General features: G+C 43.8%; 60 protein-coding genes, 4 tRNA genes and 2 pseudogenes (2 of these 66 cut by a window edge). 34 read left to right on the forward strand and 32 right to left on the reverse strand.

Annotated features, from left to right (window positions below; translation table 11 throughout):
- The 6 genes from AAA952_RS13765 to AAA952_RS13790 all read left to right on the forward strand — a co-directional run.
- On the forward strand, positions 1-473 hold the 3' portion of the coding sequence (locus AAA952_RS13765; protein WP_131523641.1) for a DUF1365 family protein. 322 nt of this gene lie to the left of the window's left edge; only the last 473 of its 795 coding nucleotides appear in the window; its start codon lies beyond the left edge, outside the window; it ends in the stop codon at positions 471-473.
- 1 nt (position 474) lies between these two features.
- Positions 475-1,749, forward strand: a complete 1,275-nt coding sequence (locus AAA952_RS13770; RefSeq protein WP_338257808.1) for a cyclopropane-fatty-acyl-phospholipid synthase family protein — start codon at positions 475-477, stop codon at positions 1,747-1,749.
- Between the two features lie 91 nt (positions 1,750-1,840).
- Complete coding sequence (locus tag AAA952_RS13775; RefSeq protein ID WP_259540889.1) at positions 1,841-2,422, forward strand: DUF2878 domain-containing protein; 582 nt, start codon at positions 1,841-1,843, stop codon at positions 2,420-2,422.
- A gap of 94 nt (positions 2,423-2,516) precedes the next feature.
- A complete protein-coding gene (locus AAA952_RS13780) occupies positions 2,517-3,131 on the forward strand; it encodes a chalcone isomerase family protein (protein ID WP_338257811.1) in 615 nt (204 codons plus the stop codon).
- Positions 3,119-3,664, forward strand: coding sequence for a DUF3833 domain-containing protein (locus tag AAA952_RS13785; protein ID WP_105251860.1), 546 nt, complete (start codon positions 3,119-3,121; stop codon positions 3,662-3,664). The genes AAA952_RS13780 and AAA952_RS13785 overlap by 13 nt, the downstream gene beginning before the upstream one ends.
- 264 nt (positions 3,665-3,928) lie before the next feature.
- A complete protein-coding gene (locus AAA952_RS13790) occupies positions 3,929-4,156 on the forward strand; it encodes a hypothetical protein (protein WP_338257814.1) in 228 nt (75 codons plus the stop codon).
- An 83-nt stretch (positions 4,157-4,239) separates the two neighbouring features.
- On the opposite strand, the gene AAA952_RS13795 is transcribed toward AAA952_RS13790, so the two are convergent.
- Positions 4,240-4,584 carry a DUF3634 family protein gene (locus tag AAA952_RS13795; protein ID WP_105251862.1) on the reverse strand — a complete coding sequence of 115 codons (345 nt, stop codon included), beginning with the start codon at positions 4,582-4,584 and terminating at the stop codon, positions 4,240-4,242.
- Positions 4,585-4,737: 153 nt separating this feature from the next.
- Here AAA952_RS13795 and AAA952_RS13800 point away from each other — a divergent pair, with 153 nt between their 5' ends.
- Positions 4,738-4,923 (forward strand): hypothetical protein, encoded by a 186-nt coding sequence (locus AAA952_RS13800; RefSeq protein WP_105251863.1) that lies wholly within the window; start codon positions 4,738-4,740, stop codon positions 4,921-4,923.
- Positions 4,924-5,230: 307 nt separating this feature from the next.
- Here AAA952_RS13800 and AAA952_RS13805 read toward each other — a convergent pair.
- The 4 genes from AAA952_RS13805 to AAA952_RS13820 form a co-directional block, all read right to left on the reverse strand.
- Positions 5,231-5,306: transfer RNA gene (locus tag AAA952_RS13805), tRNA-Thr, on the reverse strand.
- 7 nt (positions 5,307-5,313) lie between these two features.
- A tRNA-Phe gene (locus tag AAA952_RS13810) sits at positions 5,314-5,389 on the reverse strand.
- 700 nt (positions 5,390-6,089) lie between these two features.
- Positions 6,090-6,165, reverse strand: a tRNA-Thr gene (locus AAA952_RS13815).
- A gap of 34 nt (positions 6,166-6,199) precedes the next feature.
- Positions 6,200-6,275 (reverse strand) — tRNA-Phe (locus tag AAA952_RS13820).
- A gap of 389 nt (positions 6,276-6,664) precedes the next feature.
- Between AAA952_RS13820 and AAA952_RS13825 the strand changes: the two genes are divergently transcribed.
- Both AAA952_RS13825 and AAA952_RS13830 read left to right on the forward strand, forming a co-directional pair.
- Positions 6,665-7,216 (forward strand): cytochrome b, encoded by a 552-nt coding sequence (locus AAA952_RS13825; protein ID WP_219233931.1) that lies wholly within the window; start codon positions 6,665-6,667, stop codon positions 7,214-7,216.
- A 4-nt stretch (positions 7,217-7,220) separates the two neighbouring features.
- Entirely contained in the window at positions 7,221-7,796 is a 576-nt protein-coding gene (locus AAA952_RS13830) for a YceI family protein (protein WP_028761297.1), read from the forward strand.
- 82 nt (positions 7,797-7,878) lie between these two features.
- Here the strand turns inward: AAA952_RS13830 and AAA952_RS13835 are convergent, their stop codons facing one another.
- Positions 7,879-8,157: an oxidative damage protection protein gene (locus AAA952_RS13835; RefSeq protein WP_011788659.1), complete on the reverse strand. Its 279-nt coding sequence runs from the start codon at positions 8,155-8,157 to the stop codon at positions 7,879-7,881.
- Between the two features lie 2 nt (positions 8,158-8,159).
- A complete protein-coding gene (gene mutY, locus AAA952_RS13840) occupies positions 8,160-9,251 on the reverse strand; it encodes an A/G-specific adenine glycosylase (protein ID WP_173243627.1) in 1,092 nt (363 codons plus the stop codon).
- 200 nt (positions 9,252-9,451) lie between these two features.
- On the opposite strand from mutY, the gene trmB reads away from it, so the two are divergent.
- The 5 genes from trmB to AAA952_RS13865 all read left to right on the forward strand — a co-directional run bounded on the left by trmB (position 9,452) and on the right by AAA952_RS13865 (position 13,861).
- Entirely contained in the window at positions 9,452-10,168 is a 717-nt protein-coding gene (gene trmB / locus AAA952_RS13845) for a tRNA (guanosine(46)-N7)-methyltransferase TrmB (protein ID WP_338257827.1), read from the forward strand.
- A gap of 48 nt (positions 10,169-10,216) precedes the next feature.
- The gene (locus AAA952_RS13850) at positions 10,217-10,543 is read left to right on the forward strand and encodes a YggL family protein (RefSeq protein WP_028761293.1); all 327 of its coding nucleotides are present in this window, start codon (positions 10,217-10,219) and stop codon (positions 10,541-10,543) included.
- Entirely contained in the window at positions 10,543-11,457 is a 915-nt protein-coding gene (gene glsB, locus AAA952_RS13855) for a glutaminase B (RefSeq protein ID WP_113939414.1), read from the forward strand. Before AAA952_RS13850 ends, glsB begins: the two co-directional genes overlap by 1 nt.
- 201 nt (positions 11,458-11,658) lie before the next feature.
- Positions 11,659-12,480: a YggN family protein gene (locus AAA952_RS13860; RefSeq protein ID WP_263178167.1), complete on the forward strand. Its 822-nt coding sequence runs from the start codon at positions 11,659-11,661 to the stop codon at positions 12,478-12,480.
- A gap of 439 nt (positions 12,481-12,919) precedes the next feature.
- Positions 12,920-13,861 carry a LysR family transcriptional regulator gene (locus AAA952_RS13865; RefSeq protein ID WP_006082526.1) on the forward strand — a complete coding sequence of 314 codons (942 nt, stop codon included), beginning with the start codon at positions 12,920-12,922 and terminating at the stop codon, positions 13,859-13,861.
- A gap of 656 nt (positions 13,862-14,517) precedes the next feature.
- Here AAA952_RS13865 and AAA952_RS13870 read toward each other — a convergent pair.
- The 8 genes from AAA952_RS13870 to AAA952_RS13905 form a co-directional block, all read right to left on the reverse strand.
- Positions 14,518-16,368: a DUF885 domain-containing protein gene (locus tag AAA952_RS13870; protein ID WP_338257835.1), complete on the reverse strand. Its 1,851-nt coding sequence runs from the start codon at positions 16,366-16,368 to the stop codon at positions 14,518-14,520.
- A 152-nt stretch (positions 16,369-16,520) separates the two neighbouring features.
- Positions 16,521-17,687, reverse strand: a complete 1,167-nt coding sequence (gene hemW, locus AAA952_RS13875; RefSeq protein WP_338257837.1) for a radical SAM family heme chaperone HemW — start codon at positions 17,685-17,687, stop codon at positions 16,521-16,523.
- Positions 17,687-18,304: an RdgB/HAM1 family non-canonical purine NTP pyrophosphatase gene (gene rdgB / locus AAA952_RS13880; RefSeq protein ID WP_131523655.1), complete on the reverse strand. Its 618-nt coding sequence runs from the start codon at positions 18,302-18,304 to the stop codon at positions 17,687-17,689. Before rdgB ends, hemW begins: the two co-directional genes overlap by 1 nt.
- Before the next feature lie 122 nt (positions 18,305-18,426).
- Positions 18,427-18,861, reverse strand: coding sequence for a DUF4426 domain-containing protein (locus tag AAA952_RS13885; RefSeq protein WP_113939419.1), 435 nt, complete (start codon positions 18,859-18,861; stop codon positions 18,427-18,429).
- A 135-nt stretch (positions 18,862-18,996) separates the two neighbouring features.
- The gene (gene yggU / locus AAA952_RS13890; RefSeq protein WP_219233939.1) at positions 18,997-19,302 is read right to left on the reverse strand and encodes a DUF167 family protein YggU; all 306 of its coding nucleotides are present in this window, start codon (positions 19,300-19,302) and stop codon (positions 18,997-18,999) included.
- Complete coding sequence (locus AAA952_RS13895) at positions 19,302-19,850, reverse strand: YggT family protein (RefSeq protein ID WP_105251874.1); 549 nt, start codon at positions 19,848-19,850, stop codon at positions 19,302-19,304. The genes yggU and AAA952_RS13895 overlap by 1 nt, the downstream gene beginning before the upstream one ends.
- Before the next feature lie 46 nt (positions 19,851-19,896).
- The gene (proC, locus tag AAA952_RS13900) at positions 19,897-20,715 is read right to left on the reverse strand and encodes a pyrroline-5-carboxylate reductase (protein ID WP_173497619.1); all 819 of its coding nucleotides are present in this window, start codon (positions 20,713-20,715) and stop codon (positions 19,897-19,899) included.
- Positions 20,716-20,931: 216 nt separating this feature from the next.
- Positions 20,932-21,630 (reverse strand): YggS family pyridoxal phosphate-dependent enzyme, encoded by a 699-nt coding sequence (locus AAA952_RS13905; RefSeq protein ID WP_338257845.1) that lies wholly within the window; start codon positions 21,628-21,630, stop codon positions 20,932-20,934.
- A 35-nt stretch (positions 21,631-21,665) separates the two neighbouring features.
- On the opposite strand from AAA952_RS13905, the gene AAA952_RS13910 reads away from it, so the two are divergent.
- The 4 genes from AAA952_RS13910 to hemH all read left to right on the forward strand — a co-directional run bounded on the left by AAA952_RS13910 (position 21,666) and on the right by hemH (position 25,597).
- Positions 21,666-22,703: a type IV pilus twitching motility protein PilT gene (locus AAA952_RS13910; protein ID WP_006082517.1), complete on the forward strand. Its 1,038-nt coding sequence runs from the start codon at positions 21,666-21,668 to the stop codon at positions 22,701-22,703.
- 9 nt (positions 22,704-22,712) lie between these two features.
- Positions 22,713-23,825, forward strand: a complete 1,113-nt coding sequence (locus AAA952_RS13915) for a PilT/PilU family type 4a pilus ATPase (protein WP_028761282.1) — start codon at positions 22,713-22,715, stop codon at positions 23,823-23,825.
- Positions 23,826-24,011: 186 nt separating this feature from the next.
- The gene (locus AAA952_RS13920; RefSeq protein WP_338257849.1) at positions 24,012-24,551 is read left to right on the forward strand and encodes a glutathione peroxidase; all 540 of its coding nucleotides are present in this window, start codon (positions 24,012-24,014) and stop codon (positions 24,549-24,551) included.
- 32 nt (positions 24,552-24,583) lie between these two features.
- Entirely contained in the window at positions 24,584-25,597 is a 1,014-nt protein-coding gene (gene hemH, locus AAA952_RS13925; RefSeq protein WP_338257851.1) for a ferrochelatase, read from the forward strand.
- Between the two features lie 87 nt (positions 25,598-25,684).
- Here hemH and ruvX read toward each other — a convergent pair whose 3' ends face one another.
- The 4 genes from ruvX to AAA952_RS13945 form a co-directional block, all read right to left on the reverse strand.
- Positions 25,685-26,110: a Holliday junction resolvase RuvX gene (gene ruvX, locus AAA952_RS13930; protein ID WP_028761279.1), complete on the reverse strand. Its 426-nt coding sequence runs from the start codon at positions 26,108-26,110 to the stop codon at positions 25,685-25,687.
- 29 nt (positions 26,111-26,139) lie between these two features.
- Positions 26,140-26,703 (reverse strand): YqgE/AlgH family protein, encoded by a 564-nt coding sequence (locus AAA952_RS13935; RefSeq protein WP_263178177.1) that lies wholly within the window; start codon positions 26,701-26,703, stop codon positions 26,140-26,142.
- Positions 26,704-26,769: 66 nt separating this feature from the next.
- Positions 26,770-27,099, reverse strand: a complete 330-nt coding sequence (gene yciH, locus AAA952_RS13940; protein ID WP_338257854.1) for a stress response translation initiation inhibitor YciH — start codon at positions 27,097-27,099, stop codon at positions 26,770-26,772.
- Between the two features lie 176 nt (positions 27,100-27,275).
- Entirely contained in the window at positions 27,276-27,593 is a 318-nt protein-coding gene (locus AAA952_RS13945; protein WP_113939424.1) for a hypothetical protein, read from the reverse strand.
- Positions 27,594-27,772: 179 nt separating this feature from the next.
- Between AAA952_RS13945 and AAA952_RS13950 the strand changes: the two genes are divergently transcribed.
- A complete protein-coding gene (locus AAA952_RS13950; protein WP_028761276.1) occupies positions 27,773-28,333 on the forward strand; it encodes a DUF4136 domain-containing protein in 561 nt (186 codons plus the stop codon).
- A 361-nt stretch (positions 28,334-28,694) separates the two neighbouring features.
- Positions 28,695-29,336, forward strand: a complete 642-nt coding sequence (locus tag AAA952_RS13955) for a trimeric intracellular cation channel family protein (RefSeq protein WP_028761275.1) — start codon at positions 28,695-28,697, stop codon at positions 29,334-29,336.
- 76 nt (positions 29,337-29,412) lie between these two features.
- On the opposite strand, the gene tpx is transcribed toward AAA952_RS13955, so the two are convergent.
- From tpx to AAA952_RS13970, 3 genes are all read right to left on the reverse strand, one after another.
- Positions 29,413-30,006 carry a thiol peroxidase gene (gene tpx / locus AAA952_RS13960; RefSeq protein ID WP_105251878.1) on the reverse strand — a complete coding sequence of 198 codons (594 nt, stop codon included), beginning with the start codon at positions 30,004-30,006 and terminating at the stop codon, positions 29,413-29,415.
- A 123-nt stretch (positions 30,007-30,129) separates the two neighbouring features.
- Positions 30,130-30,957 (reverse strand): mechanosensitive ion channel family protein, encoded by an 828-nt coding sequence (locus AAA952_RS13965; protein ID WP_338257862.1) that lies wholly within the window; start codon positions 30,955-30,957, stop codon positions 30,130-30,132.
- Positions 30,958-30,989: 32 nt separating this feature from the next.
- Complete coding sequence (locus AAA952_RS13970; protein WP_113939425.1) at positions 30,990-31,580, reverse strand: OmpA family protein; 591 nt, start codon at positions 31,578-31,580, stop codon at positions 30,990-30,992.
- Positions 31,581-31,923: 343 nt separating this feature from the next.
- Between AAA952_RS13970 and ltaE the strand changes: the two genes are divergently transcribed.
- Positions 31,924-32,937 carry a low-specificity L-threonine aldolase gene (gene ltaE, locus AAA952_RS13975; protein WP_338257864.1) on the forward strand — a complete coding sequence of 338 codons (1,014 nt, stop codon included), beginning with the start codon at positions 31,924-31,926 and terminating at the stop codon, positions 32,935-32,937.
- 194 nt (positions 32,938-33,131) lie between these two features.
- A pseudogene (locus tag AAA952_RS13980) lies at positions 33,132-34,606 on the forward strand (HDOD domain-containing protein).
- Between the two features lie 97 nt (positions 34,607-34,703).
- Here AAA952_RS13980 and AAA952_RS13985 read toward each other — a convergent pair.
- The 6 genes and pseudogenes from AAA952_RS13985 to AAA952_RS14010 all read right to left on the reverse strand — a co-directional run bounded on the left by AAA952_RS13985 (position 34,704) and on the right by AAA952_RS14010 (position 40,801).
- Positions 34,704-35,252 carry a nuclear transport factor 2 family protein gene (locus AAA952_RS13985; RefSeq protein ID WP_338257865.1) on the reverse strand — a complete coding sequence of 183 codons (549 nt, stop codon included), beginning with the start codon at positions 35,250-35,252 and terminating at the stop codon, positions 34,704-34,706.
- A gap of 23 nt (positions 35,253-35,275) precedes the next feature.
- Positions 35,276-36,100: a M90 family metallopeptidase gene (locus AAA952_RS13990; RefSeq protein WP_028761268.1), complete on the reverse strand. Its 825-nt coding sequence runs from the start codon at positions 36,098-36,100 to the stop codon at positions 35,276-35,278.
- Between the two features lie 109 nt (positions 36,101-36,209).
- Positions 36,210-37,949 carry a GGDEF domain-containing protein gene (locus tag AAA952_RS13995; protein WP_338257906.1) on the reverse strand — a complete coding sequence of 580 codons (1,740 nt, stop codon included), beginning with the start codon at positions 37,947-37,949 and terminating at the stop codon, positions 36,210-36,212.
- Positions 37,936-39,339: an ABC transporter substrate-binding protein gene (locus AAA952_RS14000; protein WP_338257907.1), complete on the reverse strand. Its 1,404-nt coding sequence runs from the start codon at positions 39,337-39,339 to the stop codon at positions 37,936-37,938. The genes AAA952_RS13995 and AAA952_RS14000 overlap by 14 nt, the downstream gene beginning before the upstream one ends.
- Positions 39,340-39,588: 249 nt before the next feature.
- Positions 39,589-40,035, reverse strand: a pseudogene (locus AAA952_RS14005) (CopG family transcriptional regulator).
- The gene (locus AAA952_RS14010; protein ID WP_338257868.1) at positions 39,995-40,801 is read right to left on the reverse strand and encodes a division plane positioning ATPase MipZ; all 807 of its coding nucleotides are present in this window, start codon (positions 40,799-40,801) and stop codon (positions 39,995-39,997) included. The pseudogene AAA952_RS14005 and the gene AAA952_RS14010 overlap by 41 nt, the downstream one beginning before the upstream one ends.
- 525 nt (positions 40,802-41,326) lie before the next feature.
- Between AAA952_RS14010 and AAA952_RS14015 the strand changes: the two genes are divergently transcribed.
- From AAA952_RS14015 to AAA952_RS14035, 5 genes are all read left to right on the forward strand, one after another.
- Positions 41,327-41,797 (forward strand): GNAT family N-acetyltransferase, encoded by a 471-nt coding sequence (locus tag AAA952_RS14015; RefSeq protein ID WP_105251887.1) that lies wholly within the window; start codon positions 41,327-41,329, stop codon positions 41,795-41,797.
- Positions 41,798-41,948: 151 nt separating this feature from the next.
- A complete protein-coding gene (locus tag AAA952_RS14020) occupies positions 41,949-42,158 on the forward strand; it encodes a DUF3820 family protein (RefSeq protein WP_006082494.1) in 210 nt (69 codons plus the stop codon).
- 125 nt (positions 42,159-42,283) lie between these two features.
- Complete coding sequence (locus AAA952_RS14025; protein WP_006082493.1) at positions 42,284-42,586, forward strand: hypothetical protein; 303 nt, start codon at positions 42,284-42,286, stop codon at positions 42,584-42,586.
- Positions 42,587-42,775: 189 nt separating this feature from the next.
- Complete coding sequence (locus AAA952_RS14030) at positions 42,776-43,294, forward strand: GNAT family N-acetyltransferase (protein ID WP_049821770.1); 519 nt, start codon at positions 42,776-42,778, stop codon at positions 43,292-43,294.
- A 166-nt stretch (positions 43,295-43,460) separates the two neighbouring features.
- The gene (locus tag AAA952_RS14035) at positions 43,461-43,985 is read left to right on the forward strand and encodes a GNAT family N-acetyltransferase (protein ID WP_028761262.1); all 525 of its coding nucleotides are present in this window, start codon (positions 43,461-43,463) and stop codon (positions 43,983-43,985) included.
- Positions 43,986-44,220: 235 nt separating this feature from the next.
- Here AAA952_RS14035 and AAA952_RS14040 read toward each other — a convergent pair whose 3' ends face one another.
- Both AAA952_RS14040 and AAA952_RS14045 read right to left on the reverse strand, forming a co-directional pair.
- Entirely contained in the window at positions 44,221-44,931 is a 711-nt protein-coding gene (locus tag AAA952_RS14040) for a pirin family protein (RefSeq protein ID WP_263201364.1), read from the reverse strand.
- Between the two features lie 13 nt (positions 44,932-44,944).
- On the reverse strand, positions 44,945-45,388 hold the full coding sequence (locus AAA952_RS14045) for a DoxX family protein (protein WP_338257877.1): 444 nt from the start codon (positions 45,386-45,388) through the stop codon (positions 44,945-44,947).
- A gap of 183 nt (positions 45,389-45,571) precedes the next feature.
- Between AAA952_RS14045 and AAA952_RS14050 the strand changes: the two genes are divergently transcribed.
- Entirely contained in the window at positions 45,572-46,465 is an 894-nt protein-coding gene (locus AAA952_RS14050; protein WP_338257879.1) for a LysR substrate-binding domain-containing protein, read from the forward strand.
- Positions 46,466-46,549: 84 nt separating this feature from the next.
- On the opposite strand, the gene AAA952_RS14055 is transcribed toward AAA952_RS14050, so the two are convergent.
- Positions 46,550-48,295, reverse strand: coding sequence for a bifunctional metallophosphatase/5'-nucleotidase (locus AAA952_RS14055; RefSeq protein WP_338257881.1), 1,746 nt, complete (start codon positions 48,293-48,295; stop codon positions 46,550-46,552).
- A gap of 144 nt (positions 48,296-48,439) precedes the next feature.
- Complete coding sequence (locus tag AAA952_RS14060; protein ID WP_028761257.1) at positions 48,440-49,531, reverse strand: CNNM domain-containing protein; 1,092 nt, start codon at positions 49,529-49,531, stop codon at positions 48,440-48,442.
- A gap of 151 nt (positions 49,532-49,682) precedes the next feature.
- Between AAA952_RS14060 and AAA952_RS14065 the strand changes: the two genes are divergently transcribed.
- The 6 genes from AAA952_RS14065 to AAA952_RS14090 all read left to right on the forward strand — a co-directional run.
- Positions 49,683-50,804 carry a bifunctional tRNA (adenosine(37)-C2)-methyltransferase TrmG/ribosomal RNA large subunit methyltransferase RlmN gene (locus AAA952_RS14065; protein WP_028761256.1) on the forward strand — a complete coding sequence of 374 codons (1,122 nt, stop codon included), beginning with the start codon at positions 49,683-49,685 and terminating at the stop codon, positions 50,802-50,804.
- A 32-nt stretch (positions 50,805-50,836) separates the two neighbouring features.
- Positions 50,837-51,625 (forward strand): type IV pilus biogenesis/stability protein PilW, encoded by a 789-nt coding sequence (pilW, locus tag AAA952_RS14070; protein WP_028761255.1) that lies wholly within the window; start codon positions 50,837-50,839, stop codon positions 51,623-51,625.
- Complete coding sequence (locus tag AAA952_RS14075) at positions 51,622-52,692, forward strand: RodZ domain-containing protein (RefSeq protein ID WP_338257887.1); 1,071 nt, start codon at positions 51,622-51,624, stop codon at positions 52,690-52,692. The genes pilW and AAA952_RS14075 overlap by 4 nt, the downstream gene beginning before the upstream one ends.
- A gap of 48 nt (positions 52,693-52,740) precedes the next feature.
- A complete protein-coding gene (gene ispG / locus AAA952_RS14080; protein WP_338257889.1) occupies positions 52,741-53,856 on the forward strand; it encodes a flavodoxin-dependent (E)-4-hydroxy-3-methylbut-2-enyl-diphosphate synthase in 1,116 nt (371 codons plus the stop codon).
- Between the two features lie 144 nt (positions 53,857-54,000).
- Positions 54,001-55,278, forward strand: coding sequence for a histidine--tRNA ligase (gene hisS / locus AAA952_RS14085; protein ID WP_028761252.1), 1,278 nt, complete (start codon positions 54,001-54,003; stop codon positions 55,276-55,278).
- A gap of 13 nt (positions 55,279-55,291) precedes the next feature.
- Positions 55,292-55,835: the 5' portion of a tetratricopeptide repeat protein gene (locus AAA952_RS14090; protein ID WP_168824527.1), read on the forward strand. 77 nt of this gene lie beyond the right edge of the window; the window shows 544 of its 621 coding nt (coding positions 1-544); its start codon is at positions 55,292-55,294; its stop codon lies off the right edge, out of view.

Genomic DNA, 55,835 nt, shown 5'->3' on the forward strand with positions numbered 1-55,835 from the left:
TTTTGTTTGTGGGTCAGATCCGCCATTTTGGCGTGTATTTTAGCCCAGTAAATTTCTACTTTTGTTATCAGGATCAAACGCCTTTATACATGTTGGCCGAGGTGAGTAACACGCCTTGGGATCAGCGCCATTGCTATTTAGTCGATTTAGCCGCGCCCAAACCTTCTGACAAAGTGTTTCACGTGTCTCCCTTTATGACTCTCGATATGCGTTATCTCTGGCATGTGTCTGCGCCGAGTGAAGACTTAAACATCGGTATTGAAAACAAGTCGATGCAAGAGAATGGCAAAAAACTGTTTAATGCCAATTTAGTGATGAAACGCCAACCGATAACGGCGGCCAATTTACGGACGCTTTTGTTTCGCTTCCCTTTTATGACTCTCAATATTTTCTTCGGGATTTATTGGCAAGCGCTAAAACTCTTTTTTAAACGTGTGCCCTTTGTGCCGCATCCAGCTCAGATGGAGAAATAACATGGAAAATACGGCTTCGCAAACCTCAGTCACCACAGGGAAACTGCCCGACAGTATTGCGCGTAAAGTCTTGCTTAAGGCGCTGGAAAGTCTCCCACATGGCTGCTTGACCTTGGTTGAGGGCGACAAGAGTTATCGTTTTGGTGAGAGTCATACCGACTTGCACGCCACGCTTGTGGTTAAACACCCGAGTTTTTATCGTCAAATCATGCTTTCTGGCTCCATTGGTGCGGGTGAAGGTTATATTCAAGGCCATTGGACGAGCCCTGATCTCACCAAAGTCGTACAATTGTTTGCCCGTAATTTAGCCTTACTCGATAAGATTGAAGCCAAATTCTCTTGGTTAACTGGCACGATAAACCGTGTGAAGCATGTGCTGAATCGCAATTCTCAAGAGGGCTCAAAGCGGAATATTCTCGCCCACTATGATTTGGGTAATGCTATGTATGAGCAATTCCTCGACCGTGAAATGTTGTATTCGAGCGCGCTTTATCCCCATGAGGAAGCCAGTTTGCAGGAAGCGCAGTTGTTTAAGCTGATGACTATTTGTGAGCGGCTCGATTTACAGCCAGGTCAAACCTTGCTTGAGATTGGTACAGGCTGGGGCGCACTGGCTATTTATGCGGCTAAGCATTATGGCGTACACGTGACAACAACAACGATTTCAGATGCGCAATACGCCTATACCAAAGCCCGTGTCGAACGCGAAGGGCTAAGCGATAAAGTGACGCTGCTGACAGAGGACTATCGCAATCTCACCGGAGAATACGACAGGGTTGTTTCTATCGAGATGATTGAAGCTGTGGGGCATGAGTATTTACCAGGCTTCTTTAAAAAGCTGGAATCATTGTTAAAACCCAATGGGCGCATGCTGCTACAGGCGATAACGATTGCCGATCAACGTTATGACAGCTATCGCAAAAGTGTGGATTTTATTCAGCGTTATATTTTCCCCGGTGGCTGCTTACCCTCAGTGAGCCAAATGGTTGGTCACATTGCCAAACAGACGGACATGGTGGTCTGGTCGCTCAATGATATGGGGCTCGATTACGCTAAAACCTTAAAACATTGGCATGAGAATTTTGATCATGCGATAGGCGAAATCCAAGCTTTAGGTTATGGCGATGATTTTATTCGGATGTGGAAATTTTATCTAAGTTATTGTGAAGGTGGATTTTTAGAACGTACCACAAGCACTGTGCATTTAGTGGCTGTGCGTCCGGACTATCGCATTGCTAGCCATCATCTCCCAAGCAATAGCCCTAATGCGACGTAATTTGTTTTGATTAAGCAGTCACTTTAGTGGAAATAACCATTTTCGTTGGAATGAGCCGCTTTGTTTGCAGCAAGATAAAAGTGAGGCAAAGATGAAGTCCATGTTAGCTAACTCTCGGGTTCCTTTTAAACATCAGGGCTTTATTCTCTATAACGCCTTGAGTTTTCAGGCTGTGTGGTGGTCTAGCGTACTTTGGCTCAACACCTCACTGTTGTTAACTATCCCTTTGTTATTATTTCACTTTATCCTGCTAGCTTCATTAGGTAAGCACGAGTATCGCAAAGTGGATTTGCTATTGATGCTAAAGGTTGCAGCCTTAGGAATAGGCGTAGATACCGTACTCTCTGTTTTAGCGGTGTTTGAGTTTGCTCTTTTCCCTTGGTGGCTTGGTTGCCTGTGGCTGCATTTTGCTTTGACTCTGAATCATAGTTTGGCCTTTATGCGACCTTTACCGCTGATATTTCAGGCGTTACTCGGGGGCGTATTTGGTGGGTTAAGCTATTTGGCTGGCGCACAATTTAATGCCGTGAGTTTGCCCTATGGCAATGTTATTTCTGCTGTGGTGTTATTTTTGGTTTGGCTAGTCTTGCTGCCATTTTTAATCCAACTTGCTAATCCCTATGGATTTAATCGAAGCACTAAAGCGCGTTCTTTTACTGTGTTTGGGCGTTAATTATTGAGTTGTAGGAATTGATCGCGGTTAAGTCATTATGCCGTTTTTAGTTAAGTACCTGTTGTAAGACATCATGCAGTAAAAGGGGGATCCCATGTCGTCAGTTCGTAATCGTAGCCCAAATCTTGGTTTTTCATTTTTGAATTCAAGCTGCTTAAGTCTATTGGCCCTCGGTTTATTGGCCGCACCTTTAAAAGCGTTAGAGGCGAAAACGCCTGATTTTGAAAACATTACTATCGAACTGAATGATGCCGCCGATGTGACGCAGACTTTTCAGGAAGTGGGCCGCGGAGAAATGGATTGGTTGTGGTTTAGTTTGTATAAGGCGAGACTGATGACGGTAAATGGCCGTTATCAACAGGGGCAATATCCTCTGCTGTTAGATATTGAATATTATCGAGATATTGAGTCAGAGGATTTGCTCGAAGCGACAAAAGATCTATGGAAGCATCTAGCGTTTGCCGAAAATGATATCCAACGTTGGTTGGGTTTATTAAATGCGACTTGGCCCGATGTGAAGCAGGGCGATCATTTAAGTTTTAAGGTGATAGATGGACAAACGAGTCAGTTTTTCTTTAATCATCAACCACTCGACATTATCCATGATGCTAATTTTGCTGAGGCATTTTTAGCGATTTGGTTATCGAAAGCCACTAGCCGTCCGAGTTTGCGGGCGCAATTACTCGGAGAAAAACCATGCGATTGTTGAAACGGCTTGTCGGCCGAAAGTTATTTTTAGGTTTAATAATGATAGGGCTGTTGTCGAGTTGTTCATCGGTGGAAGTGACTGATTATAAAGACACTCATCCGACATTGGTTTTGGAGTCATTTTTTAATGGACCATTAAAAGCCTCTGGGGTCGTACAAGATTTTAGTGGCAAAGTAATCCGCAAATTCAATGTCATTATGGAAGCCAGTTGGCAGGGAAGTGAGGGAGTCATTAATGAATGGTTTGTGTATGATGATGGTGAAACTCAAACTCGTGTGTGGCGCATCAAGGCACTAGGGGAAGGGCGATACTCAGGAACTGCAGGTGACATTATCGGGACTGCCGATGGCCAATCTAGCGGCAGTGCGCTACGTTGGAAATACGATATGTTATTGCCTGTGGATGGTGAGGAATATCAAGTTCATTTCGACGATTGGATGTTCTTAGTGAATGATAATACCATTATAAATCAGAGCGATATTATTAAGTTTGGCATCACAGTTGCTAAAGTCACTTTAGTTATTCAAAAATAGTCTCAGCAATTTTTAGTTAAGTTGGCTTACCCCAGCTTGTCTTGGATTCACTCTGTTGATTAAGACTTAAATTGGCTTAAACAGTATAGCTTGGCTAATAACCCCCTTTTTTCTGCATTAAAGTGTTGAAGTCAAACCAAAGTTGCAGCTAGGCATTTTTGCTAGTGGCATAAGTGATATATGGGGGTAAGGTTATTGCAACCCATTGTTTAAATTTAATTAATCTGAGCTTAAGTCTAAGTCTAAATAGATAGGTGGTAGTCGATGAATAAACACGTTGTTTTATGGGGAGTATTTTTTAGTCTGTCGTTAACTGCTTGTTCATCTTTTGACTTTAAGTTTAAGGATCATTCTGAGAAACAAGTCGATCCTCATCAACCCGCAAGCGATCCTATGGTGCAAGATAATGAACGTCGTATTCGAGATGCGAGAAAAGACGGTCAGTTAGAATCCGATTTTCTAAAACCTAGGTATCCAGTTAAGTTTAAATAAGAAAATGCCTTAGGAACTCACTTCAACCTCAATACTTAACTATCAATAGCAAGTATTAAGGTTGCTAGGGGAGATGCGAAGAACTAACCCGCTTGACGGCTGTTATCTATCGATTTTTTGTCATAATATTCAAACGGAAACAGATTACGAATCCTTTGCTTTACATTGTCACTCACGTTTGCAGAAATATGTAAGCGTACATCTCCTGATTTTTCAGCCCTAACAGTACAAGTCAGTTTTTCGGTTTTAGCGATTTGGCGGCATTCCCGTTCGAATCGTTCGGGGATCTTGCCCTTATGCTGAGTCATACGGCCATCTTTAAAATGCATTTCAAAAATAGTCAGACCTTTCTTGCCACCAAATATCAGTTTGTAAACGAGAAATATACCAATAGCGACAAAAATGAGTTTGAAAATATCGGCTGTCATAACGCCTCCTATCTTATGTTTATAGAACCAAGATACTCCCGAGTTAGTTGTTTTAACAGTGCGCTAACGCGCAATTTTGAATTGGCAATAAAATGATTCCAGCCTAGACTTAACTGGCTAAGGAAAAGTAACCCCTCAGTTAAGGAAAACGCCATGTACTTATCAAATGCAGATCGTTGGTCATTATTGTGTAAGAAGCAAATCGATGTTATCGAAAAACTCGCTACACATTTCCCCGAGAGAAAAGCACATCTAAGTGAGCTCACTCAAGGGTGGCGCCATGTTCAACATCAAGTTCAAGCAGGTGATAGGCCTATGCCACTCGAGCTCATCAAATAAGCACGATTGAGTCATTTGGAACTAGATAGTTTGTATAAGAACGCAAAGCCACTCAATAATGAGTGGCTTTTTTATGTGGCGAATATAAAACTATCATTTATAGGGGGAAAGGATTAAGTGATTGTCTGTTGCGTGAAGTCAATAAATTATCTTATACGCTCAATTTGAGCGCTTATTGTGCCAGTATTGAGGGCGCTATCGTTATTATTGAGGAAAGTCAGTTGTGTTTTGCTTTGAAACGATTCAAATTTCATATACAAAAAACAGATACAAAAAAGCCACTCATTGAGTGGCTTCATTGTTTATATGGTGCCGGCACCAAGAGTCGAACTCGGGACCTACTGATTACAAGTCAGTTGCTCTACCAACTGAGCTATGCCGGCTAAATTGTGGTGCCCGAACCCGGAATCGAACCAGGGACACGAGGATTTTCAATCCTCTGCTCTACCGACTGAGCTATTCGGGCAACTAACTAAGCGTTAGTTAACTACTTCAAACTAAGTCGTAAAGACCTTGTTCGTTCGAAGTGCGCGTATAATATAGTGCTCGCTTTGGCTGTGCAAGCCCTTTTTAAATGACTGATTAACTATTAAACAAAAATCGAACATTTATTTGATTCTTCCACTTTTCTCATATTGAGTCGCTGAAAGTTTCAGCACTTTAACGCCTATGGGTGTTCCTTATGGCTGTTTATCCTAACTTCCTCATTCATTTATCTGCTATTGGGGAGATAAAAATTAAGGTTTAAGCTCATCTATTGCAAGCAAAGGGCAGTGGCACACTTTGGGTATTGTCGAGCTTTGATTGATGGCTGATATTTATGGGATGTAACTAAGCGGAGCAACTAAGAGTAAGCGAGTGGCTTCATTGTTTTATATAGTGCCGGCGGCACCAAGAGTCGAACTCGGGACTTATTGGTATTATTAAGAGTAAGTCAGTTGTGATTGACCACAGACTTTGTTGGTTATTATTCAAATTTCAGATACAAAAAAGCCACTCATTGAGTGGCTTCATTGTTTTATATGGTGCCAGCACCAAGAGTCGAACTCGGAACCTACTGGTATTATCAAGAGTAAGTCAGTTGCGATTGACCACAGACTTTGTGAGTTATTATTCAAATTTCAGATACAAAAAAACCACTCATTGAGTGGTTTCATTGTTTTATATGGTGCCGGCACCAAGAGTCGAACTCGGGACCTACTGATTACAAGTCAGTTGCTCTACCAACTGAGCTATGCCGGCTTAAATCTTTACTGCAATTTTTAGTACAGAATAATGGTGCCCGAACCCGGAATCGAACCAGGGACACGAGGATTTTCAATCCTCTGCTCTACCGACTGAGCTATTCGGGCAACTAAACTAAGCGTTAGTTAACTACTTTGAACTCGTTGGCTAAGCCGTATCGTTCAAAGTGCGGCTATATTAGCTAGGGTGTTTGACCTCTGCAAGTGCTTTTTCCCGATAAATCACTCGTTCGGCTGTTTAATGCACATCTTGAGTGTTTTTTATCTCTTATTTTGCGAATTCAGCTCAATTTCATTCGTTGGCTGTATTTTTCAAGTCAGAGGGATACTGATGTTTACTATAGCTTTGTGCTCACAGATCATGATTTTTGGCTTACTTTCTAAAATTTAGAAAGATATAAGCGATTTTTACTGATTTTAGTTTTTAAATTTAGATTTATGATAATGAATATTATTTCATGGATAGCATGAAGAAAACGCGAGTACGGAGTCGCAGTATGTTTCGAAATAGTCAGTTTGCTTATGGAATTACCGCCATTGTGACCCATTGGTTGAGTGCGTTCGTCGTGATTGGGTTATTTGCAGTCGGTGTGTGGATGGTGGAGTTAACCTACTACAGTACTTGGTACAAGACTGCGCCGCATCTACATAAAAGTATTGGGATTCTGTTATTGGCTGCGACAATATTTCGTTTGGTATGGCGCTTAGTTAATCCCAAGCCAGTACCTGAGGCGAGTCATAAACCGTGGGAAAAGACGGCCGCACATTTGGCGCATTTTATTATTTATATCTTGCTCTTTGTCATCATGACTGCTGGCATTTTGATCTCAACCGCAGATGGCCGTGGTATCTGGGTGTTTGATTGGTTTGAACTACCAGGATTGGGACTTTTGTTTGAAAACCAAGCTGATATCGCGGGTGATATTCACCAATATGCGGCTTACAGCTTGATCGCGCTGGTCGTTATTCACGCCGTGGGCGCATTAAAACATCACTTTATCGATAAAGACGCCACCCTACTTAGAATGATTAAATTTAAACGAGGATAATACAATGAAAAAGCAACTGTTAAGCGCACTGATTGGTGTATCTCTATTGGCTCCTGTGGCGGCTTCAGCTGCTGACTATGTGATTGATCATGAAGGCGCTCACGCTTCTATTACATTTAAAGTGAATCACTTAGGTTATAGCTATGTGGTGGGGCGTTTTAATGATTTTAGCGGCGATTTTAGCTACGATGCGGCTAAACCTACTGCGATGAAAGTGAATGTCACTGTGAATACATTAAGTGTCGATTCAAACCATGCTGAGCGTGACAAACATATTCGCGGTGAAGATTTCCTTAATACTGGCAAATTCGCTAAAGCGACCTTTGCATCTACTTCGGTGGAAGATAAAGGAAATGGCGATTTAGTGATTAACGGTAACTTAACTTTAAATGGTGTGACTAAACCCTTAGCGATCAAGGCCCATGCTGTGGGTGAAGGTCAGGATCCTTGGGGTGGCTACCGTGCCGGTTTTACGGGCACAACCACCTTTGCGATGAAAGATTTCGGTATCAAGATGGATTTAGGTCCAGCATCTAGCCATGTTGAGTTAGATCTAGTGGTTGAAGGCGTGCGTAAGTAACTCTTTATTCTGCCATTTAGATAAACAAAAAGCGCCGAAAGGCGCTTTTTTGTAAGCTTTATCGTTAAGTGAACGACAAAAATTAATCTTGGTCTTTTTCTGGTACAAAACCTTCAATTTCAACATCTTTACCTTCAAATAGGAAAGAGGTCATTTGTTCTTCAAGAAATTTACGATCATCAACATTCATCATGTTGAGTTTTTTCTCGTTGATCAGCATGGTTTGCTTTTTTTGCCATAGGCCCCAAGCTTCTTTGCTGATGTTATCAAAAATGCGCTTACCTAAATCACCTGGATACAGTTGAAAGTCTAGGCCGTCGGCTTCTTTATTTAAATATACGCAATTGACTGTACGCGCCATGATTATTCCTTACTGACTGCGGATTGAACGAGTGATCCCAAATTGGCTAGCACGCGCTCGGTGGCGGCGGCGAGTCCCACTTTGGAAGGATGACTTATGTTATACCAGAGAGACTGGTTTTGTTCCATGACAGCACCCACGCTCTCTTTATTGCCGAGGGCTTTATCTAAATTAAGCATCATGGGCTGAATATCTAAATGGAAGTGGCTAAATGTGTGTCTAAAGCCAGTTAACCATTCGAGTTGCTGCGCATCAAACCCTTGCTCTTCAAGATGAGTTTCAAGGGCGGCTTGGGTAGCGAATTCAGGGAAACACCAGAGCCCGCCCCAAATTCCCGCTGGCGGACGTTTAGCTAGAAAGACTTGATTGTCTTGCATCATCACTAACATCCACGCCGCTTTGGTTGGTATGGTTTTTTTAGGCTTTTTGCCAGGGAAATCGGTTTGTCTGCCAATCAGTTGAGCTTTGCAATCAATCGCTACAGGGCAAGCGGCACAGTTAGGTTTGCTACGAGTGCAAATACTGGCGCCGATATCCATCATGGCTTGATTATATTTCTGAATATCTTGCTGCGGTGTGAAGGCATCCGTCAGTTGCCAAAGTTGCTCTTCAACCGTCTTTTGCCCTGGCCAACCTGCGATTGCCCCATGTCTTGCTAATACACGTTTTACGTTGCCATCGAGAATGGGGTGATGTTGCCCAAGTGACAATGACAATACTGCGCCTGCCGTCGAGCGGCCGATGCCGGGTAGGGCGAGCACTTGTTCAAAATGTGTTGGAAATAATCCCTGATAATCATCGCGGATTATTTTGGCTGCTTTATGCAGATTACGCGCCCTAGCGTAATAGCCAAGACCGGTCCAATGATGTAATACCTCATCGTCTGGCGCGTTAGCAAGTGCTAACACATCGGGGAAACGCGCCATAAATTTAAGATAATAGGGAATAACAGTCGCAACCTGAGTTTGTTGCAGCATAATTTCAGAAACCCATACGCGATATGGGGTTTTATCTTGCTGCCAAGGGAGGGTTTTACGACCGTGATTGTCGTACCAAGAGACGATACGTGTAGCGAAGGAGGCTGTAGATTTCATCGGCGCAGTGTAGCGGCAGTTATCTTCTTAGACAAGCGTCAAAGATAAGTTGGCAAGGGATCTAAAGCTAAAAATCGCTGCTAAATTCGCACTCTTAAATAATCTTGGTATACTTTCGCCCCATTAGTGCTTGCACTGTATGTTGAACTTTGGATAATGCCCTTCTTTTATGATGGTGTTGTCCACTAGACGAGGCAAAAATGAGCGAAGTCACTACCGCTGAATTTAATGAAGAAGGCAAGTATCTGCGCAAGATCAGAAGCTTTGTCCTGAGAGAAGGTCGCCTAACCAAAGGCCAAGCACACGCTATTGAAAGCCAGTGGCTAACAATGGGTTTAGATTACAGCCCAGTGCCATTAGTACTGAGCGACGTTTTTGGTCGTGAAGCCGATACTGTGCTGGAAATTGGCTTTGGCATGGGCGCCTCTTTAGTACAAATGGCTAAAGATGCACCAGAGCAAAATTTCATTGGTATTGAAGTACATAAACCGGGTGTAGGCTCTTGCCTCAGTGATGCAGCCATTGCTGGTGTGACTAATTTACGTGTGTATCATCACGATGCCATGGAAGTATTAGAACATGCGATTGCTGACGGTTCATTAGCCCGAGTGCAATTGTTCTTCCCAGATCCTTGGCATAAAAAACGTCACCATAAACGCCGCATCGTACAAGCTGAATTTGCCGAACTTATTCGTCGCAAGCTAAAAATTGGCGGTGTTTTCCATATGGCAACTGACTGGGAAGAGTACAGCGAGCATATGTTAGAGGTGATGCAAGCCGCACCGGGTTATCAAAACCAGTCGGCCGACGGCAGTGTGGTGCCGCGTCCTGATCATCGTCCATTGACAAAGTTTGAAGCCCGCGGCCATAGACTGGGTCACGGTGTATGGGATCTGATGTTTGAGCGTATCGCTTAATCACGAACTCAATTTTAGCTAATTTTAAACACAAAAGGGAAAATCACTATGGCAACTAATCGTAGCCGTCGTTTACGTAAGAAAATGCGCGTTGATGAATTCCAAGAGTTAGGTTTCGATATGGCTTGGACTTTTGATGCATCAGTATCTGAAGCCGATATCGATGCAACTGTAGATAAATTCATCGATGAAGTGATCGAAACCCGTAAATTAGGTTTCCATGGCGGCGGCCACATCGAATGGGAAGGCATTATCGCCACCCAAACGATTGGTAAATGTACCGAAGAAGATATTGCTGCAGTTAAGGCATTCTGGGCGACCCAAAAAGTATCTCAGGTTGAAGTTAGCGAACTGTACGACATTTGGTGGGGTTAATGCCCGAGTTGGCATTACTTGAGGAAGTGGTCGAGAAAGTTCGACCCTTGCTCGGCCAAGGAAAGGTTGCAAATTATATCCCCGCACTGGCCAGCGTTGATGCTGGCAAATTAGGTATTGCCGTCACGACTGTTGACGGTGAAACTTTAGGTGCGGGCGATTACCTTGAGCCGTTTTCGATTCAAAGTATCTCCAAAGTTTTCAGCTTAACCTTAGCGTTAACTTTATATGAAGAAGCCGAAATCTGGAGCCGTGTTGGCAAAGAACCTTCGGGCCATTCATTCAACTCTTTAGTACAAGTCGAGTTAGAACGTGGCAAGCCACGCAACCCATTTATCAATGCTGGCGCGTTAGTGATTGCTGACTTATTGCAGAGTCGTTTAGGTGCACCTAAACACAGAATGCTTGAGTTAGTCAGGCAACTTAGCCAAAACGATAAAGTGTGTTTCGATAAACAAGTAGCAGATTCAGAATATCAGCATAGTGCGCGCAATGCGGCTATCGCTTATTTGATGAAGTCCTTTGGTAATTTTCAAGGTGATGTTGATACTGTGCTGCGCACCTATTTTCATTATTGCGCCTTGAAGATGAATTGTGCTGACTTGTCTAAGGCCATGTTGTATTTAGCTAATCGCGGCAAAAGTATCACAGGGACTGAGCTTATTTCTCAAGTGCAAACTCGGCAACTTAACGCTCTGTTGGCAACCTCGGGCTTATACGATGGTGCGGGTGAGTTTGCTTATCGTGTTGGTATGCCAGGTAAAAGTGGCGTCGGCGGCGGTATTATTGCCGTGATCCCTGGAGAACTGTCGATTTGTGTATGGTCGCCAGAACTCGATAATAATGGCAACTCACTTGCGGGCACAGCGATGCTTGAGCATCTAAGTCAGCGTCTCGGTCGTTCTATTTTCTAGTCTTATCTCTCGTTTTTTATTAGCACTATCAGACTAAATGTTAGCGAATTTCGCTAATGACCTTTTAGTGCTAACTTTCAAAATTCAACATAATCAAATTGTTATAAAGTTGGCACGTCTCCTGCTATAAGCTATTCACATGGTATAAGCTATTCAGTAGTTTAGGTTTATCGAATTATTCAGATTAAAGGACGAACAAAAATGAAATTAAATAAGTTATTAACTGGATTTGCATTATCTGGCGTGATTTTAGGGGCATCTAGCGTACAGCTGGCGCAAGCACAAATAGAACCAAAAATAGATGAGCGCTGTGAGGTCTCCTTAAATTATGACGTTATGGTCGAGCCTAAAAAATTAGTCATGAGCGAGAAGGGCACAGAAAAGTATCGTATCGAAGTTGACAAGTTATTTGTGGAAGGTAAGCAAGTTAACTTAACCGACAAGCAGAAAAAATTGGTTACTCAATATGCCGATGAAGTTTCGACTCAAGTGCCAGAAGTGATTGAACTGGTGAATGAGGCAGTATCTCTTGCTTCCAAAGCGGTTGGTATGGCCTTAACACCTTTAATGGGTGATGCCGCTGGTGCAAAATTTAATGAAATGATGGCTGGCGTTCAAAAACGGGTTGATTCAGTGGCTTACAAGAATGGTGATAGCTTCTATTTAGGGGCGACTGAAGACTCGATGCAAAGTACATTTAACGATGAATTCGAGCAGGAAATGGAACAAATTGTCCAGAATTCAATTGGCGCAATTATGATGAACTTAGGTGGCCAAATCATGTCTGGTGGCGGTGAAAATTTTGAAGCTAAGATGGATACCTTCTCCCAAAAAATGGACAAGTTAGGCCAAGATATTGAGCAACAAATTGAGAGCCAATCTAAGGGATTAGAAGCTAAGGCTGACCGTTTGTGCGACCGATTTGAAAATTTGTTAGTGCTTGAAAATCAATTGCGCCAAGAAGTGCCAGAACTAGCACCTTATGTGTTGACACAAAACTCAACCAAGGAACTGCGTGAATAGTACTTGTAAATAGTTCTTGCGAATCGCCCTTAGTTTTAACTGCAATAACTTCTATCTCCTTGTGCATGAGTCAAACTTGAATGCTACGCCCCTAGTCAATTTATCGACTAGGGGCTTTTTTATTGGCTACGGTTTAATCGTGGTGACAACCCTTATGGCTAAGTTGATGTGGCTTATAGGCTAGGCTTGCAGCGATTTAGTTCGGAATGTTACAGTCTAGAGACGAATATTTGGTATACTCTTAAAATATAATTAAAAGCTGGCATATCAGTCAGATATAACCCCCTACTTTAGTGGACTTTTTCGGTCTAAATCTCTGCGTTATATCATTTTGATGCGAGATATCAATGCTATGGTTATTTTTAAGCGATGATTACGCTAACCATAGCTGCTCACCGAAAGTTAATATCATTGTCGTAAACAGCTTAAGGCGACTTCCATGTTAGAACTGTTAGAACCTATTGCGATTTTTACTCATGTGGCCAGAGCAGGGAGTTTTAGTGCCGCCGCAAGAAGGCTTGGGATCTCTAAGTCTAAGGTCAGTACACAAGTCGCCGATCTTGAACATAGACTTGGTGTTCAATTAATTCAACGTACCACCCGCAGCTTAAGTCTGACTGAAGCAGGGCATTTGCTGTATCTGCAAGGTGAAGAACTGCTGCGTGACGCTGAACAAGCGATAGCCAGCGTGCATAACTTAAATGATGCGACCCGCGGCGTGCTTAAGGTGGGGATTTCCCAATCCTTTGGAGTGATGCATATCATTCCTGCGTTGCCATCTTTTATGGCAAAACATCCTGAGCTTGAGCTACAAGTGAGCTTACTGGACCATAAAGTGGATGTCGTGAGCGAAGGCTTAGACTTACTGTTAACTATGTCTGAGCAATTACCGCTTGGCATGGTTGCTAGACCTCTGATGAAGTGCCAATTCCTGTTAGTTGCTTCGCCTGGCTATATTGCTCAACATGGCGAGCCAACTCGACCTGAGCAGCTAGTTGACCACAACTGTTTGGTCTATCAAGGCGAGTGGCACGAGCACAGCATGTGGCAATTTAAGAAGGGTGATGACTACTGTGAAATTGGCGTATCGGGTAATTTCAGGGTGGATAATGCGCCTGCATTAAAATCCGCTGCAATCAGTGGTCTTGGAGTTGTGTATCTTGCGAGTTATCTGATGGAGGATGAAATTGCCAAAGGGACATTAGTGCCTTTACTGAAGGATTGGCAATTGACCCACCATCTGCCATTGCAGGCGGTTTATCCCCGTCGTAAGCACTTAGCACCTAAGGTCAGTTCTTTTATCGAATTCATCAAAGATCACATAGGAACGCCGCCGTATTGGGATGCTCCCTATGTCGAATTATTCAGTAAACGTCAGTAAAATAGGAAACATTGTTCTCAAAAGCAGTCTTATGTGGTTTTAAATTGAACGCGCACTTTTATGGTTATTTAAAATCAATACTTTAGATTGAGTTGATGAGTACATTTGTTGATGATTTTTTAGGGTGTTCTAAAGCACTTTTTTATAACATCCTTGAACTCTGTTCTTAATTGAATACAATGGTAACAGTTGATTCGGAATGATCTGAGTCCTATACGTTTATTGGAAATGACCCCTTTCAATTTTTGTATACAGGTCGGCGTTAATGCAGTTTTGGATCACAGCCAACAGAAGTTTGAGAACTAAAACAATGTTGGCTCTTTAAACCATCATCCTAGTTTTTGGTTTACCTCAGCCTTATCGCTGAGGTAATTTTTTTATTGATGGTTTGTAGCCTTGAGCACAAGTTTTGTCTCCCTGTACCCTAAAGTCGCAACTGTGTGTTAAATGATGTGAAGGCGAGTGCTAAAGCATATATTAATGCAACAAATATAGTGACCCACAGTGAGAAGGGTTCTGTTATCTAACGGGATAATGGTACCAATAAAAAAGCCACTTTCGAGTGGCTTTTTTATTGGCTGCAGCTTAAGACTTTCACTTATGTCGCTTTAGTCGTGAAGCAAGTTAACAGTGCTTCACGGTTCAGCATTAAGGCATTAGGCCTGCTTCTTACTGGCTATCCAGAGATCGACTTGTTGCTCTAACACATCTAGTGGCAATGCGCCATTAGCAAGTACTAGCGTATGGAAGTCGCGGATATCAAATTGACTGCCAAGCTGTTGCTCTGCTTTATGTCTGAGTTCCAGCAGCTTAATCATGCCCACTTTATAGGCTGTCGCTTGCGATGGCATAACGATATGGCGTTCAACCATTTTCACCGCATCTGATTTAGCATTTGGCGTATTGTCCACGTAATAGGTTATGCCTTGCTCGCGGGTCCACTTTTTAGCGTGGATACCAGTATCAATGACTAAGCGACATGCACGCCACAGTTCCATTGCTAGGCGACCAAAGTCAGAATAGGGATCGGCGTAGAGTCCCATTTCTTTCGGGAAAGATTCGCTATATAAACCCCAGCCCTCGATATACGCGGTATAGCCACCAAATTTGCGGAACTTAGGAATATTTTGCAGCTCTTGGGAAATGGCGATCTGCATATGGTGACCCGGAATACCTTCGTGGTAGGCCAGTGCCTCCATTTGGTATTTCGGCATGGCTTTCATGTCATATAGGTTTGCATAGTAGCTACCTGGACGCGAACCATCCGGCGCAGGTTGCTCATAGAAGGCTTTACCCGCAGATTTTTCTCTAAAGGCTTCAACCTGTTTCACTATCATCGCGGCCTTAGGTTTTACTTTGAACACTTCATCTAAGCGCGATTTCATATTGTCGATGAGCTTAGTCGCCTCAGCTAAATAGGCGGCTTTGCCTTCGGCGGTATTGGGGTAGTAGAACTGGGGATCGTCACGCATAAAGCTAAAGAATTGCTGTAAATCGCCTTTAAAATTGACCTTCTTCATGATGGCGCGCATTTCGTTGTGGATACGTTCCACTTCAGAAAGCCCTAAGTCATGGATTTGATCGGCGGTCATGTTTGTCGTAGTAGTACGAGCTAAGGCATTGTTGTAGAAGGCGGCGCCGTTAGGGAGTTTCCACGCACCATCGCGGTCATCAGCTTTAGCTGCTAAGGTTTTGATGTAACTGATGAGTTTGTTATAGGCGGGCTCGACTTGAGTTACTAGTGCTTGCTCAGCCTGTTTAAGCAGTGCTTGCTTTTCCGTTTCTTGAATCGCTAATGCGTTCACTTTACGGCGAAAATCTGCGAGTAGCGCGCTGTCGTCGCCCTTATCAAAAGGCGCACCTTTGATGATGTTTTGGCTGTCTGAAATCACATAGGCGAATACAAACTTAGGCGCGATAATGCCTTTATCTGCGCGAACGGCTAATACTGTCTGTAGTTGACTTAACCGTTTGGGCACGCCATTCAAGCGGCTGATATAGGCCTTTGCATCGCTGACATCTGTGATTTGATGTTGGTTAATCAAGAAGGAGGCTATCATAGAGTGGCCGCCATACATCTGATTCACAGGGTAATTATGGTAGCGCCATTGGTCATCTTCGATGTCATTTTGCAGATTTTGTTTGAGCAAGGTAAGGCTGAGTTTTGTTTGTGGATCGAGCTTGGCCGCATCAATCTGATTGACCCGCGCCAGTTGTTTTTTTGTGCGTTCTAGGGTTTTATCATCGGCGGCATCATCCAGTTCATCCCATTTATCATAGTCTTGCTTGATCCCCATATAGGTCTGCGAAATGGGGCTCGCCATGATGTTTTCCATGAAGATGGTTTCGAACAGAGCATTGGCTTTTTCTGACTCGGTTTGTGCTACTGCATTCACAGGTTCGCTTGCACTGTTTAAGGCTGGCGCAGTTGATGCTGCATACGCGGGAATGATCAGCAGAGCTGAAAGGGTCAGTGCGACTAAGCTGATTTTAGTTTTTATTGGCATGATCAGGCTTCCTAGATTGATTTGCATCAATACTAAAGAAGCGGAACAAGAATGTATGGATATTAGTGTTAGAAAATGTGTTAGCAGTAATAGTATTAAACGACACTATTTGTTACTAACACATTATTTATATTGATGTTTTAATGGGTAATTCAGCAAAATTGTGTCAGTAAATCATTAACAAACATATGACCTTTACTGGTTAATTGCCAATGTTCAGCGGATTCTGTGAGTAAACCGCGTTGTTTGGCTTTTTCCATTCCTTCGGTCAATGTGTCTCTGTGTTGTCCGGTGCGCAGTTCAAATTCTTGCTTAGGGATAGGTGTCATCAGACGCAGGCGATTCATTAAATATTCGAGCGCGCGGTCTTCCTCTGCAACTTCAATCGATTCGAAGGTGTAGTTGTGGGCACTCAGATATCCCTTAGGATGTTTAATTTTTACCGTGCGTATGATGCGGTTTTCTTCTGGCAGCGTCACTTTGCCGTGGGCGCCACAGCCTATGCCTAGATAATCACCAAACTGCCAGTAGTTGAGATTGTGCCTACATTGGTAACCAGGTTTTGCGTAGGCAGATATTTCGTATTGCTCATACCCTAATGCGGCCAGCTTTTGTTGACCTTGCTCATAGATATGCCAGAGCGCTTCGTCATCGGGCAGCTGCGGCGGTTTTGAGTGGAATAGGGTGTTGGGCTCAATTGTTAACTGATACCAAGATAGGTGTGGCGGGTTAAGCGCCGCTGCCGTGTCGATATCGGCCATAGCTTCAGCAAAGCTTTGGTTGGGTAATCCATGCATTAAATCGAGGTTAAAACTCAAGTATCCCGCTTGGCTGGCTTTTTGAGCGGCGACTTGTGCCTCGTTTTGATCGTGAATACGTCCGAGTAAGTTGAGTTTATCCTTAGAAAAGCTCTGCACACCAATAGATAAACGAGTGACGCCCGCTGCACGATAGGCACTAAAGTCATCGTGCTCTAAAGTACCAGGATTGGCTTCCATAGTGATTTCGATATCGTCACTAAAGGGAATAAGTGCATTGGCACCATCGAGTATGCGCTTGATTTGTGAGGCATCGAATAATGAAGGTGTGCCGCCACCAATAAAAATAGTGTGGATTTTCCGGCCTTGGACTAGATATAAGTCTTGGCGTAAGTCTTCCAATAGCGCATCAACATAAGCCTCTTGTGGCAGTTCGCCATTTTGGCCATGGGAATTAAAGTCACAATAGGGACACTTTTGTACGCACCAGGGAATATGGATATACAGACTGAGTGGTGGCAGTTCGAGCTTCATTGCAGTAGTCACGGCAGTTGATGACATTATTGTGCATTCCCGCCAGTTAACACGCCTTGGGCTTGCATGGCGGCGATAAGTTGCACTAGGGCTTTACCACGATGACTTAAGGCATTTTTCTCGTTGCTGCTCAGCTCTGCCGCGCTACATTGATAATTTTCAGGGATAAAAATCGGATCGTAACCATGGCCATTAGCGCCGCGTTGGCTAAAGTCGATTTGGCCTTCCCATGAGGCTTGACAAATAATCGGGGTAGGGTCTTTCGCATGGCGCATATATACCAGTACGCATTGGAATCTTGCCCCGCGAGGTGCTGGCTGGTCTTTTAATGTCTCAAGTAGTTTCAAGACGTTGTCTTGATCTTTGGCATTTTCGCCCGCGTAACGCGCTGAATAAATGCCGGGAGCGCCTTGGAGTAAATCCACTTCTAAACCCGAATCATCGGCAATGGCCGCAAGTCCGGTGATTTCGGCGGCATGCCTTGCTTTGATAATGGCATTCTCTACAAAAGTGGTACCCGTTTCTGCTACTTCGCTGACATTAAACTGGCTCTGCGGCAGCACTGTGACACCGTAGCTGGCGAGCATTTGATCGAATTCGGCGAGTTTGCCTTTATTACCGCTGGCGAGGACGATTTGTTGCATGGAATACCTATCATAAATGGGGCGACGTGCGTTGGCACTATGATACCCAAGCTCAATAGTAAAGGACAGGGAAAGGGGTTGGCGCAACAGGAAAGCAACGCCAACAAAGGTATAAAATAGGTTTATTCAACGTAGAATTTTTGCTTGAACTGTAAGTTCGTGTTCAGTTGATTGCCATATTTAATTGCGATATTGAAGTTGATTTCCTGATCATCGCGGTAGGGTACTTCGGCAATGTAATAAATCGCATCACCTTCGCGGATCTCTTTAAACGTTAGATTGATTCGCGCATCTAACAAATTATTAGCAACTCCAGTAATTTCAACGGGTACTGCGGGCTTATTTGCTTCGCTAATATCTAATACGGCAATATTGATGATGCCAGTGTAGCTACTGCGCTTAATGCCATAGGATTTGGCTATGCTAGGCGTTAAAAATGTACTGCCAAGTGCCATGTAATGAATATCAAAATTGCCGACAGTTTCTTTTTGCTCGGCATTTGCAACACCGCAAAGGCTGGCAGTGAGGGCTAATACAGCGAGAAGATTACGGAACATGATGGGATACCTCATATTAGGGAATGTTGGATTATAGGGCCGCTGTGACTATTTTTTTCAATAAATTAATAGCTTTCAAAGGATTAATTCGTTTTAAGTTGTATGATTCTTTAACTGATTGATCTTTCAGCTGAACTACCTTTCACTATCTTGCCCCATCAGTTCAGTAATGACACTTGGGATGATCTTAGGGTCAATAATGCGGATTTGTTTATGTCGACCAAGTTCACCTTTTATTATGTGAATGTCGCTCTTTGGCACTTTAAAAGCTTTTGCTAAGTACTTGCTTAAATGGGCATTCGCTTTGCCATCAATAGGCGGCGCAGTGATGGCTACTTTTAGCTCATCACCGTGCAATCCTACAATTTGATCTCGGCTAGCCTTAGGCTGAATGTAGAGATTAAGCAGCAAGTCACCTTGCTGCAAAGTCACTGCACTCATTAGATCACAGCCCAATAAGGGATATATTGAGCAAGTAACATATTGAGGAAATTCATACCAATAATGACCAGCATTACGGATAAATCTAAACCACCAATTGGCGGTATGATACGACGTATTGGTGCTAATACGGGTTCAGTTAACTGACCCATGATCATTACAATTGGATTATAGCCTTGGTTAAACCAGCTTAAGATTGCGCGTATTAATAGCATCCAAAATAGCAGTACCCCTGCTTTTTTGACCACAGATACAACGGCAAACAGCAAAAATAACAGTATGTCTATGCCACCGCCCGCAATGAGGCTAATTAGTAGCAGCTTGGCTATCACAACCAATAATGCGAGGACGAAAGATGCGGTATCAAATCGCCCTAAGGAAGGCAAAATACGGCGCATTGGTGCGATGAGCGGGTGAGTTGCTTTAACAATAAATTGGCTAAAAGGATTGTAAAAATCAGCCCTTGCCAGTTGTAACCAAATCCGCAAAATCACCACCATCAAATAGAGATCGAATAGAGTGGTGATTAAAAAGGTAAATGCATTCATCGAGATTTCTACCTATTAAAGTTCGATATAAAAACGTGTTAGTGGATCAAAATGTTTTAGCCATTTCTTCTGCACGATTAATACAGTTTTCCATGGCTTTTTTTACTAAGCCGCGCATATCCGCAGCTTCAAATGTCGCCAGCGCCTGTGCGGTGGTGCCGCCCTTTGAAGTAACATTCTCCCTTAAATTACCTAAGGTCAGTTGTGGGTTTTGCTTTGCCATCATAGCAGCGCCAAGCGCAGCTTGCTGCACTAAACTTCTGGCTTTTGTTTCATCCATTCCCATTTCTTTGCCTGCATCTATCATAGACTCCATTAGCAAAAAGAAATAAGCCGGTGAACTGCCCGATAGTGCAATCACTTGATCTAAATCTGACTCTTCATTTACCCACACTATTTCGCCGCCGCTTGACATCAAACGATCGCAAATGGCTTTCTGCTCGGTAGTAATGCTTTGAGGCGCATAGAGGCCAGTCATACCAACACTAATTTGCATCGGCGTATTTGGCATGGCGCGGATAAGCTTGATGTCTTGTGCCAGATAGTCGGTATATCGCTTTGCTTTAATGCCCGCAGCGATAGTGATGACTAACTTATTCGACAGCTCGACTGTCTGTAATGCTTCACAAACTTGTTGCATCAATTGTGGTTTTACTGAAAGTACTATGACATCGGCAGCTTGCGCCGCGGCCAAATTATCCTGAGAAACCAAAATCCCAAAATCGTCTTTTAGTGCATCGAGTTTACCTTGGCTGGGATTAGTCGCTTGGATGAGTTGAGCTGGATAGCCGCTATTGATTAAGCCACTGATGATGCTGCGCGTCATATTGCCGGCACCGATAAAGCAGATTTTCTGTTGATCCATTTGATTCTCTTCAGTGTGTTAACCGTTAACTTGTAACATCTTCACCTTAAATTAAGATGATAAAACGGTTAGTCATTTGAATGACTGAGCCTGATTATCGACTCTCGCTAATTGCTCTTAAATCGTTAATGTTCGGTGTTCTTAAATACAGTATTTGGGCATAAAGTGCTAAAAACAAGGTTAAACTGACCTCTAACTAAATGCCGAACGTGGATTTTACGCAGCGTAATTGCGCTCACCAAAAATGGCACTGCCAATACGCACCATAGTTGAACCGCAGCTAATCGCTGTATCTAGGTCATTACTCATCCCCATTGAAAGCGTATCTACAGCGGGATAATGCGATTTAAGTTCTTGAAATAGATTGTTTAACATGGAAAACTCTTTAAGCTGTAACTCTGTATCCGCGGTAGCCGTTGGAATTGCCATTAGGCCTCTCAGTGCTAAGTTAGGTAGCTGAGCTATCAGTTCGGCCAGTGGCAGCATTTGAGCCGCATCTATGCCAGATTTTGTGTCTTCAGCACTGATATTAATTTGAATACAGACGTTTAATGGCGCCAATTCGGCCGGACGTTGCTCATTGAGACGTAGGGCAATTTTGTCGCGTGAAACGGTATGCATCCAATCGAAATGCTGGGCGACTATGCTGGTTTTATTAGATTGGAGTGGGCCGATAAAATGCCATTCTATGTCCGGGAAATCTCCCTTGAGCGCAGTAATTTTTTCAGCGCCTTCTTGGACATAGTTTTCGCCAAAGCAACGCTGACCCGCTTGGTAGGCTGCTATAATGTCTTCAATAGGTTTAGTCTTGCTGACGGCAAGTAAGCGAATACTGCTGGGGTGGCGGGCACATTTTTGCGCTGCTTGTGTGATCCTGCGCTGGGCGATTGCGAGTCTGTCTGCTATTGTTGTCATGATGTAATTATCTAGTTGCAAGGATATCCCAAACGATGGAAATCACTGAGTTATTGGCATTTAGTGTAAAACACAAAGCCTCGGATCTACACCTTTCTGCAGGGATATCTCCCATGATCCGTGTTGACGGTGAAGTGAGAAAAATTAACCTGCCCGCGCTCGATCATCAAGGTGTACACAGCTTAGTGTACGACATAATGAATGATAAGCAGCGCAAGGACTACGAAGAACATTTAGAAATCGATTTCTCGTTCGAAGTCCCTAATCTTGCACGCTTTCGTGTTAACGCATTCAATCAATCCCGTGGTGCAGCGGCTGTGTTTCGTACCATTCCAAGTGACATTTTGTCACTTGAGCAATTGGGTGCGCCGGAAATTTTTAAAAAAATTGCCAGTTTCCCTCGCGGATTGGTGCTAGTGACTGGACCTACGGGGTCGGGTAAGAGTACCACACTTGCCGCCATGGTGGATTACGTGAATGAAAATCGACATGATCATATCTTAACCATTGAAGATCCTATCGAATTCGTTCACCAAAATAAGCAATGTTTGATTAACCAACGTGAAGTTCACCGCCATACCCACAGCTTTAATGCGGCGCTTAGAAGCGCACTGCGTGAAGACCCAGACGTGATTTTAGTCGGTGAGATGCGTGACCTTGAGACCATTCGTTTGGCGATGACCGCCGCAGAAACGGGCCACTTAGTGTTTGGTACCTTGCATACTACTTCTGCCGCGAAAACGATTGACCGTGTGGTCGACGTATTCCCCGCCGGTGAAAAAGACATGGTGCGCACTATGTTGTCTGAATCGCTGCAAGCGGTTATTTCGCAAACCCTGATTAAAAAGGTGGGAGGAGGCCGTGTCGCCGCCCATGAAATCATGATGGGCACGCCCGCTATCCGCAACTTAATTCGTGAAGACAAAGTGGCGCAGATGTATTCGGCAATTCAAACAGGTATGGCCCATGGAATGCAGACCTTAGAGCAATGTTTACAGAACTTAGTCAATCGCGGTCTTATCACTCGTGAAGATGCAATGGCGAAAAGTTCGAATAAACAAGCGACATTTTAAGGATTTATGATGGATGTTCGTCCGTTTTTAAAAGTGATAGTGGAACGCAAAGCCTCCGACTTGTTCATCACAGCGGGTTTTCCGCCGAGTGCCAAGATTGACGGTGAATTGCGTCCCTTGGCAGAAAGTGCGTTTACACCAGCACAATCACTGGATTTTGTTGAGTCGTTAATGACAGAGGCGCAGAAGCAAGAGTTTCATTCCACTCGTGAGTGTAACTTCGCTTTTGCGGCAAAGGATTTAGGTCGTTTTCGGGTGAGCGCTTTTTGGCAGCGTGAATCGCCTGGCTGCGTGATGCGCCGTATTGAGACTAAAATCCCTGATGTCGATGATTTAAAATTGCCGCCTATTCTAAAAGATCTGGTGATGAGTAAACGTGGTCTCATCATTATGGTAGGCGGAACGGGAACGGGTAAGTCAACGTCTTTGGCGGCCTTGGTGGGTTATCGCAATGGTCATGCCCGTGGGCATATTTTGACTATTGAAGACCCGGTTGAATTCGTTCATGACCATAGAAAAAGCATAATCACTCAGCGTGAAGTGGGTATAGATACTGAGTCTTTTGATGCGGCGCTAAAAAGCTCCCTTCGCCAAGCTCCCGATGTGATCTTGATTGGTGAAATCCGTACCCAAGAGACGATGGAGTTTGCGCTGTCATTTGCAGAAACGGGTCATCTTTGTATGGCAACCTTACATGCCAACAACGCCAACCAAGCGTTAGACCGGATTATGCATCTCGTGCCTGAGAGTAAACACCAACAGTTATTGTTTGATTTATCATTAAATTTGCGCGGTATTGTGGCGCAGCAATTGATCCCTAAAGTTGATGGCACAGGGCGTCGCGCCGCGATTGAAGTATTGATTAATACCCCAAGGGTGGCGAGTTTAATTGCGAAGAACGAGCTGCATTTACTCAAAGAAACCATGGCAAAATCCAACGAGCAGGGCATGCAGACGTTCGATCAGGCCTTGCTGAAACTTTATGTCGATGGCGAGATTAGTTACGCCGATGCGCTGCACCATGCTGATTCACCAAACGATTTACGTTTGATGATTAAATTGCAGAATAAAGAATCCACGGGCTCAGGTTTTATGGAAGGTGTCACCTTAGACATGGACTAACGCGATAGTCAGGTTCTGGGTTAGGCAGCTCTTTATGGGCTGCTTTTTGTTTGTGTATTAGATTTTCGTTCAGCTCAATCGGTTCTACTTCATCGCTATGTTGCCATTATCCATAGCTTTTATTTTTTAATTCAATATGATCTTTACCTAGTGCGTTTGCGTAATGTACAGGTAAAGGAGAAAGCAATGAAAAAATTACCCATGATATTCGCTATGACAGCGAGCTTGATGAGTGTTGGCGCTATGGCGGCTACTTGTCCCGAGTATCTGAACCTTGAAGTACGAAAATTACATTCTGAAGAGATAGTTAATCTGTGTGAATTGACTCAGGGAAAACCAGTGTTGATTGTTAACACGGCCAGTAACTGTGGTTACACCCCGCAGTTTAAAGCGCTCGAAACATTGCATGAAAACTACAAAGATAAAGGCTTAGTGGTCATTGGTTTCCCATCGGATGATTTTTTCCAAGAAGAAAATGATGAGAAAGATACGGCTAAGGTGTGTTACATCAATTACGGTGTCACCTTTACTATGCTGTCGACATCGCCAGTACGTGGTAGTGACGCTAATAGTGTCTTCAAATACTTAGCTGAAAAAACTGGTGCGCCTAAGTGGAATTTTTATAAGTATGTCGTCAGCGGTGATGGTGCGGTTGTGCAACAGTTCAATTCTAAAGTGAAGCCAGATAGTGAAGAGCTTAAGCAAGCGATAGAATCTGTACTTTAATCTTACGAATATTTATTAATTAAGAGGCTGTTTTGGCTAAATTTTCAGGCTTATCCAAAGAAGTTGGACACGGGCAGCGCGGCAAAGTAGGCGTGTTGTTGTTGAATTTAGGTACTCCAGATGAACCCACAGCATCTGCTGTTAGACGTTATCTTGCAGAGTTTTTAGCGGATCCCCGAGTCGTCGAAATTCCTAAATTAGTGTGGATGTTGATTTTACACGGGATTATTTTGCGGGTACGGCCAGCAAAATCGGCAGCATTATACCAAAAGGTATGGACTGCGGCAGGTTCACCGTTAATGGACATTAGTTTGCGTCAAACGGCAAAGTTAGCGGATAAGCTTAAAGCCGATAAACATGATGTTTCTGTCCATTTAGCCATGCGTTATGGCAGTCCATCGGTCGCCAGTACATTGCAAACTATGCATCAAAATGGCATTGATAAAATCGTGGTGTTACCTCTGTATCCCCAATATGCGGCGCCAACCACAGGTTCTGCATTTGATGCGATTGCGGCTGAGTTGTCCAAGTGGCGCTATATCCCAGCACTGCATTTTATTAATACTTATCATGACAATGCTGACTTTATTAACGCGTTAGCTAATTCGATCACGGCTGATTTTGAAGCCCATGGTAAACCGCAAAAATTGGTGTTGTCTTACCATGGTATGCCTGAGCGTAATTTGCATTTAGGCGATCCGTATTACTGCTTCTGCATGAAAACGACTCGACTGGTTACCGAAAAGCTTGGGTTAGGTAAAGATGAGTTTGTCATGACTTTTCAATCGCGTTTCGGTAAAGCCAAATGGCTACAACCTTATACCGATGCGACTTTGAGAGCGTTGCCGCAACAAGGCGTGCGTGATATTGCTATCGTCTGCCCAGCTTTTAGCGCCGATTGTTTAGAAACGCTGGAAGAAATTGTTGGTGAGAATGGTCATCTCTTTGCTGAGGCGGGCGGGGAGAAGTTCCGTTACATCGCTGCATTAAATGACGATGATGCGCACATTACTATGATGGCAAACTTAGTGAAGCCACATTTTTGATCTGGTAATTTATCGGGTTAAACATCAAACTAAAAGGATAAGGCAACTTATCCTTTTATTTTTGTTGTGGTTTTATTTATTGTGGCATTACTTGCTGAAGTTATTTTCGAAGTAGCTTTCGATGATAAGGACGGCAGACACAGCATCGACTTGACCTTTGGTCAGTGCCTTAAACCCGCCCAATTCGAATAATCTGGCCTTAGCATCAGTGGTAGTTAATCGCTCATCTTGAGTGGCTATTTTGACTTTGAACTTAGCATTGATGCGATTAGCAAATTTACGCGCCCTGTGGGTCATATCTTGCTCTGTGCCATCCATGTTTAAAGGCAGACCAACGACTACTAAGTCAGGTTGCCACTCTTTGATTAAGTCGCCTATCTGATCCCAATTTGGGATACCATCGACGGCCTTGAGTGATAATAACGGTGTGGCGCTGGCAGTGATCTCTTGGCCTATAGCCACACCAATACTTTTAGTACCAAAATCAAAGCCTAATACGGTTTTCGAATTCATAGTGTGCTGACTTATATTAATAAATAGGCTTAAGCGTGACCCGCTTGAGCTGAAACTTGCCAAGCATCAAATCCGAGAGCACGGCTGGCCTGTGGCCAACGGTCTTCGTGTTTAATGTCAAACAAGAGCGCATTCGTTGCTGGAATAGTGAGCCAAGAATTATCGGCAAGCTCTTGTTCGAGCTGATCTTTACTCCACCCTGCATAACCTAATGCGACGAGAAACTTCTCGGGCGATCTATTGCTTCCAATCGCGGTTAACACATCACGTGAAGTGGTTAGCATTAAACCACAACCCAGATCTGTGCTATTGGCCCAATAGGGCTGAGAGGTATGCAGCACAAAGCCGCGATCTTGGGAGACGGGACCGCCCATCATGACATTGTCATTGAGTACTAAATCCGCGGAGACTTGCTCTGCCGGCAAATCCATTTGTTCTAATAGCGAATTAACTTCGATATCGAGCGGTTTATTGATCACCAGCCCCATGGCGCCTTTGGCATCATGTTCACAGATATAAATGACTGAGCGTTCAAAAAACGTACCGTGTAGTGAGGGCATCGCAATTAAGAAATGGTTCTGCAAACTCTCCATTAAACTACTCCGTTTGATGTGGCTAAGTTGATCTAGCTTGCTGCTATATTGCTAAGTCGGGCGAGATTAACCGCCAGCTAATTTAACTTTGTAGTTTTGTTTCTCAAGTAATAGCTTTAATTGCTCGCGGTTGTCCGTTTGGACCTCAATAGTGAAATCTTTAACCGTTCCACCACAACCACATTGTTTTTTAAGGGTTTGAGCCATTGCTTTTAACGCGGTTTCATCGAGACCTAGGCCTGAGATAATCGAAACGCCTTTGCCTTTGCGGCCTTTACTGTCTCTGTGGATCCTGACTATGCCATCGGATTCAGGAATCGTTTTAGTGACGGGCTCTGCATTTATACGGCCTTTGTCGGTACTGTACACTAAGGATACATTAGGATCTGCTTTCATTGGTTTCATTCATTGATATTAGAAGGTGATTTATACCGGCTCAGTTTATCAAATTTGCAGAGGTTCTGGGAGGTAAAAAAAGACCACTTGAGGATTCTCCTTAAGTGGCCAATACAAAATGCTAACTCTTTGCAGGGAAGTAAGCATAATTTGAAAAGTAAGCTTAAAGCTCAGGATTAATTCATTCGCATGAATACCATGGCTATCAGCGCCACAGCGGTGAGTAATGCACTGGGCATAATAAATTTATGTAACTTAGGTAACGCAATTAAGCAGGCTGTTGTAACAAAACCAAATGCGGCGACTGTCGCATAGTTAGTACCATTCGCGACGGCATCTATGACCAACCAGCCAAGTACAATGAGAGGTAAAATCAGTAAGCTGACGGGCAAATGACGCTTTATCTTAGCGTTATTGGCCTCGAGTGAGATTTTTTCTGGAGCAAGGAAAAAAATGGCTGATGCAACCAAAAACGCGCTAATAAACCAGTACATTTCAACACCCCCTTAAATCTCAATTGATAATCATTATCATCTTTGGCTTTGCTGAAGTCAAGCTGAATGAGATGCTGCTTTTTAATCAATTGAGTTGTAGATTAGGCTATTGCTCTGTAAGCTAAATTCATATCTCTGATACTTGTCTTTGTTCGGGTCGAACATCTGAGGAAATTAAGATGAAAAATATTTTTGTAGCATTAGCTGTGTTGGCACTCAGTGCCTGTAGTTCGATGAAGTCTGGTTGGGATTTTGACCCTAGCGCAAATTTTACCCAATATAAAACCTATGCTTGGGTTGCTCAGAAAACCGATTCTGCTGGATATCATCTAGATGGCTTGATGGATCAACGGGTCAGAGAAGCGGTGAATAGCCAGTTAGCGAGTAAGGGGATGACATTAGTTGATGCAAAAGATGCTGATGTACTTGTTAATTATCTGACCAAAGTTGATAAGAAGATTAATGTTGATACCTTCAATAGTAATTTTGGCTACAACCCATACTATGGTCCAGGATGGGGTTGGGGCGGCAATATGCAGACCCAAACCACAGTAAGAGAATATGAAGTCGGCACCCTGATTATTGATTTGGTTGATAATAAAACCACTAAACTGATCTGGCGTGGTTCTGTTGCCGATACCATTCGCGACAAAAATACCCCAGAAGAAAGAGTACAGATCATCAATCAAGCTGTGGGCAGTGTGATGGCAAATTATCCCCCTAAGCCTGACACTAAGTAGTCCTGACTCAGTTTGAATAAAAATTAAGCGGCCTGAGGGCCGCTTTTTTGTGGCTGATTTTTATGCGTTTTGCCCATTCGATTAGATGATCTGCAGTTATTTATCATCTGATTGGATTTACGTTATTAATACTTATTAAAAATTCTATTTTCATAGATGACAATGTGAAGTTAACATTTTTATAACTGACTATTTTGTATGATATTTATCCTATAACATTAATAATGTAATAGGAGTCTGCATCAGATTATTAGTAAGATGATGAATTAATTTTTCTAATGATGAATTCAAAATAAAATCATTATAGAACTGAGAGGTTATCAGGCAGAATCAATTCTTTGAGTTGTTGGTAGTAGCAAAGATGCATGAGACGCAGATTATTGGATTACTTTGGCTGATTGGGATTATTGCCGAGGCGATGACGGGCGCTCTGGCGGCTGGCCGCAAGCAGATGGATTTGTTTGGTGTGGTGATCATTGGCTGCGCAACGGCAATTGGTGGCGGTACACTAAGGGATATGATGCTCGGAAATTACCCCTTAATTTGGGTTGAGCATGTGCATTACCTTATTGCGATTGCATTCGCTTCTTTGCTCACTGTCGCTATCGCCCCTGTGATGCGTTATCTGTCTAAGTTATTTTTGGCTATTGATGCCTTAGGCTTAGCGGTATTCTCCATCGTGGGCGCACAAAAGACGTTAATGCTGGGATTTAGCCCAACAATTGCCGTAGTCATGGGATTGGTCACAGGTGTCTTTGGTGGCGTTATCCGCGATATTCTGTGTAACCAAGTGCCTTTGATTTTTAAGAAAGAACTCTATGCGGTGATTTCACTACTGACGGCAGGCTTGTATATCGTCTTAAAAGCCTATCAGTTAACGGAATGGATTAATCTGGTTATTTGTTTAAGCGTTGGTTTTAGCTTACGGATGTTGGCGCTGCGATATCATTGGTCTATGCCAACCTTTGACTACCAATCCAGTGGCGATCAGCATACACATTAAATCGTAAAACCAAATCGTAGAAATAGAACCGTTAAACAAAAGGGCAGCTAAGGCTGCCCTGTTTTTTAGCGGTGAATTACTGCTGGGCTTGCAGGGTTTTCAAGGCTTCAAGGGCAGCATCATAGTTAGGATGCTCTGTGATGTTTGGTACTAACTCTTGGTATTGGAGCTTACCTTCTGCATCTATTATGAAAATGGCTCTAGCCAGCAAGCCGTAATCTTGAATTAACAAACCATACTTTTCACCAAAATCACGCCACACGCTATCTGATAGCACTTTGATTTTATCTACGTTTTCCACTTTACAGAAACGCTTCTGTGCGAAGGGTAAATCGGTACTGATCGTTAGCATGATGACGTCATCGGAAAAATGGCCAACTTCGCTGTTGAAGCGCTTCGTCTGCAGTGCGCAAACACCTGTATCTAGGCTTGGCACGGCACTTATCAGTACAGTTTTACCCTTAAAATCACTTAGCATCACTGGCGTGAAATGCTCATCAACGACTTTAAACCCTGGCGCCATTTGCGACAATTTTGGTCTTTTCCCTTCTAAGGTGACTGTTTTTTCACCCATTAAAACCTGTGTTTTCTCACTGGCGAGTGTATTGGGGCTCATCAGAACTAGGCTATAAATACAGCTTGCGGCTAAAAATGAAACATATTTTTGCATTGGATTTCCTCACACATGAATATCTGTGCCTTCGCTAATATCTGTCCATTAAGGTACGCTAAAATGATGCGTAGAACCATAAAAAAAGGTCGGTAATTACCGACCTTTTTTATCCACTAATTGTTATTTGCTTAGCGGCAATTTTTTGACATGAATATCCATTTGTGGAAATGGAATACCGATATCTGCAGCGTCTAATGCATTTTTTATTTGCTCAAGCAGTTGGAAACGTGCAGTCCAATAATCAGATGTTTTTACCCAAGGACGAACCACGAAATTGATTGAAGAGCTAGCCAATTCAGAAAGTCCAACTGTATATGCTGGATCTTTTAACACATACTGGTTGTTATCTAAAATATCGGTCAATACTTTTTTAGTGAGTGCGATATCGGCGGAATAAGATACGCCAATCACTAAATCGATACGACGACTATCCATCGCTGAGTAGTTAGTGATAGTGCCATTCATGATAGATGAGTTTGGCGCTACGATAACTTTATTATCAGGAGTGCGAAGCTTGGTTGAGAATATGGTTATTTCATCAACAGTGCCGGCGATACCTGCAGCTTCAATATAGTCACCTACGCGGCAAGGGCGGAATAACACCATTAACACACCCGATGCAAAATTAGACAGAGAACCTTGTAGCGCTAAGCCTATTGCTAAACCTGCTGCACCGATAACGGCTACCAGTGATGCGGTTTGTACGCCAATTTGCCCTAACGTAGCAATAACCGCGAAAACAAATACCACTGCCCAAGCGAGGTTCGCGACAAATGAAACGACTGTCGGATCAACTTTACGGCTGTTCAGTAATTTACGAACAAGCTTCTGTGCTACGCCCGCAAAGTATTTACCAACAAAGAAGATGATAATGGCGAATAATGTTTTTAAGCCATAAGTCACAATCAGATCTGGTGCTTGCTTTAATAAACCTTCGAGGTTTTCCATTGAATAACTCCCTAAATATACGCTAACAAAAACTATTTATTATTGACGATAAATTCTACTCGTCGATTTAAACTGCGCCCTTCGCTAGAACGGTTGTCCGCTACAGGTTCAGATATACCTTTACCTATTACGGTAAAGCGATTTGGATTAAAGCCATAATCTTCAACCAAAATACGTTTTACATTTTGAGCCCGTTGAAGTGATAGTTGATAATTAAACTCTGGTGTACCAACGATATCTGTGTGGCCTACTAAGGTTAATTCAGCATCATTTGTTTCTAAGAATGCTTTTACTAAGGCTAAAGTTTTCCATTGAGAAAAGTCAACCTCGGCAATGGCAAATTCAAAATACACCATAGCTGCAGAAATATTATGACAATCTGTGTTTAACTCAGCATTTGAATGACTCATATCGCAAACTGGTGATGCAGTCATTTCCACAGCGGCTTCTTCCACACAACCATTAGCCATAACAGGTGTATTTGGCTCTGTGTTAGGACAGGCATCTTTGATATCTGGCACTCCATCTCGGTCAGTGTCAGACCAAGCAAATACCTGTGATGTTAGGCTTAAACTTAATAGCAAAAGCGCTAGCTGAATCCATCGAGATTGGGAGTTTTTCACTACAAATCACCTATTGAACGATAAGTATTAGTCAAAATTACTAAAGCGATCGCATTGTTGTAGCATGACCATCTTAGTGTGGCATTCTAACGAGTAAGACTCTTTTCGCCAAGCTAAACGCGTACAAGCGTCCATACATCGACAGATAGATATCGGCAAGATCTTGAGTATATTTATGTTTTTATTAGTAGATGTCAGTATGTCGATACTTGCTTCAAGTATATGCGAGGTTCTACATCGGTAAATTTGTCGACAAGTATGACGATAAACTATACAAAATAAGCCTTTAGCGCTAGAGTCTTGAGCCCATTATGCGCCAACCAAACTTTAAGTTGAGGACAAGATGATAGATTTACGCAGTGATACTGTTACCCAGCCAACAGCAGCCATGCGGTTAGCCATGTCCAGAGCCGAAGTGGGTGATGATGTTTACGGTGATGACCCTACGGTAAATAGTTTGCAGGATATGGCTGCGGAGATGTTTGGCTTTGAAAGTGCATTATTTACCTGTTCGGGTACTCAAGCAAATTTATTGGCTTTGATGGCCCATTGTGATCGTGGTGATGAGTACCTGTGCGGTCAGCAGGCTCACAATTATAAGTTCGAGGGCGGCGGCGCTGCTGTCCTAGGCAGCATTCAACCTCAACCTTTAATTAATCAATTAGATGGCACTATTGCATTAGCTGACATTGAAGCCGCAATTAAGCCTGATGATATCCATTTTGCTCGTACTCGTTTGCTTAGTTTAGAGAATACGATTGGCGGTAAGGTTCTCCCGCAAAGCTATTTGGCGGACGCGCAGGCATTAGCCTTTAATCGCGGATTAAAAATTCATTTAGATGGTGCGCGAGTTGCCAATGCTGCGGTTGCGCAGAATATTGCAATAAGTGATATCACGGCGCACTTTGATTCAGTGTCGATTTGTTTATCCAAAGGATTATGTGCGCCAGTCGGCTCATTACTCTTAGGTGATGAACGCTTGATTAAGAAAGCCATTCGTTGGCGTAAAATGCTTGGTGGTGGCATGCGTCAAGCTGGGATACTTGCCGCTGCGGGTAAGCTTGCTTTAACTGAGCAAGTACAACGGCTTAGTGAAGATCATGACAATGCGGCGTACTTAGCTCGGCAGTTGGCAGAATTCAGTGAGTTTGACGTCAATTTAGCCGCAGTACAAACTAATATGTTATTTGCTACATTAGCACCCCATATTGATGCGAACTTATTGGCTAAACACTGTCGAGCGGAAGGCATCCTGATAAGCCCAGGGCGTACGCTTCGGCTTGTGACTCATAAAGATGTCAGCCGTCAGGACATAGATAAAGTGTTGCGTGTTGTTAAACAGTACCTCAAAGTCTAAGTGTGGATTGATTTCCTGTTTTACTGAAATGCCCGAGCTTTGTCTTGGGCATTTTTATCGGCAGATATTGCTTAATGTTGAATTATTAAGCAATTAATGAATGATTTGCTAAAACAAGCTTTAGACAACAGGCGAAATGTTTGCGTTTATCTATACTAAAAACAACAAGATTATATCGCTAAGGTAACTTTAGGTTGAAGCCTAATAACAATACTAATAAAGGGGTCGATTATTGGACAAATCGGATCAGTGAATTGGAAATGCCAGCACTGTGTTCGACTGTTAAATCGCTAGAAAAGCTCGCCAAGGATGACGTTTCCTCTCTCGCATTACTCGGGCGTAGCGTGATGCACGATAACGCCTTAACCTCTCGTATTCTTCGAGTTGCTAATAGCGCTATTTACCATAAAGGTAGTAGCCAAATCTCTACTGTCAGCCGAGCGGCTATAGTGCTTGGTTTCGATGCGGTGCGAAATATCTGTATCACAGCCAAGTTACTCTCAAGCTTGTTAGAGAGTAAAATTTGGCACCTAACGTATATCAAAGATTAATAAAGTTGATGGCTAAAGCATTTCAAGCCGCCATGATTGCACGGATGATGTTGAGCCATTATGACGAAGAAATGCAGGAAGAAGCTTTTATAGCCTCTTTACTGTATCACATAGGTGAGAGTGCTTTTTGGAGTATTGGTGGTGAGTTCACCGAAGAGTTAGATCTAAAACTGCGTGAATGTGTAACGCCTGCAGAGGAACGAAGTATAACCCGCGAAGCCCTCGGCACTTCTTTTTCACTATTAACTCAAAGTATTGCCCGCAATTGGGGATTGGGAGAACTGTTGGTCCATGCAGTTAATAATCCTGAAGAGCAACGACCTGAAATTCGGTCTATTTTTATTGCGGATAAGCTCTGCGATATTTTATCTCAACCTAATCTTGATAAGCAGGAATTAGGGAAACGTATCACGCAAGCGGCGAGTTTTACTGGACTAGAAGAGAATGAGTTTATGGTGCGGATGCAACGCTGCGCGAATGCGACCCATAAGTTAGCTGAAGTATATGGTGCTAAGGTGTTGCTAGACTATCTACCTGATCCTAAGCGTATGGTCACAGTTAAACCTGTTCCACTTCCCATTCCGTTAGATATGCCTGTCTATCAAGTTAACTTGAATATTCAGTTAGCTAAGCTACGAGAATTAACAGGCTTCGCCATTAATAAAGCCGATTTTAACCAAATCATGCAAACGGTTCTCGAAGGTATACTTGAGGGCGTTGGTGTTGACCGGTGCGGCGTGCTGTTATTGTCACCAAGCCGTAAACAACTTCAACCTAGAGTGATATTAGGTCGTGATGCCGATGCCATTAAGCAAGAGTTTATTATCGATTTGAGCGATAGGCGGGGATTATTTTACCAAGCGATGGAGCATAAGTTACCGCTTTGGGTAGATGATCCTAGCTCTAAGAAATGGCAAGAGCAGTGTAAAGAATTACAAGCGCGACATGTGTCACGTCAAGGCTTTTTATTAGCACCATTATTAGTCGATAGTAAAGTGATCGGGTTTTATTACGCGGATAGGGGCCCTTCGGAAAGGGCATTTGAAGACGTGGATTTTCAAAGTTTCATCCACTTCTCCCAATTGGCGAATGTGTGTTTTACTGTGTCATTGAGATAGATATATAGTTTAAGTCATTGTTTTTTAAGTGATTTGTTTTTAGGCTGTATGCTTTCGAAATTGCATTCTTTCAAACCGTATTTTGGGGAGTGCTGCGCTATTGTTTGTTTGCGGCTTTAATCTCGGCAGTTATTTGCTTGGCTACCTCATTAGGAATAGGAAAGCTTAAATGGTATTGCGCTATTTCCCAGTTGCCATTGGTTTTGATTAAAGTGCCTGTTCCTCGACTGACGCCATAGGCTGGACTATTTAATAACTCGTCAAACAATATGACATTACCGTGTTGGATTAAATGCCGCTCAGTTAAATCATAGCGCCAACCTTTTGTGGGGCGGGAGTAACGTTCAAATTCCGCCATTCCCCAGCGCTCACTCGCATCCGTGCCAATAAAAATGCCGTCTTTTCGGTACAGGGCAAAGTATTTATCCCAATTGGCATCGCTTGAATATTGGTTGAGTAAATCTAATACGTGAGCCGCCGCTTGTTGATCAGGATTCGAAGTCGTTTGAGCGCTTTGTGTTGGCGAGTCCTGTGCCTGTACGCTTACATTAAGGCCGCCAAGCATTAACGCGCTGAGCAGTAACCCCAAGGTAGCGCGATTAATATTGGAACCTTTAACTGAGAATACATGAGTGTCTTTGAGCATTTGCGTGCCTCTACATTTATGGGTTAATGCCAGTTTATCGGATCGAGTTGATAAAAGCGGCTCAGTTCCCGATACAAGTCTGGGTGTTGTTGGTAAAAATCCTCTGGTTTCTCAAAAAAGACTTCGGTGATGACGGCAAAAAACTCAGCGGGATTAGTTGCACCATAATAATTAAATAATGAGGGCGTGCCAAAATTTGCACTGTGTTGTAATTGGGTAAATTCCCTACTTAGCACTTCAGACCAAGTGCTGTAGTCGGCAAAATGCTGCAGAATGGGTGCGCCATTGGCTTGGCCATCTTCTTGATCGAGCTGATGGGCAAACTCATGGATTACGACATTATTACCATCATGGGGATCGGCGGCGCCGTCTAAAGTATTTCTCCATGAGAGCACAACTTTACCGTATTCCCATGATTCCCCTGCCAGCACATTGCGTTGTTCCCACACGATACCGCTAGTGTCTTTATGTTGATTATTGACGATAAAGGCATCGGGATAGACCAAAATCTGTTTCAGTTTGGGGTAAAAGTCGGTTTTACGATTGAGTAGCAGTAGACAGGCTTGGGCCGCGATTGTGACTCTTACTTCATCCGTAATCTCAAAATTATCGCAGCCGATAAAGACTTTTTCATCGATGAAAATTTGGATATGCCGTTTGAGTTGCAGTTGTAGATCTGCGGGTAGAGCATGGAAGTAAGGCAGTCTTTTTTTGAGAATGCTGCGCCATTCTTTTGGAAAAGGTTTCATCGTGACTCGTCGACGATGTAAGGTCTTGCGCCAACGACTCGACAGTAGCCAGGTAATTGCGCCAATTCCTAGGATAAGCGTGATAACAATAGCGAGCATACTTCCCTGACTTTATCCTGATTAACTTAGTATTAGCTAATGGGGGTGAAGTCAGCGTAACTCAATCCTCTGGTGAAAAAAGAAACTGAACAGTCGCCGCATTTTATGGTTAGGAATAGCGAACTGGTTGGTTTAGTCGTGTCTCTGTACGATTGCGACCTGTTAGTTTGGCGTGATAGAGAGCCTCATCAGCTTGATTAATTAAGCTATTCGTATCCATAGGTTGTGATCGCTCCCAGCAAGTAATACCAGCGCTGATGGTCAGTATGCCGTCATGGGGGGAGTCTTCATGTGGTATTCTTAAGTTGATGATTTTATTGCGTAATACTTCAGCAAAATGATATGCCTCCTCGAGATTGCTCGATGGCAGTACTATCATGAACTCCTCTCCGCCATAGCGGGCAAGCATGTAAGTGGGTTGTTTCAAGATCGATTTTGTGGCATTAACGATTTTCTTAAGACATTGATCGCCTGCGACATGACCATACCTGTCGTTAAATTGTTTAAAATTATCAATATCAAACAGAATGATGCCAAGGGGCATATTGTGATCCCTTGCATACTCGAGTTCTTTTTGGAGTTGTATGTCTAAATAACGGCGGTTGTAGCAGCCCGTTAGTCCGTCGGTTTCCGCCATTCCTTTAACCTGGGCCGCATAGCTTTTTAGTGTTTCTAAAGAGTTCACCATTTGCTGCAGTTCTAGGTTGTCAGTGACCGGCATGTGGGTGTCGAGCTTTTCATTGGCGATAGCGTTCATAGCATCTCGCGTCGCCATCACAGGTTTAATAATGCCCTTAGTGATAAAGTGCCAACTGGTGAGCCAGATGAAGAAGCAATATAAGATGCCACTGCAGAAAATCAATACGATAAATGCGGTGCTATCGTTTTTAAGTTCGCGGCCTGTTTGCTGAATTTCATTTTCAACTTGGTTAACGAGATCCTGCGTATAGGTCGCAACGATTTGTGCGGCATCAGCTTGGTATTCTAAATGCGCATTGGCGATATGAGTGCTTCTAATTGCTTTGCGAGAAAGTTCAAAGAGGTTGTCTTCACCGACCATGGTCTGTTTTATTTGTGATAACAAATTAAAATATAAGTCTTTATCGCCACCGATACTATCAAGCATAGCCTCCATGCTTAACAGCAGCCGCATAGCATCTCTTTGGGTTTGGTTTAGTTCAACCAGATTGTCGATGATATTCACTTGAGTTAACTGGGTAAATAAGTGTTCTCCTAGATGACTAAATAAAGATAGCTTATAATTGGTATTGATATTTAAAGCAATCTGGTCAACGTTTTTCAGCTTAAGCTGACGTTCAGAGTCCGTATTGATACGCTGAAATTGGGTTTGCATTTCATCGCTAAATCCCGACGCCATTGACGTTAAGTTGGCTTGAATATTGGCTGCCTGTGAATTGGCTTGTAAGGCGGTATCGGTTAACGTGTTGAGTAATGGCAGTTGTTGTAAGTAATACAGTTGAGTATCTAAGGCGTGATTTAATTCTTGCTTATTGACAGTAGAAGTTTCTATTGAGGCCAGTAGTCGTGAGTCATTGATGAGTAATTCCCATTGTGCAGAAAGTTCGCCTAATAGGCTAATTCTTTGTTTTTCACTATGATAATGATTCAAGCGTGCAGTAATGATTTGTAGCTTTTCACTGTTTTTTGCCAGTTGCAGCGCAGTGGTGACTTTTACCACATCTACCCCGACTAAGTGTTCAATTTCTGATTTGAGTTGCTGTGACAGTAGTATGGCGACTACACCATTAAATAGCGCCATGCCCACTATGATATAGAAGGCTGAGGTTATTTTTTGTTTCAAACTTTTCAGTGGTTTAGTGCTTGGCATTATTTTCTTTGTCAATAGCAGGTTCCTCTCCATAGGTATTTTGGAGGTGTTTTATCTCTGCACTTAATTTAATGAAAATATCTTCACTGTTAGCGGGTCTGCGGCTTGCGCTAAAACAGGCGTGGCTGAGTTCAGGGTAAATTTGTCCCATGGCAGTACTGGTGAAATGCCCAAAGGATAAGACCTTAGTAGACCAAAACATATTGGCTATGTGGCTTGCCTCAAATGAGCCTGCTATGCCTCTTAAAGATTCATCTTTAAATTCTGGGGCTGTTACTACATCCATACGACAGGGGTTACCACCACCCATAGCATAGGCATGTTGTGCCTCATAGGTGCCCATATATTTGAGCAGCCAATAGGCAGCTTGAGGGTTTTTGCTGTCGTAGCTAACGGCAAAGGCATAAGCGCCATTGTAGGGATAACCGCCAGGCACTTGGCTTACGGCTAGACGCGCGCCGAGAATGTTCTGTTCAACTTTAAAGGATTTATACCACAGATTATTGTAGGCAAAAGGCCACATTGCCGCTTGACCTGTCGCAATAGCATTAGCTGCTTCATTGAAAGCAAACTGCTCGTTAGCGGGAACGGCATAGGGCATTAATTCGCGATATTGCTTGGCCGCTTGAATGGCTTCATGGTTGATGGTAGGCACTTCAAAATGGGAGATCTGTTTCTGGTTGTTATAGACGGGCTGCATCCAAGTGCCACCTAAGCTCCAAATCATGCTAGAGAATTCATCGTTAATATGGGGCTTATCACCCGACATTAGCGCTAGACCGTAAAAGTCATGAGTCAGTATTTTATCCGCCAATATAGTGCCTGCTTTACGAGTGAAGAACTGAGCTTGATCTCGTAACTCTGTTAAGGTTTTTGCTGGTGCGAGTGGATAGCCAAACTGACGCAGAAACTGAGCTTTTTCAGTTTTATTATCAAAGAGATCTGCTCGATAATGATTTCCCATAACATAATTGTTATAGGGAATAGCATGGATTTCACCTTGATAGGACAAGATGTTAAGTAGCGATGGGTAATAGGGTTCTAGGTATTTCTCCATGGCCTTTTCGCCATCGGGATCGTACAGTTTAGCGAGTTCAATTAAGGGCACTGTATAACCATTGGCAGCCCATTCTTTAGCCCAGCCCGCTTCCATTGTGAGTAAATCGTATTTGCCTGAACCTTGAAGTAAATTCTGGGTCTGTAAGTTAAACATATCCTCTAATTCAGTACTGACCACCTGCACTTTTACGCCGGTTTTAGCGGTGAATTTAGGTAACATTTCTTGGGTTAAATAGTCGGTCCAAAATCCTTTTTCAGCGACCAAAGTGATGGGGGTTTTGTTTGTTAGCGGCGGGATTTGTGCCAATGAAAATTCTGCGTAACAGGGCATCATTATCGCTGCGGTTAAACAAAGAAAAATAAATCTGATCTGGTTTAACAAAAATAACACCTTAATGTTACGCGTTGACTCTGAGTTAATATCATTAATTCAGCATTATGTATATTTAAGGATAGGTGGGATCAGAACTTATGCCGCGATTTTATGATGATTTTTATTGTGTTTTTTACTTTTTGAGCAAAAAGCCGGTAACTCGATCTTAGCTAAGTTACCGGAAAAGGGTGGGAGTAGTGCGAATCGTTAACGGTTTTGGCGTTGTTGTTCTCGTAATTGCCTCAAAGCAATAGGTAGATCGAAGTGTTGTTCAATCAAGAGTCGGAGCAGCTTTGATTTGGATATAGTGCTTTCTTCTGCCAGTGTAGCAAGATGGGTTATAGCCGCTTCACTGAGGGAAAATGTTGCTTTGCGATAGTGTGTTTAAGTTTCTACTTTTGCCGGGAATAATACGTCTGTTTCTAGGCTTTGTTTGTGCAAGCTCAACACATTGGAATGGCTCCGCGCCATGTCAGTTATATCTGTGGTTTTTGTGACAGTTGCATCTGCTTTATGATCTAGATTACTTTTTATCTTATTCAGACTTTGTCCCATTGCGTACAAGTTTGCCGCTTCAATAAACTCATCTAACGAAAGCGAGTGCTGTAGGCTGCTAGATGACATAGCGTTTTTCTTGAGATCGCTGAGTCCCATTTTGCCCCCTTTGTTGAGTAGTCGTGTGAGTGGATTGAGTTTGATGGGTCAAATGATGATGCATTTGACTTACCCCCTGAGCGTGTATCGCGGGATGTAGGAGATTGGCTAAGCTGGTAGCACAATCGACTTGGAATAGTTCGCAGGCGATAGTGCGAATTTCTTCGGCTGCTTTTCCTATGGGCTCGATTTCAATTACCGATAATCCTGATTCTTCACTGTCATCATAAACATTGCGACAGTAAGTTATCGCGTCAAGGACATGGATATCATAGGTTTTACTGACTTCTTTGGCCTCCAAAATTCGGTTAGCTTGATTGGGTAGACTTGGACATTGGGTGATCACAAAAGAAGCCCGTAACTTGGGATTAATCATCTTACACGTCGCGACGATATCGTCCATATGACATACGGTTTTTAAATCGCGGCGCTTAGGTCTTAAGGGCATTAAAATGTAAGAGGCGACAGACATGGTTGCTCGTAGCGCTAGGTTATCTTGCCCACCGCAGTCGACTATGACTACATCATAGTGTTGCTCAAGACTGAGTAAGTCATTACGGATCTTACCGTAAAGCTGCACGCAATTGATGCTGGCAAGTTGCGGATTGTTGTTTCTTGCATGGATCCAATCAGAGGTAGTGCGCTGGGGATCGCAGTCCACCATAATGACCGAGGCGCTACATTCTGTGGTTAGAAATACAGCTATATTTTGGGCCAAGCAACTTTTACCGCTGCCGCCTTTTTCTCCACCGATTAAGACTATCATGACGCATTCCTTAATTCTTTTGATGACCCTTGTGCAGCGAGTTGATGAGTTTGGAGCTATCCGCATTGATGTCCGAAATCGAAAGTAAACCTAATGTTAATCTCGGTCAATTGGCTGATTTTTGACGCTTTTAAATTAAATTGTCGTAGGCGTTTTTCTGTCAGTATCTGGTCATATGCCGTTAATTTGACAAAAAAGATGAGACGAGGGATTTATAAAAATGTTTTTTATCTTATTGGTTTTACATTGTTTTATCTGTTATCCGTCAGTTAAAAGGGTTGTTTGTGGTGATCGGTAACTGTGCATAGGACTTAGGGTGTAGTTTTTTATTTCTTTCTTGGCACAAATGTTAATTTTATATTTCTAAATGTTATTGGCTGATCTGAGTAAATTATCAGCTTCTCAGTCGAAAGTGGTCTTGTTTGGTGAGGCACTTGTCATCAAACTGCCAAATGCTGGCTTTATCATCTCTATAGACTTACGTCTAAATCGCTTGAAATTTCAACCATGGAGAAGGGATGCCAAATGGATATCAAAACTATTATGCCTATTAAGTTTGAACTCGTTGAAACTGCACCGTTATTTCATGAACTACTTAATCTGCGGGCCACAGTTGGCCTCCCTTCTATTGGCGTTGAACTTGCGGATGTACAGGCATTGTTCTGGGTCTCTATTCGATTAAGTGACAAGACTGAATTGGAACATGCAGGCGCTGGGGCCGCTAAGTCTAATCTATTGGCAACGGCGTGTGTTTATGGCAACAAGCCCGGGCATTTGATGATTGAAGATTTTATTGTCTTACCCGAATACCAATCCTACGGGCTAGCAAAGATAATACTTGAGCGGGTGATGGCCTTTGTTGATGACCATGCGAGTGCGGGAACTTGTGTCAGTATGACCGCCCATGGTGAGCATGAGCGCTTATGTAGTGAATATGGTTTTCAGTATGCTCCCTGCGCTAACTTAGGGCCTAATCTGTTAAAAATTATCGCTTAATATTCGTGTGAGAATGCCTTTTAGGTGTTAGCTAGCGCGTATTTTTGCCCTTGGGTATATAGTTACTTTTGCGTAGTTAACGGCGACATTCGTTCGCTTATGTTGTAGCATCCGTAGGATTATCGTGACGTTCTGCATGAGATAACAACCTATGGATCAGCAACTCCTTATTGATGCTGTTAATCAAAAAATGCCCTTTGGTAAGTACGCTGGACGTAAGTTGCTCGAATTACCCGAACCTTATCTGGTATGGTTCCATAAGCAAGGTTTTCCTCAAGGGAAACTTGGTGAGCAATTAGCGCTAATGTACGAAATCAAACTTAATGGCTTAGAAGGCATGCTAAAACCGCTGTTGAAATGAGTTCCCTTCTTTTAAGAAAAATACTGCTTTTGCGATAAGTGTTGTATTTCGTGATAGAGATTAGCGATTTATTGTTTTTAGCGTGCTTTAATGCAGCATATTAGCAAAACAAAAGGAACGCAGGCATGATGGCAAAATGGGTAAAATTAGCGGCAGTAGCGACTTTAGCGTTAGGCATGTCAAGTGCTTGGGCTCAGGGTGTCACCCACGAAGGTACTGTTGTTGATACGATGAACGGTGGTGGTTACACCTACGTACAGATTAAAGAAGCTGATACCACTTTTTGGGCCGCGGGTCCTCAAACTGAAGTGAGCAAAGGCGATAAAGTGGCTGTGGTTGAGCAAATGTGGATGAACGAATTCACCAGCAAAACCTTGAACCGCACCTTTGATAAACTGTTATTTGTTGGCCAAATCGATAAGAAATAGTCAGCAGTATCGAGTGCGCTAACCTGTGCGCCTCTTTAATTCAACGGCTTCGATACTTTCGAGGCCGTTTTTGTTTTTAGCGTTCAATGCCGCTAAATCTGAGTTTGTGACTATCTCGATGGGGACAAAGGCGGCAAAATAGCGGCTATTTTTCTAGCCGTTATTACTCAGCAGGGGATCACTCAAGTTATGGCGTTTGAACAGTTCGAGATCCAGCCTTATCAGTCATGTTATGCACGTGAAGTGAGTGAGTTATTTCACCTTTGCGTGCACAGCATTACCCATGTTCGTTATGCGCAGGCGCAGCTTATGGCTTGGTCTGCGGCGCCAAGATCGGCTAAACATTGGGATTTACGGTTATGTCGCTCGAAGGCGTGGGTGGTTTTAGCCATAGATGAAGCGACAGCTTCTTCAGTTTGTTGCGGTTTTATCAATGTCGAAACCCATTTCCCCCGCCAAGGTTACTTAGATAGCTTATATATACATCCAGATTATCAAGGTCAGGGATTAGGTGAGCGCGCTTATCTTGTTTTAGAAGCTTGGGCTAAGGCACAAGGCTATGTGCGCTTGAGCTTGGACGCATCTTATCTCTCTAAAGGGTTGTTTACTCGGATGGGATTTATTCAAATACAGCGCAGTTATCAGCAAAAACTTGGGCAAGTGATCCCCGGTTTCTATATGGAAAAGAATATAGGAAAGAATATTTAACGCGCGTTTACTATGGTTTCAGCTAGAAAGTGATGTAAGGTATTCCACAGTAAAACATTAGCTTAACGCCGTTTAGTGACACTATTAAACTAAATAAGCACTGTTTAGCTTAAATTAGAATTCGGTTAATCTAAGTCAATTAATGATTCAAGATGGAGGGCAGAGAATGAAGATTCGACTATTTACGCCATCGGATGTCTCGCAGTTGGCGGCAATCTTTGAGGCGAGTGTAATGCAAGGCTCTGGCGAGTTTTACTCGTTTGCCGAGCGCTCTGCTTGGGCTTATATCGAAGGTGAGATCCGCAGTGAGAACTATTGGCTTGAACGCTTACAGGGAACCACTATTTGGGTTGCCGAAACCGATAATATGCTGGTGGGTTTTATCAATCTTAAGATAGGCACCGACAGCGATGTTGAAGCCGCTGCTGAAGTGGAATGTTTGTTTGTTCATCCAGAATATGCCCGTTCTGGGGTGGCTACCTCTTTGTATTTTGCGTTGTTTGAAGAAGTTAAAATCTTAGCGCTGAAACGATTAACGGTTGAAGCATCCTATCTCGCGCGGCCTTTTTTTGAGAAACAGGGATTTCGCAGTATTCGTCGTAATGAACATAAGCGTTTTTTGAATGCGACGGATAAAGCACAGGGCCAAGCTCAAGTGTTGGTTAACTTCAGCATGACGCTCGCCCTCTAACTCAGCTTATCAAGGGCTGTTCTGGTAGCTAAACGAAGCCGTTAGCACTGCTTTATAACATCGCCATAGAAGCGCCAATAAAAAACACTGCCAAAGATGACTTGTGGCAGTGCTTCTTGGTGAGTGCTTATCAAGCTGGCATCTAATCACTTACTCAATCGTTTGCTTGGTAGTTTGCTAATAACTAATAAATAGTGAAGCTGAATTACTGAATCGCTTTGTTAAATCACTTGTATTACGCATTAGGCGATAAATCGAACACTAATGCGGTAACTGGGCCGCTTGTTGCAGTAAAGTCGACACTTGCGAGTTGTGTCAGATGTGCGCCATCCCCAGCCGTGAGTGTTGTGCCATTGATATCCAACGTACCTTCAATCAATTGAACATACAGATGACGATTTGCTTGAGCGGCGTTTCTACTCATCGTTACTTTTTCACCTTCACTCAACACTAAACGATATAGGGTCGCATCTTGTTGCACTTTGAGCGTGCCATTTTCACCGTTTGGTGTCACTACAGCCGTCAGTGGTGAGCTTTGCTCAAATGCTTTTTGCTGATAGCCCGCATCTATGCCTAAAGTATCTGGGCGGATCCAAATCTGTAAAAAGTGCAGTGGCTCGGTTTTAGAGGCATTAAACTCGCTGTGGTAAATGCCTTTACCTGCGGACATCAATTGAAACTCACCTGCGGGTAAGGTTTTGATATTGCCGAAGCTATCCTTGTGGGCGATAGTGCCGGATATCACGTAACTGATGATCTCCATGTCTTTATGACCATGGGTATCAAAACCTGCGCCGGGTGCCACTCTGTCATCGTTGATGACTCTTAGGGATGATATCCCCATGTGCTCTGGGTCATAGTAGCTAGAGAAAGAGAAGGTATGTTGACTCTTTAGCCAGCCTAAGTCTGCTTGACCGCGATCTTGTGCTTTTCTTAATGTGATCATCTTGCTTTCCCCTTTATTTGATGCGGTTAGCGAATACGTTATCGACAGCGAATTTGCCAGCACCTGATACCGTCAATGAGACTGTGGCTGCTAATAGGGCGAGACCAAATTCGTAACCGTTATTGGCAAGGAACAGACCGTTGCCTATATGTACCGAGAAAATCGCCACAACCATAGTGAATGACAAGACGAGGGCCGTTGGGCGAGTCTGCAGGCCGAGTAATAGGAATAGGCCGCCGAAGAATTCACTTGAACCTGCCATCAATGCCATTAAGTAACCTGGCGTCAAACCTATGGATGCCATCCATTGTCCGGTGCCTTCTAAGCCGTAACCGCCAAACCAGCCAAACAGTTTTTGTGAACCATGGGCGATTAAGATGATCCCGATAGGAATGCGCAGTGCCAGTGGGGCAAAACTCGGGGCTGATTTCAGTGTTTTTGTGATCAGTGCTTTCATGGGATATTCCTCATTTCAAATTATTTAACGAATAGTTAAGTGTATTGTTCACTCAGTCTTAAGTCAGTTTGGCTGCAGTTCCGCAGAACTTCTCCATTGCTAAGCAGTGTAGACTTGACCTTTGGCAAAGAAAATCGGAACATTTTCAATGTCCATTTCAAATAATTTGAATATAAGGTTTATATGTTGCCATCTATTAGTCTCGATGGATTAATCGTTCTCGATGCCATTGATAAAAAAGGCAGTTTTTCCGCTGCTGCTGAGTCCTTGTTTCGGGTGCCGTCGGCACTGACCTACACAGTGCAGAAACTGGAAAGCGATTTAGGCACAAAATTATTTGAACGTAAGGGCCAGCGCGCCGAGCTGACCTTAGTCGGTCAACTTGTACTGCGCCAAGGCCGAGAAATCCTTGCGGCAACATCAAGGCTCGAAGAGGCGGTGCGTCAACTCGAGACAGGCTGGGAGTCTTCATTGACCTTAGCTATAGATACAGTGGTGCCGGATTTACCTCTGCTGCAGTTGATTGGTGAGTTTACTGAGCTGGGTAAGCAAGTGACTGTGAATATCAGCGAAGAGTCCTTAGGTGGTGGTTGGGATGCGCTCTATTCTGGCCGTGCCGATATCGCTATCGGCGTAACAGGGGAGTTGCCCAAAGGCCAATATCATGTGGTTGAAATTGGGGAGTTGGAGTTTGTATTTGCTTTAAATCCCGCGCACCCATTGGCGCAACATGCAGGTCCAATTCCGACCGAGGCATTGCTGCAATTTCCTTCTATTGTGGTGGCAGACAGTTCGACTGCCCTAGCACAGCGATCAAGTGGTTTATTTGATAGTCGCCAAGTGATCCGTGTGCCGAACATGCAGACCAAAATTAAGGCGCAGCAATTGGGATTAGGCGTGGGTTACATTCCAAAGCACTTGATCTTAGATACGTTGGCGGCGGGAAGCCTAGTGGCTTGTCATGTGGAAATGCCGCGCCCAACGCAAGCTGTGTTTATGGCATGGCGTAAATATGCTGAAGGCAAGGCGCAGGATTGGTTTACTGCGCGTTTACCGCAATGTGATTGGCAATTTTAAGCTCAGGTTTGTTTAGCGCTTTGTAAGTAGCCGCTTACTTTGCTCCTCACAGCATTAATGCTTACGCCATGAGGAGCATAGCGCCTAACCTATACGTTGGCTGTGGCTGGTGTAATGCACATGCTGTGACAATAAATCAGACAGATTCGGTGAGCGATTCAAGAATCGAATAAAGGCCTGTGGCAAAGTCAGTGACTCCATCGACTCCTGCCAGCGGGCTTGCAGCAATGGAGAATAACCTTCTTTACCTGCAGCGGTGTAAGATGTTGAAACTCCTACGTAAAGTGACTCAGATTCAACGGGATACCATAGTGATTGGCTGTCTTGCTGCATCATCTCTAGTCTGAATAAACGCTCACCCAGTGGGCGTCGCCCATCGTAGTAATACCGTAGGCCGTAGGTGTAAGGGAAGCTGCCCGCGCCTGTGCCACGGACGCTGTTGTTGGTCGCCGCGTTAATCGCCGATTCGAGCGCTTGATAGAGGAATTGACCTTGAATTTCATACTTAACTAATGGTAATTCGAAGGGGAGTAATTGCCCCATCACATCGGCTAGTGTCAATTGTCCTTGGGCCACCGATTGGCGCACACCGCCAGCATTATGCAGAGCAAAGTTCACTCTTGGGTCGACCAGTTTGGCTTCTTGGAACATGCTGCGACTCACCCAAGGTGCTATTTCACTGCCGTGGGGCAGGGCTTTAGAGGGTAAGCGGGTATGGACTAAGTTCTTCGGCACCAGTGCTAACACTTTGTTTTCCATCTCTGCGATAGCCGGTTTGTAGATATCTCGGATCACGCCATCGATATCGGCATCGGCATCATCCCAAAAGATATTCGGATGCTGATTAAGCTGCTGGCGCACAGCTTGGTAATCTTGGTTATCGACGGCCGTGTTAGCACTTAAGATAAAGTGTTGATCTAGCATGAAGTAGTTGCCGCCTGTTAAGCTCAGCATTTTACCTTCAGCGTCAAATACTACCTCGGCTAAGCCGACGACTTCGGCATACTTACCCGCATGCACTATGGGCGTGTTATTGATGACTTCACCGTAGGGCAGGTTGCTCAAACCTAAGGCGCGAAAATCCCCCTGTAGCGTATGCGTGTGACCGCCGACGATAAGGCTAATACCATCGACTTCGGCCGCGAGGCGTTTATCCTGATCTAAGCCTAAGTGACTGAGCACGATAATATGCTTAATACCTTGATTTTTAAGGTACTCAACCGTGCGCGCAGTAGTGGCGATAGCATCGACAAAATGGGTATCTGGATCGGGACGAGCGATCTCTTTCATCTGATCTAAGGTAATACCGACAATGGCTAAGGTCTTATCGTGGAAGGGCTTAAGTAGGTATTTCGCGCGTTGTTGCTCATGATCATAATCCAAGATATTAGGCAAACCTCGCAGACAACCGGGTTTGTTAAGATCTTCTTGGCTTAAATCCATATTGCCCGCAAGCAATGGGAAATCAATTTGCTTGGCAAACTCGGCAAGTCTGGCGTTACCTTCATCGATATCGTGGTTGCCAATGACCATAGCATCAGGTGCCAACAGATTGAGTAAGTGGGCGTTGGCCTTACCTTTAAAATGGCTGAAATACAGCGTGCCCTGGAAGCTGTCACCACCATGCAGGAAAATAAAAGGCGTATTGGTTTGTGCAGCGGTGTGACGCGCTTTTGTGATGTGATGGCCGATGCGGGCATAACCACCGCTATGGCTGGTCACATCTAGCTTATGCTGGCCTATGTTAAGGCTAAATTGGACGCGGCAGGGTTCAAAATTCGAATGGGTGTCATTAATGTGCGCGAGTGAGAGTGTGTAGCTCTGTGTCATAACTTACCTCTATTACGGCGGGTGAGTATATACCCAAGCAACCTGAAAATGCGAGTTTCAGAGGGCTCTGAGTTATCCGCATTCTAAAAGAATAAAGGGAGCTAGGCTCCCTTTATATTAACAAGCACTAAACTTGGTTAGCCTTCAGCCGGATTTGGCTTCGTCATCATCGGATGCGGCTTCAAAATCACCGTCATCGGATAGGCGAATGCCTTTTTGCTTCATGCGCTTAGTCCAAAGTTTACGTGCCAATTGCTGCATATCGGTCGCGGGGTCGTTTAGATCGACAATCTCTAATCCTAACATAGATTCGATGATATCTTCTTGAGTTACGATACCTTGGCTACTGCCGTACTCGTCGACCACCATCGCAATTTGGGTGTTACGTTTAATCATACGCTCAAAAAGTGGCAGTATTTTTGCGGTTTCAGGCACCACAAATAAACTTCGTTTAAGTTCACCAATCGGTGCTTCTGGCGTGTAACGCTCTGCTAGCAATACATCGGTGCGGGTAATGTAACCAATCACATCATCATGATCTTGGTCGTAAACTGGAATTCGGGTAAAAGGCTTGTCGCGGTATTGGCGCACAAACTCATTTTGGGTGAGATCTATGGGCAAAGAAAACATCACAGTGCGCGGCGTCATGATCGCCGTGACTGGCATATCTCGCACTTTCAGCATTTGCGTCAAAATTTTTGACTCTTGCTCATCAAGCTCACCGGATTCATGACCAATTTTGGCCATAGCACTCATCTCTTGGCGTATGTAGTGGCCTTCATCACCTTTGCCCATTAGGCGAGTGACTTGCTGTGACATCCAGATCAGCGGTTTAGTGGTACGCTTCATCCACAGCACGGCAACAGAAACACTTGGTGCGAGGCGACGCCAATGGTTTGCACCCAATGATTTAGGAATGATTTCTGAGAAAAACAGGATAATAAAGGTTAATACGCCCGAGAAAACACCTAACATATCGTCACCAAATACTTTAGCCGCTTGCGCACCTGCAACGGCGGCACCGACGGTATGAGCGATAGTATTTAGGGTAAGGATTGACACCAAAGGGGCTTCGACATTCTCTTTCAATCTACGCAAGCGCGCGGCTGCGGCACTGTCAGTTTGTTCGAGTGATGCGATATAACTTGGGGTAACCGATAACAGAACAGCTTCGAACACACTGCACAGAAAAGAAACAGCAACAGCGACAAGCACTATAATGATGAGGGTTAACATATAGGTGGAATTACAACTCCGTATTTTAGGCCAATATTAGCCCTTGGAGATTCTATCATAGGTGAATTGAGTTACTGGCTAAAATTTATTTGCGTCTGTATAATTCGCCGCCCTGTTGCAGGATCCGGTTTTTGGTGTTGAGGTTAGCTATATGAGTGAAAAGAAGATCAATTTATTAGACCTTGATCGTAAGGCGATGCGCGCATTATTTGCGGAAATGGGTGAAAAACCCTTTCGTGCCGATCAGCTCATGAAATGGCTATATCATTTCGGTGTCAGTGACTTCGAAGAGATGACCAACATCAACAAAGTGTTACGTCAAAAGTTGGCGGCCCGCTGCGAGATCGTTGCACCAGAAATTTCGAGTTTCCAAAAATCGACCGATGGTACGATAAAATTTGCAATCAATGTTGGCCAAGGCCAAGAAGTGGAAACGGTTTATATTCCTGAGGATGATCGTGCGACCTTGTGTGTATCTTCACAGGTTGGCTGTGCGCTGGAATGTACTTTCTGTTCGACGGGTCAGCAAGGTTTTAACCGTAACTTAACGGTTTCTGAAATCGTCGGCCAAATCTGGCGCGTGTCGCACTTTTTAGGATTTGCAAAAGACACGGGCGAGCGTCCGATCACTAACGTCGTGATGATGGGCATGGGTGAGCCATTACTCAATTTAGCCAATGTGATCCCTGCGATGGACATCATGCTCGATGATTTTGGTTTTAGTTTATCAAAGCGCCGCGTGACTTTATCAACCTCAGGCGTAGTGCCAGCGTTAGATAAACTGGGCGATGCCATCGATGTGGCACTTGCTGTCAGTATTCATGCACCTAATGATGAGTTGCGTGACATTCTGGTTCCGATCAATAAAAAGTATCCGCTGGATGAGTTTTTAGCGGGTATTCGTCGCTATATTGCTAAATCAAATGCTAACCGCGGCCGCGTGACAGTTGAATATGTGATGTTAGATCATATCAACGACAGCACAGACCAAGCCCATGAGTTAGCTAAGTTAATGAAAGATACGCCTTGTAAGGTGAATCTGATCCCATTTAATCCGTATCCAGGCTCGCCTTATGGCCGCTCATCTAATTCACGTATCGACCGTTTTTCTAAGGTTCTTATGGAATACGGTTTTACTGTCATCGTACGTAAAACCCGTGGAGATGACATCGATGCCGCTTGTGGTCAGTTAGCTGGCGATATTCGCGACAGAACGAAACGTTTAGCGAAAAAACGCATGCAAGAAAACCAGATTTCAGTCACAATGAATTAACTCTTTGTTTGCACAGATTTATAGGCTTGCCCATGAAGCATGGATTGCCAAGGTTTTCGTTGATTTTAAGCCTGTCGTTATTGATGACAGGATGCGTCACTGAGCGTACTTATACTGGGACAGATATTCCTGTTTCGGAACGAAAGTTAGACAAAGTCGCCGCCGCAAGAGAGCGGATGCAGCTCGGTTTAACCTATTTAAATCGAGGTAGCACGGAACAAGCCAAATACAATCTTGATAAAGCATTAGAATATGCTCCAGAGCTCGAAGATGTGCATACCGCTCTGGCTTATTACTATCAAACCGTGGGCGATTTAGTGCGTACCGAAGAGTCGTACATGAATGCCATTAGTACTAAGGACGCCTCTGGCGATTCCATGAATAATTTCGGGGTGTTTTTGTGCCAACAAAAGCAATACAACAAAGCTGAAAAAATGTTTTTGGCCGCAATTGAAATGCCCAAATATACGCGCACTGCCTCAAGCTATGAGAACTTAGGTCTTTGTAGTCGCGAAGCAGGACAAGCAGAAAAGGCACGACAGTATTTTCAGATGGCGTTAAAGTATGACCCGAGACGCTCGGTGTCATTACTGGAGTTGGCAGAGTTAGAAGTCGATCAAGGTGATTTTATTCAGGCGCGAAACCAATTAGCGCGCTATCACCAAGTGGCTGAGCAAACTCCAGAAAGTTTAGCGCTCGGGATCAAAATAGAGCAGGCAGTGAATGATGATGCCGCTGTGAAGAGATTTGGTATTTTATTGCTTGCCAAATTCCCAGCATCACCTCAGGCCAAGCAATACAGAGTTAATTTGCATCAATGAAAGATCATGAAACCAATGCGCCAGTTGAGTCGGTAGCACCGCAATCAGTCGCGCTAGATGTCACGCTTGGTACTTTATTAAAAGCCGCCCGCGAAAAAATGGGCCTTAGTATTCAAGATGCCGCTGTAAAGCTGCATCTACGTCCTCGTATTATTGAAGATATTGAAGCTGACAATTTTACAAATATTGCCTCATCGACTTATGTACGTGGCTATGTGAAAAACTACGCGCGTATGGTCAGTGCCGATGCGGCTTTGATTGAAGCTTGTCTTGTGCAGCAAGTGCCAGTTGTGACTGAGCCTGCAATGCAAAGTTTTTCACGCAAAACCACATATCAAGCTCGCGATACACGTTTAACTTGGCTGAGTATTTTTATCGTCATAGTGTTACTCGGTTCGTTAGTCGTCTGGTGGATGCAAAAAACGACCTTGCTGAGCACTATTGATGTGTCGCAACCCACGGCTGAAGAGGTCGCAGCAGCGAATCAGACGCTGCCAGGTGATGTGTTATTGACCGAAACGGATGCCAGTCCTCGTTTGACTGAGATTGCCGCAAACGGCTCAATGTCTATCGATGGTCCAATTAAAGATACTGATGCAAGCACTATTGATGTCAGCACAGGACCAACGGACAATAATTATCCTCAGACCGTTGATACGAGTAATGAAGATGGCGGTTCAGCAATCGCAGCCACTACGACAACGCCATCGGTTCAGCAAACGACAGCTCCTGTAGTCCAACAGCCTGTTAGTGCAACGCCTTCACCGACCACAACATCAACGACCACTGCCACTGCAGCAAGTACTTTGGTTGCTGTTGCAGGACAATCGATTATAGATGTCCAGTTGACGGGTGATTGCTGGATAAACATTGTTGATGCTAAAGGTAAAGCGTTAGTCGATGGTGTTAAAGGCGCTGGCGCAACAGTGCAAGTGAGCGGTGTACCGCCGTTTAAAGTCATTTTAGGTGCACCCCATGTAGCGACCTTAAGCTTAGATGGACAAATTGTTAGCCTAGCGGATTTCCCCAAGGGACGAGTCGCGCGGTTAACCTTGCCTAAAGCCTAACGAACGCGTAATGATCTGCAGCACGTACCGAAATAGAGCGTATTAAGCATGTATAATGAAACTCCCATAAAAAGACGTCCTTCCACTCGCATTTATGTGGGTAATGTACCGATTGGTGATGGGGCGCCGATTGCTGTTCAGTCAATGACTAATACTAAGACCACAGATGTTGAAGCGACAATTGCTCAAATTCGTGCCTTAGAGAAAGTCGGTGCCGATATAGTGCGTATCTCTGTACCCACTATGGATGCGGCTGAAGCCTTTAAGCTCATTAAGCAAGCGGTCAATGTTCCTTTAGTGGCCGACATTCATTTTGATTATCGCATTGCTCTAAAAGTTGCCGAGTACGGTGTCGATTGCCTTCGAATCAATCCGGGCAATATAGGCAATGAAGAGCGTATTCGTAGCGTGGTGGAATGTGCCCGTGACCATAATATTCCCATCCGTATTGGTGTGAATGGTGGGTCATTAGAAAAAGATCTAATGGACAAGTACAAAGAACCCACACCTGAAGCCTTGCTTGAATCAGCTATGCGCCATGTGGATATTCTGGACAGATTGAACTTTGACCAGTTTAAGGTCAGCGTTAAAGCCTCCGATGTATTTTTAGCGGTCGAATCCTACCGTTTATTAGCAAAACAAATTCGCCAACCCCTGCATTTAGGCATTACCGAAGCTGGTGGCGCGCGCGCGGGTTCAGTGAAATCGGCCGTAGGCTTAGGTATGTTATTGGCCGAAGGCATAGGTGATACCCTACGTATTTCCTTGGCCGCTGATCCGGTCGAAGAAATCAAAGTCGGTTTTGACATTTTAAAGTCGCTGCGTATTCGTAGCCGTGGCATTAATTTCATTGCCTGTCCATCTTGTTCTCGTCAAGAGTTCGATGTGATCAGTACAGTCAATGAGTTAGAGCGTCGCCTCGAAGACGTGACTACCGCCATGGATGTGTCTATTATCGGCTGCGTAGTCAACGGCCCAGGTGAAGCCTTAGTGTCGCACATCGGTTTAACGGGTGGGCACAATAAGAGCGGTTACTATGATGAGGGTGAACGTCAAAAAGAACGTTTTGACAACGACAACATTGTCGATTTCCTCGAAGCGAAAATTCGCGCAAAAGCCAGTCAAATGGCGAACCGTATTCAAATCAAAGACACAACTGAGTAATATGTACCCGCATTTGGGCATAGATTACGCCTAATGATGTTGAGCTAGGCCCCGAAACCGACGGGGTCGTTTTACGTTTTACGCTCAAAAGCCTATAATGCGTGACATTTTTATTAATTTAGCGAAATCGGACGAGTCGATACAGTGGCAAAACAGATCCAAGCGATTCGCGGAATGAATGACATTCTGCCAACTCAAAGTCCTCTATGGCAAAAAGTGGAAGCGGTACTACGTTCGAGCGTCAGTGCTTACGGTTACAGCGAAATCCGCACTCCAATAGTGGAAAATACCGATCTTTTTAAACGCTCTATCGGTGAAGTAACTGATATTGTTGAAAAAGAAATGTATACCTTCGCAGATAATAACGGTGACAGCTTAACGCTGCGCCCAGAAGGTACCGCGTCGACAGTGCGTGCAGGTAACGAAAACGGTCTGCTATATAACCAAGAGCAACGTCTTTGGTATATGGGTCCTATGTTCCGCCACGAACGTCCACAAAAAGGCCGTTATCGTCAGTTTAACCAATTTGGCGTTGAAGTGTATGGCATTGGCTCGGCTGATATTGATGCTGAAGTCCTAATGCTATCGGCACGTCTGTGGGAAAAACTCGGTATTAGCGAGCACGTCTCGCTAGAGCTAAATACCTTAGGTGATCCTGCTGAGCGCGCTGTTTATCGTGATGCCTTAATAGCGTTTTTAGAGCTGCATAAAGATGCGCTCGATGAAGACAGTAAGCGTCGCATGTACAGCAATCCGCTGCGAGTATTGGATTCAAAAGATCAAAATGTCCAAGCCATATTGGTTGATGCACCAGAGTTAATGGATTTTCTCGGTGAAGAATCGAAGACACATTTTTCACAATTACGTGAACTACTTGACGCAGTGGGTATCAAATACACCATTAATCCGCGTCTAGTACGTGGTTTAGATTACTATAATCGTACTGTATTTGAATGGGTTACATCGAGTTTAGGCTCACAAGGTACTGTACTTGCGGGTGGTCGCTACGATGGTTTAGTCGCCCAGTTAGGTGGTAAAGATACTCCCGCGGTCGGTTTTGCTATGGGCTTAGAGCGCATTGTCTTGCTGCTTGAAACCTTAGAGCTGACCAAAGATATTCCGCCAGAAGTGGATGTGTATGTCACGGCCATGGGTGATAGCTGTCTGGTTGAAGCCATCAAGGTCGCGCAGGAATTACGTAACGCACTGCCAAACCTTAAAGTGATGAGTCACTGTGGCGGCGGTAACGTGAAGAAACAAATGAAGCGTGCCGACAAAAGCGGTGCGAGTGTGGCACTACTGATAGGTGAAGATGAACTTGCCGAAGGTATGGTTACGGTTAAACATTTACGCAATGACATCGAACAACAACGGGTAGCTCGAAGTGCCTTAGGCGCATTTTTGGCTGAACTGATCAAATAAAGGGGACGTGCGCGTGGAAATTTATAGCACAGAAGAACAACAAGTTGATGCTATCAAGCAGTTCTGGAAAGATTACGGAAATTCAATTTTAATCGGTGCCGTAGTGGGTTTAGGCGGCCTATATGCGTGGAATTATTATTCTGACGTTAAAGTGGCGCAAGCGGAAGAAGCTTCAAAAGCGTTCCAAAATTTGACCACTAAATCTGCCGATGAAGCCGCAATGCTTGCGGGTGTCGCCGAGTTTTCTAAAAATCACGATCAAAAGGGCTATCAAGCCTTGTTAGAACTGATCGTGGCCAAAACTGCGGTAGAAGCGAAGGATTATCCAAAAGCGATTGATGCCTTGAACAAGGTGATTGCGGCTAAACCTGGTGCTGGTTTAGATGTGATTGCGACTTTGCGTTTAGCACGAGTACAAGCAGAGCAAGGTCAAATTGATGCAGCTCTAGCGACCTTAGATCAAGTAACAGATAAAGCTTTCTTCGCTCAGCGCGATGAGTTGAAAGGTGATTTCTTAGTTCGTCAAGGTGAAGTTGAGAAGGCAAAAACAGCTTATC

Source organism: Shewanella sp. M-Br (genome assembly GCF_036245925.1).
GTDB lineage: Bacteria > Pseudomonadota > Gammaproteobacteria > Enterobacterales > Shewanellaceae > Shewanella > Shewanella oncorhynchi.

Bases quoted from the DNA above. Each gene is read 5' to 3' on its own strand.
- AAA952_RS13935 (WP_263178177.1), bottom strand. From the start codon at position 26,703: ATGGAGAGTTTGCAGAACCATTTCTTAATTGCGATGCCCTCACTACAC.
- AAA952_RS13835 (WP_011788659.1), bottom strand. From the start codon at position 8,157: ATGGCGCGTACAGTCAATTGCGTATATTTAAATAAAGAAGCCGACGGC.
- AAA952_RS13800 (WP_105251863.1), top strand. From the start codon at position 4,738: ATGTACTTATCAAATGCAGATCGTTGGTCATTATTGTGTAAGAAGCAA.
- mutY (WP_173243627.1), bottom strand. From the start codon at position 9,251: ATGAAATCTACAGCCTCCTTCGCTACACGTATCGTCTCTTGGTACGAC.
- rdgB (WP_131523655.1), bottom strand. From the start codon at position 18,304: ATGCAACAAATCGTCCTCGCCAGCGGTAATAAAGGCAAACTCGCCGAA.
- AAA952_RS13945 (WP_113939424.1), bottom strand. From the start codon at position 27,593: ATGTACTGGTTTATTAGCGCGTTTTTGGTTGCATCAGCCATTTTTTTC.
- AAA952_RS13795 (WP_105251862.1), bottom strand. From the start codon at position 4,584: ATGACAGCCGATATTTTCAAACTCATTTTTGTCGCTATTGGTATATTT.
- AAA952_RS13860 (WP_263178167.1), top strand. From the start codon at position 11,659: ATGAAATTAAATAAGTTATTAACTGGATTTGCATTATCTGGCGTGATT.
- AAA952_RS13915 (WP_028761282.1), top strand. From the start codon at position 22,713: ATGGATGTTCGTCCGTTTTTAAAAGTGATAGTGGAACGCAAAGCCTCC.
- AAA952_RS14065 (WP_028761256.1), top strand. From the start codon at position 49,683: ATGAGTGAAAAGAAGATCAATTTATTAGACCTTGATCGTAAGGCGATG.
- AAA952_RS13830 (WP_028761297.1), top strand. From the start codon at position 7,221: ATGAAAAAGCAACTGTTAAGCGCACTGATTGGTGTATCTCTATTGGCT.
- ispG (WP_338257889.1), top strand. From the start codon at position 52,741: ATGTATAATGAAACTCCCATAAAAAGACGTCCTTCCACTCGCATTTAT.
- AAA952_RS14075 (WP_338257887.1), top strand. From the start codon at position 51,622: ATGAAAGATCATGAAACCAATGCGCCAGTTGAGTCGGTAGCACCGCAA.
- AAA952_RS13825 (WP_219233931.1), top strand. From the start codon at position 6,665: ATGTTTCGAAATAGTCAGTTTGCTTATGGAATTACCGCCATTGTGACC.
- yggU (WP_219233939.1), bottom strand. From the start codon at position 19,302: ATGAGTGCAGTGACTTTGCAGCAAGGTGACTTGCTGCTTAATCTCTAC.
- AAA952_RS13785 (WP_105251860.1), top strand. From the start codon at position 3,119: ATGCGATTGTTGAAACGGCTTGTCGGCCGAAAGTTATTTTTAGGTTTA.
- AAA952_RS13865 (WP_006082526.1), top strand. From the start codon at position 12,920: ATGTTAGAACTGTTAGAACCTATTGCGATTTTTACTCATGTGGCCAGA.
- AAA952_RS13990 (WP_028761268.1), bottom strand. From the start codon at position 36,100: ATGCTCGCTATTGTTATCACGCTTATCCTAGGAATTGGCGCAATTACC.
- AAA952_RS13905 (WP_338257845.1), bottom strand. From the start codon at position 21,630: ATGACAACAATAGCAGACAGACTCGCAATCGCCCAGCGCAGGATCACA.
- AAA952_RS13870 (WP_338257835.1), bottom strand. From the start codon at position 16,368: ATGCCAATAAAAACTAAAATCAGCTTAGTCGCACTGACCCTTTCAGCT.
- AAA952_RS13955 (WP_028761275.1), top strand. From the start codon at position 28,695: ATGCATGAGACGCAGATTATTGGATTACTTTGGCTGATTGGGATTATT.
- AAA952_RS13995 (WP_338257906.1), bottom strand. From the start codon at position 37,949: ATGCCAAGCACTAAACCACTGAAAAGTTTGAAACAAAAAATAACCTCA.
- hemW (WP_338257837.1), bottom strand. From the start codon at position 17,687: ATGTCATCAACTGCCGTGACTACTGCAATGAAGCTCGAACTGCCACCA.
- AAA952_RS13885 (WP_113939419.1), bottom strand. From the start codon at position 18,861: ATGTTCCGTAATCTTCTCGCTGTATTAGCCCTCACTGCCAGCCTTTGC.
- AAA952_RS13920 (WP_338257849.1), top strand. From the start codon at position 24,012: ATGAAAAAATTACCCATGATATTCGCTATGACAGCGAGCTTGATGAGT.
- AAA952_RS14010 (WP_338257868.1), bottom strand. From the start codon at position 40,801: ATGATAGTCTTAATCGGTGGAGAAAAAGGCGGCAGCGGTAAAAGTTGC.
- AAA952_RS13910 (WP_006082517.1), top strand. From the start codon at position 21,666: ATGGAAATCACTGAGTTATTGGCATTTAGTGTAAAACACAAAGCCTCG.
- AAA952_RS14035 (WP_028761262.1), top strand. From the start codon at position 43,461: ATGAAGATTCGACTATTTACGCCATCGGATGTCTCGCAGTTGGCGGCA.
- AAA952_RS14015 (WP_105251887.1), top strand. From the start codon at position 41,327: ATGGATATCAAAACTATTATGCCTATTAAGTTTGAACTCGTTGAAACT.
- proC (WP_173497619.1), bottom strand. From the start codon at position 20,715: ATGGATCAACAGAAAATCTGCTTTATCGGTGCCGGCAATATGACGCGC.
- AAA952_RS13770 (WP_338257808.1), top strand. From the start codon at position 475: ATGGAAAATACGGCTTCGCAAACCTCAGTCACCACAGGGAAACTGCCC.
- AAA952_RS14020 (WP_006082494.1), top strand. From the start codon at position 41,949: ATGGATCAGCAACTCCTTATTGATGCTGTTAATCAAAAAATGCCCTTT.
- AAA952_RS14030 (WP_049821770.1), top strand. From the start codon at position 42,776: ATGGCGTTTGAACAGTTCGAGATCCAGCCTTATCAGTCATGTTATGCA.
- trmB (WP_338257827.1), top strand. From the start codon at position 9,452: ATGAGCGAAGTCACTACCGCTGAATTTAATGAAGAAGGCAAGTATCTG.
- glsB (WP_113939414.1), top strand. From the start codon at position 10,543: ATGCCCGAGTTGGCATTACTTGAGGAAGTGGTCGAGAAAGTTCGACCC.
- AAA952_RS13780 (WP_338257811.1), top strand. From the start codon at position 2,517: ATGTCGTCAGTTCGTAATCGTAGCCCAAATCTTGGTTTTTCATTTTTG.
- AAA952_RS13965 (WP_338257862.1), bottom strand. From the start codon at position 30,957: ATGGAAAACCTCGAAGGTTTATTAAAGCAAGCACCAGATCTGATTGTG.
- pilW (WP_028761255.1), top strand. From the start codon at position 50,837: ATGAAGCATGGATTGCCAAGGTTTTCGTTGATTTTAAGCCTGTCGTTA.
- AAA952_RS14025 (WP_006082493.1), top strand. From the start codon at position 42,284: ATGATGGCAAAATGGGTAAAATTAGCGGCAGTAGCGACTTTAGCGTTA.
- ltaE (WP_338257864.1), top strand. From the start codon at position 31,924: ATGATAGATTTACGCAGTGATACTGTTACCCAGCCAACAGCAGCCATG.
- AAA952_RS14050 (WP_338257879.1), top strand. From the start codon at position 45,572: ATGTTGCCATCTATTAGTCTCGATGGATTAATCGTTCTCGATGCCATT.
- AAA952_RS13950 (WP_028761276.1), top strand. From the start codon at position 27,773: ATGAAAAATATTTTTGTAGCATTAGCTGTGTTGGCACTCAGTGCCTGT.
- AAA952_RS13790 (WP_338257814.1), top strand. From the start codon at position 3,929: ATGAATAAACACGTTGTTTTATGGGGAGTATTTTTTAGTCTGTCGTTA.
- AAA952_RS13850 (WP_028761293.1), top strand. From the start codon at position 10,217: ATGGCAACTAATCGTAGCCGTCGTTTACGTAAGAAAATGCGCGTTGAT.
- AAA952_RS13985 (WP_338257865.1), bottom strand. From the start codon at position 35,252: ATGCTCAAAGACACTCATGTATTCTCAGTTAAAGGTTCCAATATTAAT.
- AAA952_RS13775 (WP_259540889.1), top strand. From the start codon at position 1,841: ATGAAGTCCATGTTAGCTAACTCTCGGGTTCCTTTTAAACATCAGGGC.
- AAA952_RS14040 (WP_263201364.1), bottom strand. From the start codon at position 44,931: ATGATCACATTAAGAAAAGCACAAGATCGCGGTCAAGCAGACTTAGGC.
- tpx (WP_105251878.1), bottom strand. From the start codon at position 30,006: ATGCAAAAATATGTTTCATTTTTAGCCGCAAGCTGTATTTATAGCCTA.
- ruvX (WP_028761279.1), bottom strand. From the start codon at position 26,110: ATGAATTCGAAAACCGTATTAGGCTTTGATTTTGGTACTAAAAGTATT.
- AAA952_RS14060 (WP_028761257.1), bottom strand. From the start codon at position 49,531: ATGTTAACCCTCATCATTATAGTGCTTGTCGCTGTTGCTGTTTCTTTT.
- AAA952_RS14055 (WP_338257881.1), bottom strand. From the start codon at position 48,295: ATGACACAGAGCTACACACTCTCACTCGCGCACATTAATGACACCCAT.
- AAA952_RS13895 (WP_105251874.1), bottom strand. From the start codon at position 19,850: ATGAATGCATTTACCTTTTTAATCACCACTCTATTCGATCTCTATTTG.
- AAA952_RS14000 (WP_338257907.1), bottom strand. From the start codon at position 39,339: ATGCCCTGTTACGCAGAATTTTCATTGGCACAAATCCCGCCGCTAACA.
- AAA952_RS14045 (WP_338257877.1), bottom strand. From the start codon at position 45,388: ATGAAAGCACTGATCACAAAAACACTGAAATCAGCCCCGAGTTTTGCC.
- yciH (WP_338257854.1), bottom strand. From the start codon at position 27,099: ATGAAAGCAGATCCTAATGTATCCTTAGTGTACAGTACCGACAAAGGC.